Below are 57,503 nucleotides of genomic sequence, written 5' to 3'. Positions count from 1 at the left end.
GCGCGAGCCAGTCGCTGGAGCCGTCGCGCGATCTGGAAGACGAACGTTTCCAGAGCGCCTTGGCCGATGCCATCGCGAACCTGCCCGAGCGTGAACGCCTCGTGCTGGCGCTGTACTACGACGAAGAGCTGAACCTCAAGGAAATCGGTGAGGTCCTTGGGGTCAGCGAGTCCCGTGTCAGCCAGTTGCACAGCCAGTGTGCCGCACGTCTGCGTGGACGGTTGGGAGAGTGGCGCGCGCGCTGACGCAAAGACACAGGTGGCCAATGTCGCCTGGTCCTGGATGCAAGAGCGGCTGTGCAAGGCGTGGTGTGGGAAGCACAAGGGACTAAGGCAGGCGTTGATCGGATCAGGTTTTCAGGACCCGTTGCGCGACGCCCATCACCTGTTTCTTCGAAAGACCCCTCGTTTTCGTGTAACCGGTGGTTTGGTGTGCCGGGATTGATTGAACGCGCGTCCAGGAGCTGGACGCGTTAAAGACTGCTTGGAGGTCGAATTGGACAAGAACATGAAAATCCTCATCGTTGATGACTTTTCAACGATGCGGCGGATCATAAAAAACCTGTTGCGTGACCTTGGGTTCACCAACACGGCCGAAGCAGATGACGGGACTACCGCGTTGCCGATGCTGCAGAGCGGAGCCTTTGACTTTCTGGTGACCGACTGGAACATGCCAGGCATGTCCGGTATCGACCTGCTGCGCCAGGTCCGTGCCGACGAGCGTCTGCGCAGCCTGCCGGTATTGATGGTAACGGCCGAAGCCAAACGTGAGCAGATCATCGAAGCCGCTCAGGCCGGAGTGAATGGCTACGTGGTCAAGCCGTTCACTGCTCAAGTGCTCAAAGAGAAAATCGAAAAGATATTCGAGCGCGTCAATAGCTGATGTCCGCTGCGAGGGCGCTATGGATTCTATAGATTCGACAATGGGTGACTTCGAGTCAACCCTGAAGAAACACGCACAAGAGCTGGTCGCGAGCCTTGAAAAGGGCAAATTCGGCGAGGCCGTGCAACTTATCCATGAGCTTAATCAGACGCGCGATCGCGGCCTGTATCAGGAAGTTGGCAAGCTGACGCGTGAGCTGCACAGTGCGATCGTCAATTTTCAGATTGACCCGCACATGCCGCAAGCCGAAGAAGTGTCCCAGATCACCGATGCCACCGAGCGCCTGTCGTATGTTGTCAGGCTGACGGAAGGCGCGGCTAACCGCACCATGGATCTGGTGGAGCAGAGCACGCCGCTGATGAATGGCCTGAGCGCCGATGCGAAAGCCTTGAGCGAAGATTGGGGACGCTTCATGCGTCGCGAGATAAGCGCCGAGGAGTTTCGTGATCTGGCCCGCCGCGTCGATGGTTTTCTGACGCGTAGCGAGAAGGAGACCCATGAGGTCGCCACTCATTTGAACGACATTTTGCTGGCTCAGGACTATCAGGACCTGACCGGACAGGTGATCAAGCGTGTGACCACGCTGGTAACCGAGGTCGAAAGCAATCTGCTCAAACTGGTGCTCATGGCCAGCCAGGTGGATCGCTTTGCAGGTATCGAACACGACCAGGAAGAGTTTCGCAGGCAAAAAGAACAGGAAAAAATTCAATCCAAGGGTGAAGGTCCGCAGATTCATGCCGATAAACGTGAAGACGTCGTATCCGGTCAGGATGATGTTGACGATCTGCTATCCAGCCTGGGGTTTTGATTTTCGAATTCAGCCTTCGGGTTCTATGTGAAAGTGGCTGCAGGGACTGCGCGCCAATGCTTCGACGAAAGCAATGCGTGCTGACCGACAATGCAGCTCCTGGATCGGTTTGACGGTTAATTTTAGGAGCACCCCCAATGAGCTTCGGCGCCGATGAAGAAATCCTTCAGGATTTTCTGGTAGAGGCCGGCGAGATTCTGGAGCAGTTGTCCGAGCAACTGGTCGAGCTGGAAAGCCGACCGGATGATGCGGACCTGCTCAATGCAATTTTTCGCGGTTTTCACACTGTAAAAGGAGGCGCCGGCTTCCTCCAGCTTAATGAGCTGGTTGAATGCTGTCACATCGCCGAAAACGTGTTCGACATCCTGCGCAAAGGTGAGCGCCGGGTCGACTCGGAGCTCATGGACGTCGTGCTCGAAGCCCTGGATACCGTCAACAGCATGTTCGGTCAGGTTCGTGAGCGGTCGCACGTCACTCCCGCCACCCCTGAACTGCTCGCCGCATTGGCGCGTCTGGCAGAACCTGCCGCCGCTGACGAAGTGCTTGCCGCGCCCGATGCGGTTGAAGAGCCAGCTGTAGAAGCGCCGTCCGAAGACATCACCGATCACGAATTCGAACAACTGCTGGACTCGCTCAATGCGGTCAAGGCAGAAGCGGCGGGTGCTGCGATAGCTGCGCCTGCACCTGTACCGGCAGCGCCTGTCCCGACACCCGCAACGCCATCTGCTCAAGCCGGCAGTGACGACATCACCGACGCGGAATTCGAATCCCTGCTTGATCAGTTGCATGGCAAAGGCCAGTTCGCCGTTGACCCGGTCGCTGCGCCCAGCGCCGCTGCTGCGCCGGCTGTCGCACCTGCCGCGCCTACCGGCGACGAAATCACCGATGACGAATTCGAGGCGTTGCTCGACCAGCTGCACGGCAAAGGCGCATTCACAGCTGACGCTGGCGTAGCGCCGGCAGTTGCTGCACCTGCCGCTACCGAGGCGACTGCGACTGCGTCGGCGTCGGATGAAATCACCGATAACGAATTTGAAGCACTGCTCGACCAGTTGCACGGCAAGGGCAAGTTCGAGCCTGCCGTTGCCGCGAGCGCTCCGGCTGCGACGGCAACAGCGCCGGTCAAGAAAGCCGAACCTGCCAAGCCGGCGGCGGCTGCACCTGTCGCAGCACCTGCTCCGGCAAAAGCAGCGCCCGCTGCGGCTCCAGCTGCTGCCCGTGCTCCGGCGCCAGCGCCGACACCGAGCGACAAGGCCCACACCGAAGCGGAAACCACCGTGCGCGTCGATACCGCTCGGCTGGACGAGATCATGAACATGGTCGGCGAGCTGGTGCTGGTGCGTAACCGCCTGGTGCGCCTGGGTCTGAACAGCGGCGATGAGGCCATGTCCAAGGCCGTGTCCAACCTGGACGTGGTCACTGCCGACCTGCAGACCGCGGTGATGAAGACCCGCATGCAGCCGATCAAGAAAGTCTTCGGCCGCTTCCCGCGACTGGTCCGCGACCTGGCGCGCCAACTGAAGAAAGAAATCAACCTGGAGCTGGTGGGCGAAGAAACCGACCTGGACAAGAACCTTGTCGAGGCGCTGGCCGACCCCTTAGTGCACTTGGTGCGCAACGCCGTGGACCACGGCATCGAATCGCCGGAGGAGCGCGAAGCATCGGGCAAGGCCCGTGGCGGTCGCGTCGTGCTCTCGGCGGAACAGGAGGGCGATCACATCTTGCTGTCGATTTCCGATGACGGCAAAGGCATGGACCCGGCGGTGTTGCGCGCCATCGCGGTCAAGCGCGGAGTGATGGACAAGGACGCCGCCGACCGTCTGAGCGACACCGATTGCTACAACCTGATCTTCGCCCCGGGTTTCTCGACCAAGACCGAGATCTCCGACGTGTCGGGCCGTGGCGTGGGCATGGACGTGGTGAAGACCAAGATCGCTCAGCTCAACGGTTCGATCAATATCTACTCCACAAAAGGCCAGGGTTCGAAGATCGTCATCAAGGTGCCGTTGACCCTGGCGATCATGCCGACCCTGATGGTGATGCTGGGCAATCAGGCTTTCGCCTTCCCTCTGGTCAACGTCAACGAGATCTTCCACCTGGACCTGTCGACCACCAACGTCGTCGATGGGCAGGAAGTGGTCATCGTGCGCGACAAAGCGTTGCCACTGTTCTACCTCAAGCGCTGGCTGGTCAGCTCGGCCGCTCACGAAGAGCAACGCGAAGGCCACGTGGTGATCCTCTCGGTCGGCACCCAGCGCATCGGCTTCGTCGTCGATCAACTGGTAGGCCAGGAAGAAGTGGTCATCAAACCGCTGGGCAAGATGTTGCAGGGTACGCCGGGCATGTCGGGCGCCACCATCACCGGTGACGGCCGCATCGCGCTGATTCTCGATGTACCGAGCATGCTCAAGCGATACGCCGCGCGGCGTATTTGATTCTGGGCGCGCGGCCCTTCAAGAAACCGCGCGCTCTACGGAGTGTTTATGGCAGTCAAGGTTCTCGTCGTCGACGATTCGGGTTTCTTCCGTCGTCGCGTTTCGGAAATTCTCTCTTCAGATCCCACGATTCAAGTGGTAGGCACCGCCACAAACGGCAAGGAAGCGATCGATCAGGCTCTGGCCCTCAAGCCTGACGTGATCACCATGGACTACGAAATGCCGATGATGGATGGCATCACCGCTGTCCGCCATATCATGCAGCGTTGTCCGACCCCGGTTCTGATGTTCTCCTCACTGACTCACGAAGGCGCCCGGGTCACCCTGGATGCACTGGATGCCGGTGCGGTGGATTACCTGCCGAAAAACTTCGAAGACATCTCGCGCAATCCCGAAAAGGTCAAACAGATGCTGTGCGAGAAGGTGCATACCATCTCTCGCAGTAACCGCCGCTTCACTGGCTATGGCAGTGCTCCTGCGACCCCGGTTGCCACGCCTGCCCCTGCCGCAGCAACTGCCGCCGGTTCGTTGCGCAGTCCGGCACCCTCGACCAGCGCCACTCGCCAGCCTGCGCCTGCGCGTCCCAGCGCCTCTCATGCTGCGCCGCATGCGTCGACTTCCTCTGCACCCAAGCGCAAGGCTTACAAGCTGGTCGCCATTGGCACCTCTACAGGCGGCCCGGTGGCGTTGCAGCGCGTGCTGACCCAATTGCCTGCCAACTTTCCGGCACCCATCGTACTGATTCAGCACATGCCCGCGGCGTTCACCAAAGCGTTTGCCGAGCGTCTGGACAAGCTGTGTCGCATCAACGTCAAGGAAGCCGAAGATGGCGACATTCTGCGTCCGGGCCTGGCCCTGCTGGCCCCTGGCGGCAAGCAAATGATGGTCGATGGCCGTGGTGCGGTAAAAATCCTGCCTGGCGATGAACGCCTGAACTACAAACCATGCGTCGACATCACCTTCGGCTCGGCAGCCAAGTCCTATGGTGACAAGGTGCTGGCTGTGGTCCTGACCGGCATGGGCGCGGACGGCCGTGAAGGCGCGCGTCTGCTCAAGCAGGGCGGCAGTCAGGTCTGGGCGCAGGACGAGGCCAGCTGCGTCATCTATGGCATGCCAATGGCCATCGTCAAAGCCGATCTGGCAGACGCGGTCTACAGTCTGGATGATTTCGGGCGTCACCTGGTCGAGGCGTGTCTGTGATGGATGTTTTGACCCTGATCGGGATTATCCTGGCATTCGTTGCGATCATTGGCGGCAATTTTCTGGAAGGCGGTCACCTGGGGGCTCTGCTCAACGGTCCGGCTGCATTGATCGTGCTTGGCGGCACGCTGGCAGCGAGTCTGCTGCAGACGCCGATGAGTGCATTCAAGCGTGCGATCCAGATCTTTATCTGGATCCTGTTTCCGCCACGTATCGATCTGGCTGGCGGCATTGATCGCGTCGTTTCCTGGAGCCTGACCGCGCGCAAGGAAGGCCTGCTGGGGCTGGAGAGCATTGCCGACGCCGAGCCCGACGATTACTCGCGCAAAGGCCTGCAGTTGCTGGTCGATGGTGTCGAGCCGGAGGCCATTCGCGGGATTCTGGAAGTGGATTTCCTGACCCAGGAAGGCCGTGACATCCAGGCTGCCAAAGTCTTCGAAAGCATGGGCGGGTATGCGCCCACCGTGGGCATCATCGGTGCGGTCATGGGCCTGATTCATGTGATGGGTAACCTGGCCGATCCCAATCAGCTGGGCAGCGGCATTGCCGTGGCTTTCGTGGCGACCATCTATGGCGTGGCCTCGGCCAACCTGATCCTGCTGCCGGTGGCCAACAAGCTGAAGGCGGTGGCCATCCGTCAGTCGCGTTATCGCGAAATGCTGCTGGAGGGTCTGCTGTCGATTGCCGAAGGCGAGAATCCGCGCTCGATCGAATTGAAGCTGCAAGGCTTCATGGAGTGATGCGCTGATGGCTCGTCGACGTCGCGTTGAGGAACACGAAAATCATGAACGCTGGCTGGTGTCCTACGCCGACTTCATCACCTTGCTGTTCGCCTTTTTCGTGGTCATGTATTCGATTTCGTCGCTCAACGAAGGCAAATACAAGGTGCTCTCCGAGGCGTTGGTCGGCGTGTTCAACGAAGCCGAGCGCAGCGTCAAGCCTATCCCCATCGGTGAGCAGAAACCCCAGACGGTTCGCCCCGCCGATCCCTTGGTGCAGGACAGCGATCAGAATGACGCAGCGTTGGGTCAGGCCGTGCAGGATCCGCTCAAGGCGATTGCCGACGACGTCAATACAGCCTTCGGCGACCTGATCGCTTCAGACCAGATGACCGTGCGTGGCAACGAGCTGTGGATCGAGATCGAGCTCAACTCCAGCCTGCTGTTCGGCAGTGGTGACGCCATGCCCAGTGACCTGGCCTTCGACTTGATCGACAAGGTGGCGAAGATCATAAAACCGTTTGATAACCCGGTCCACGTCGAAGGTTTCACCGATAACCAGCCGATCAGCACGGCGCAATTCCCGAGCAATTGGGAGCTGTCTTCAGCACGCTCTTCGAGCATCGTACGGCTGCTGGCCATGGACGGAATCAGCCCGGCGCGACTGGCTTCGGTGGGGTACGGCGAGTTCCAGCCCCTGGCCTCCAATGCCACCGCCGACGGACGCGCGCGCAACCGCCGTGTGGTACTGGTCATCTCGCGCAATCTCGACGTGCGCCGCAGCCTGACCGGCTCAGGCACGGCCGCCAATGCAAAACCCGATGCAGCATTGCGTCGTGCTGGCACACAAACTGCACCAGTCCCAGCCAAACCGCCGCAGGGCGTCAAATCTTCGTCATCTGCCCCTTAACTCGATCTCGGTCATGGTAGTGGCTGGGGGGAACGCGAACACATGAGAGTCTGGGCAGTAGCCAATCAGAAAGGCGGGGTCGGAAAGACCACCACCTCAATCGCTTTAGCCGGTTTGCTGGCCGAGGCGGGCAAACGTGTGGTCGTGGTCGACCTGGACCCCCATGGTTCGATGACCAGCTATTTCGGCCATGATCCCGATGTGTTGGAGCACAGCTGTTTCGACCTGTTCCTGCATAAGGGCGTGGTGCCTGACGGCTTGCCCGGCCAATTGCTGTTACCGACCAGCGATCAGCGCATTTCCCTGCTGCCGTCCAGTACGGCGCTGGCCACCCTCGAACGTCAGTCACCGGGTCAGAGCGGCCTTGGGCTGGTGATCGCCAAGAGCCTTGCGCAGCTGTGGCAGGATTTCGACTATGCGATCATTGATAGCCCGCCGTTGCTGGGCGTGCTCATGGTTAATGCGTTGGCTGCCAGTCAGCAGCTGGCGATACCCGTGCAGACCGAGTTCCTGGCGGTCAAGGGTCTGGAGCGTATGGTCAATACGCTGGCGATGATCAACCGCTCGCGCAAGGTGCCGCTGCCGTACACCATCGTGCCGACCTTGTTCGACCGCCGTACACAGGCGTCGATGGGCACGCTCAAATTGCTGCGCGACAGTTTCCCCGAGCACGTGTGGAAGGCTTACATTCCCGTCGATACACGGCTGCGTGATGCCAGCCGTGCCGGGGTGACGCCTTCGCAGTTCGATAACAAGAGCCGTGGCGTGCTGGCTTACCGCACGTTGCTCAAGCATATGCTCACCGAGCAGCTTGTCGGGCAGGTGGCCTGAGGTGTCCGCTGATCGTTTATTCATGCGTCGTGCGTCTGCGCGCTCAAGTCGGCCTGCTGTGCAGCCGATAAGTGGTACAGGCAATCATTGCATCACTTATTTTCGGGCTCCCGTATGAATCGCCCCCTGGACATCGCAACACGGCCACAACTGGCGTTGCAGAATTATCTCGATGCATTGCTTCACGACGCTACCGAAGAGCTGGAAGTCGTCGAAAATATCGATGAGTTTCAAGCGGCGGTGCTGGAAGAGCAGGCCCATGACGCACGCATGCGTTCGGTGGTGCCTGTGCGAATGGCTGCACCGGTTTCATTGGCGTTCGAACCGGCGCCCGCGCCGCGACCCATTGCCGAACCGGTCGTGGCCAGGGTGCTGGAAAAGCCCGTCATCCTGCCTCCGGTCATTGCACCTGTTGAGATCATGCCTGCAGTGGTTGAGCCGGTGGTCGACGTTCACCTGCCTGTGCAGCGCTCCGCGACACCGACACCGACCGCAGACGCACGTCCCGATTGGGCAGCCGAGCCCTTCGAGTGTTTGCTGTTCGATGTGGCCGGGCTGACCCTGGCCGTGCCGTTGGTGTGCCTGGGGTCGATCTATCCTTTGGCCGGGCATGACCTGACACCTTTGTTCGGTCAGCCGGACTGGTTCCTCGGGATCCTGCCCAGCCAGGCGGGCAATCTGAAAGTATTGGATACAGCGCGCTGGATCATGCCAGATCGTTATCGCGACGATTTTCGTCAAGGCCTGCAATACGTCATTTCGGTTCAGGGCTATGAGTGGGGTTTGGCGGTGCATCAGGTCAGCCGTTCGCTGCGCCTGAACCCCGACGAAATCAAATGGCGCAGCCATCGCGGTCAACGGCCTTGGCTGGCCGGGACGGTGATCGAGCACATGTGTGCGTTGCTGGACGTTTCCGAATTGGCCGAGCTGATTGCCAGCGGCGCGGTCAAGCAGATGCAAACACTTAAATAAACATCATCAGATAAACACAGGACGGCGCGAGCGCATCGTCTGCAGAGCACAACACGCAAGGGGTAGGGGTATGAAGAAGTCGTCAGCACAGGGTTCCGAAGATCCGATCCTGCAATGGGTCACCTTCAAACTGGACAACGAGTCGTATGGCATCAACGTGATGCAGGTTCAGGAAGTGCTGCGCTACACCGAGATCGCGCCTGTCCCAGGTGCGCCTAGCTACGTGTTGGGTATCATCAATCTGCGCGGCAACGTGGTGACCGTGATCGACACCCGCCAGCGCTTTGGTCTGTCGCCGGTTGAAGTCAGCGACAACACGCGTATCGTGATCATCGAGGCCGATAAGCAAGTGGTCGGAATACTTGTCGATAGCGTGGCGGAGGTGGTCTATCTGCGTCAGTCCGAAGTCGAAACCGCACCTAACGTGGGCAACGACGAGTCCGCCAAGTTCATCCAGGGCGTGTGCAACAAGAACGGCGAGCTGCTGATCCTCGTGGAGCTGGACAAAATGATGTCCGAGGAAGAGTGGTCCGAACTGGAGAGCATCTGATTGATTTTCGAGGTTGCGGTCATTTTCCTGGCGGTGTTGTGGATCGCGACGGTCGCGATGTTCATGGCCTACACCAAACGCCAACGCACCCTGGCCGTGCAGCAAGTCGAAGCCGACTCGCTGCGTGATCAGCGCATCCGTGAACTGGCTCGCCGCCTGGAAAATTATCAGGGCGGTACGGTGCGGATGGGCGAGGACCTGCACGAGTTGCATGCCATCGTCGCGCCGCTGCCCGACAAGATCACGGCGCTTGAACAGCGTGACCCCTCGACACTGTCTTTCGCTCAGGCTGCGCGTCTGGTCGGCATGGGCGCCAGTGTCGATGAGCTTACTCAGTCCTGTGGTTTGACTCAGGCTGAAGCGCAGTTGATGAGCAGGCTGCACGGGAATCATTGAGGGCATTGATGGTTGCCGTGGCCGGTCAGACAACGGCTAGTGGCCTGACCCGCCGCTTTCGCCAGCAAACGGGCGCCTGCAGAGCAATGATTACTGGTTTCGCCCAGGGGTAATATCCCGCTCGACAGGCTGCGGATCCGGATCGAAGCCTACCGGGTACTTGCCTTTCAAATGCCAGGCGAAGGCGATGATTTCGGCGATGGTCAGGTACAGCTCCTGGGGAATGCTGTCACCCAGTTCCATGCGGGCGAGCATGGTCACCAGTTCGGCATTTTCGTAAATCGGCACTTTATATTCGCGGGCGATGGCCAGAATCGCTTCGGCCAGGGCATCGTCGCCCTTGGCGGTGAGGGTCGGAGCCTGGTGGCCGTCATAGTTCAGGGCAATGGCCTGACGCGGGTTTTCGGTCTTGCTCATCAGGCGTTCTCATCGATCCAGCGTTGTTCCAGTACCGTGCGTGACCCTTGAGCCGGTACACCGCGATTGCACGCCAGCTCCTTGACGTTCAGGCCACAAGCCACCAGCCGCGCCCGCAGATTGTCCAGTTCCCCGGAGATCAATTCGGCCGCGCCTTCACGCTGGGCCCACATCTGGCTGGAGAGGCTGCCGGCAATCAACTGCGCCTGGACCTGCAACGGCCCCAGCGGCTCTAGGTCGAAGGCCAGTTCCACGCGCCATAGCTTCTCTTTTTCTCTGGTTTCCTGGCTCGCGGACTCCGGCGTGTCTTCACGCTCCGGGGCATCTTCACGCTGCAGCCGGACCTGCAATGGCACGATGTCATGGGCGTTGCGCATGGGGATTTCCAGCTGCCAAGTGGTGACCTGCGTACCATCAGCATTAGTGCGCGTCTGCTCCAGGCCACCCAATTGATGACTCTGCAGGCGGGAAATGGCCCCCGCTGCGAGCTTCAGCAGCATTTCCAGATCGTCTTTGCCTTCGAGATTGCCCAGCGTACGCGAGGGTAATGGAAAGTTGACCGGCACACTGGGCGCAGCTACCAGGCCCAGCGTCCCCAGTGCATTGCGAATCACATTCGGCATCGCCCGCGCCAGGGTGTTGCCCGCCGCTGCAGCGTCATAGCTGGCGTTATCAGGCAGCCCTGGAAGCAACTGCGCGATGACTCGCAACAAATTGGCCTTCATGTCCGGCACCAGCGTCGGGTTTTGCCCGGCCAGCAGGCGCGATTCCATGAACAGCCCACTGGTGTTCAATGCCTGCGCCACGCCTTTGGCGGTGGTCATCTGCTGCAGGTCGGGAAGATCGGCGAACAACTGATCGATGCTGGCGCGCAGCGCGGGCGGCAAGTTGTCGGCGCCGTCGCCCGAAGGCGGCGGCAGATTCTGCAGTGCCGTCAGCAGACCTTGTAGCGAGCCCTGACGGCTTTGCTGGGTGCTCAGTTGCTGCGCCAACGCCAGTTCGTCGAGGCGGTCGGGCATGGCCACAAAATTCAACGCCTGGCTGTTCTGCACCTGAGCGCTGAGCAGGCTGCCGACCCTTAACGGTTGTGGGCTGTCGAGGGTCAGGCTGTTGCCCGCCAGTGCGGTATTGAGCAGCATGACGATCGAACGGTAACTGCTCGGTTGAGCAGTGGTGCCGCTGGCAGCTTGTCCGGCCAGTTGGGCGACGTTCTGAGCAGCGACTTGCGTGGTCAGCACCTTGCCCTGCAACAGGGTGCCCGAGGGCAGTTGGCGGGTATCGATACTGGTCAGGCTGGTGGTGACGGCTTTCTGAAGATCCAGCACGCTGATGGTCAAGGTGTCGGCTGAACCCTGCGCTACGTTGACGCTGGTACCCGGCGTCAACGGCAGGGAGCTGCTGACCGGCAGTGTGGTCTGGCGACCGTTGTCCATCGTCAGCTTGAGCAGCAGCTGGAAATCCTCGCCCAGTTGCTTGAGGCTGACCACTTCGGCATTGGCCACCTGACCGGAATTCAGGAGGCCTTCGCGCGGCTCCATCAGCTTGAGCACTTCTCCGGCTGACACGCCAGCGCGTAGCAGGGCGGTAGCAGCTGCCACTGGAGAAAGATTGGGTATATCGCCTGTCATCAGATCCCGACTCGGTAAAATTACGCTCTGGGTGCCGTGTTTTTTTGATGGGATTGCCGCATCCGGGTCAGGGATGAAACGGCAACCGCCTCTATCTATGTATAATCCGGCGCCGACGTTATCGGCGGGCTACCGTTAAGCTGCATCAGTATAACGGCCGCTCCGATCCTGACTTGAACCGCGGTGCACGCCTGCTATCCGAAAAGAAGGACCACATGTCGATCCCTGTTCTTGAAGCCGTGGCGCTCAGTTGTGAGCGCGACTGGCGTCTGCTGTTCGAGCATCTCGATTTGCGGCTCGCGGCGGGCGATATGGTGCAGATCAGCGGCCCCAATGGCAGTGGCAAAACCAGCCTGCTGCGCCTGCTGAGCGGGCTGATGCGGCCCACCACAGGTGTGGTGCTGTTCGACGGCAAACCTTTGGCGCGGCAACGCAGCGAACTGGCGCATAACCTGTTATGGATCGGCCATGCGGCGGGTATCAAGGATTTGCTGACGCCCGTCGAAAACCTCGCCTGGCTGTGCGCCTTGCACCACCGCGTGGCCACGGACACCATCTGGAAGTCCCTTGAGGCGGTTGGACTGCGCGGTTTCGAAGATGTGCCGTGTCACACCCTCTCGGCCGGACAAAAGCGCCGGGTCGCGCTGGCCCGGCTGTATCTTCCAGGGCCGGCGTTATGGATGCTCGATGAGCCTTTCACTGCCTTGGACAAACAGGGCGTGGCGCAACTGGAGGCGCATCTGGCAGGGCACTGTGAGCGGGGCGGGACCGTGGCGCTGACGACACACCATACGCTGAGCCGCAAACCGGCCGGCTATCGTGAACTGGATCTGGGGCAGTGGGCCGTATGAGTGGCGTGTTTACCCTGTTGATTGCCCGCGAAGCTCGCCTGTTGTTTCGCCGTCCCGCCGAACTGCTCAACCCGTTGGTGTTCTTCGCTATCGTCATCGCCTTGTTTCCGTTGGCAGTAGGACCCGAAACACAGTTGCTGCGGACCCTTTCACCGGGGCTGGTCTGGGTGGCGGCGCTATTGTCGGTGCTGTTATCGCTGGACGGACTGTTCCGCAGCGACTTCGAAGACGGTTCTCTTGAACAATGGGTGCTTTCGTCGCACCCTTTGCCCCTTCTGGTGCTGGCCAAAGTATTGGCTCACTGGGCGTTTTCAGGGCTGGCGCTGGTGCTGCTGGCGCCTCTGCTGGGCTTGATGCTTGGACTGCCGACGGCCTGCCTGCCGGTGCTGTTGTTATCATTATTATTGGGCACGCCCGTATTGAGCCTGCTCGGCGCGGTCGGCGCGGCACTGACCGTGGGCCTCAAGCGCGGCGGGCTGCTGCTGGCCCTGCTGATACTGCCGCTGTATATCCCGGTACTGATTCTGGGCAGCGGCGCGTTGCAGGCCGCGCTTCAGGGTATGCCTGCGACCGGCTATCTGCTTTGGCTTGGCAGCCTGACGGCGCTGGCTGTGACCCTGACACCCTTTGCAATTGCCGCTGGCCTGAAAATCAGTGTTGGCGAATAATCGATAGTTGACCAAACGGACAGCTTTTATGCGTTCCGGTCAGCATTATTTAATATCCGCGACAGGACGCTTCAGCTAAAAGAGGCGCCTGAATATTCAAGACCGTGATGAAAGGCATGATGAAAAGGCAGCGTGATGAACACAAGCGCCAAGACTAAAAGCGGCATCAGTTGGCTCTGGTTCCACAAACTGGGGTCTCCGAAGTGGTTCTATGGCGTCAGTGGCCGGCTGTTGCCGTGGCTAAGCGCCGCAGCGGCGTTGTTGATCGGCATCGGCGTGGTCTGGGGCCTGGCTTTCGCGCCGCCGGATTACCAGCAGGGCAACAGTTTCCGCATCATCTACATCCACGTGCCATCGGCCATGCTCGCGCAATCGTGCTATGTGATGATGGCGGTCTGCGGGGTGGTTGGTCTGGTGTGGAAGATGAAAATGGCCGACGTCGCCCTGCAATGCGCAGCGCCCATCGGCGCCTGGATGACCGCCGTGGCGCTGGTCACCGGCGCCATCTGGGGCAAGCCGACCTGGGGGGCGTGGTGGGTCTGGGACGCACGCCTGACTTCCATGCTGATTCTGCTGTTCCTGTATTTCGGCCTGATCGCGCTGGGCAACGCCATCAGCAATCGTGACAGCGCCGCAAAGGCCTGCGCGGTGCTGGCGATCGTCGGCGTGGTGAATATCCCTATCATCAAATACTCCGTGCAATGGTGGAGCACGCTGCATCAGGGCGCGACTTTCAGCCTCACCGAGAAACCGGCGATGCCCGCCGAAATGTGGCTGCCGCTGCTGTTCACCGTGTTGGGTTTTTACTGCTTCTTCGGTGCCGTACTGCTGCTGCGCATGCGTCTGGAAGTGCTAAAACGTGAATCCCGGGCCAGTTGGGTCAAGGAAGAAGTCCTGAAAAGCCTCGCCCACATTTCCAGTCAAACAGCATCACGCAGGGGGGCAGAGCGATGAGTTTCGATTCCTTCGGCGATTTTCTGGCGATGGGCAGGCACGGGCTGTTTGTCTGGAGCGCCTATGGCATCTGCTTGAGCGTACTGGCCATCAACGTCGCGTCACCGCTGCTGGCCCGTCGGCATTATTTGCAACAAGAGACGCGCCGTTTGCGCCGGGAGAGCAACCCGTGAATCCGCTACGAAAAAAGCGCCTGTTGATCATCGTGGCGATCCTCGCCGGAGTCGGCATCGCGGTGACCCTGGCGCTCAGTGCCCTGCAGGAAAACATCAACCTGTTCTACACCCCGACCCAGATCGCCAGCGGCGAAGCGCCCCATGGCACGCGGATTCGCGCAGGCGGCATGGTTGAGAAAGGTTCGCTGCAACGTTCCGCCGACTCGCTGAACGTGACTTTCGTGGTCACCGATTTCAACAAATCGGTGACCATTACTTACCGCGGCATCCTCCCGGATCTGTTCCGTGAAGGGCAGGGCATCGTTGCCCTTGGCAAGCTCAATGCCGACGGGGTGGTGGTGGCCGATGAAGTGCTGGCCAAACACGACGAGAAATACATGCCGCCAGAAGTGACCAAAGCCTTGAAGGACAGCGGCCAGTCGGCGCCTGGCCTGTCCACATCTGCGAAACAGGGGTAAACCATGATTCCCGAACTCGGCCATCTGGCCATGATTCTGGCCCTGTGTTTCGCCATCGTGCAGGCCCTCGTACCGTTGATCGGCGCATGGCGCGGTGACCGTATATGGATGGGCCTGGCTCAGCCTGCGGCTTGGGGTCAGTTCGCCTTTCTGTTGTTTGCATTCGCCTGCCTGACGTACTCGTTCATGGTCGATGATTTTTCGGTGACGTACATTGCCGAAAACTCCAACAGCGCGTTGCCCTGGTACTACAAGTTCAGTGCAGTGTGGGGCGCTCACGAAGGCTCGTTGCTGCTCTGGGCGCTGATCCTCGGTGGCTGGACGTTCGCCGTGTCGGTGTTCTCCCGACAGTTACCGCAGGTCATGCTGGCCCGGGTGTTGGCGGTGATGGGCATGATCAGCGTGGGATTCCTGCTGTTTCTGATCCTGACCTCCAACCCGTTCAGCCGCATCCTGCCGCAAGTCCCCCAGGACGGGCGCGATCTGAATCCGTTGCTTCAGGACCCCGGCCTGATCTTCCACCCGCCGATGCTGTACATGGGGTACGTCGGCTTCTCGGTGGCCTTCGCCTTCGCTATCGCTGCATTGCTTGGCGGACGTCTGGACGCTGCCTGGGCGCGCTGGTCGCGACCGTGGACCATCATCGCCTGGGCATTTCTCGGCATCGGCATCACGCTGGGTTCATGGTGGGCTTATTACGAACTCGGCTGGGGCGGCTGGTGGTTCTGGGACCCGGTGGAAAACGCCTCGTTCATGCCGTGGCTGGTGGGCACCGCCTTGATCCACTCGCTGGCGGTCACTGAAAAACGCGGCGTGTTCAAAAGCTGGACGGTGCTGCTGGCCATTGCCGCGTTCTCTCTGAGTCTGTTGGGTACGTTCCTGGTGCGCTCTGGGGTGCTGACGTCGGTGCACGCCTTCGCCTCCGATCCGGCCCGGGGCGTGTTTATCCTGATATTCCTGCTGCTGGTGGTCGGCGGTTCTCTGACCCTGTTCGCCATCCGTGCGCCGGTGGTGAAAAGCCATGTCGGCTTTGGTCTCTGGTCGCGGGAAACCTTGTTGCTGGGCAACAATCTGGTGCTGGTGGTGGCGGCATCGATGATCCTGCTGGGGACGCTGTACCCCTTGGCGCTGGACGCCTTGAGCGGGGCGAAGATGTCGGTCGGCCCACCGTACTTCAATGCGCTGTTCGTGCCGTTGATGGCGCTGCTGATGGCGGTCATGGCGGTCGGTGTACTGGTGCGCTGGAAAGACACCCCGATCAAATGGCTTTTGAGCATGCTGGCTCCAGTGCTGGTCGGCAGCGCAGTGCTGGCGATCATCGCGGGTTTCGCCATGGCTGATTTTCACTGGGCGGTGCTCGCCACCGTGTCGCTGGCGGCTTGGGTGCTGCTGGCCGGTGTGCGCGATCTGCTGGACAAGACGCGTCACAAGGGGCTGCTCAAAGGCATGCGTTCGCTGACCCGCAGTTACTGGGGCATGCAACTGGCGCACGTCGGCATCGTCGTGGTTGCGCTGGGCGTGGTGCTGTCGAGTCAGAACAGTGCCGAGCGTGACCTGCGCATGGCCCCTGGCGACTCGGTGGAACTGGGTGGCTATACCTTCGTCTTTGAGGGCGCCAGACACGTGCAAGGCCCCAACTTTACCTCCGATGAGGGCACCATTCGTGTGCTCGCCAACGGCAAGGCCGTGACCGTGCTGTACCCGGAAAAACGCCTGTACACCGTGCAGCGCTCGATGATGACCGAAGCCGGCATTGACGGCGGTTTGACCCGCGACCTGTACGTCGCACTGGGCGAGCCGCTGGACAACGGTGCATGGGCCGTTCGCGTCCACGTCAAACCGTTCGTGCGCTGGATCTGGTTCGGCGGCTTGATTACTGCCCTGGGCGGCGTGTTGGCGGCGCTGGATAAACGCTACCGGGTCAAGGTCCGGAGCCGGGTGCGTGATGCGCTGGGATTGTCGGGAGCAGCGGTATGAAGCGTTGGGTGTTGGTGATTCCGCTGGTGCTGTTTCTGGGTATGGCGCTGTTTCTCTACAGGGGGCTGTATCTAGACCCCTCGGAGCTGCCGTCGGCGTTGATCGACAAGCCTTTCCCGCAGTTTTCCCTGCCATCGGTGCAGGACGGCAAGCCACTGTCCCGCGCTGACCTGCTGGGCAAACCGGCGCTGGTCAACGTCTGGGGCACATGGTGTGTCGCCTGCCGCGTCGAACATCCGCTGCTGACCAGGCTGGCGCAGCAGGGCGTGGTGATCTACGGGGTCAACTACAAGGACGTCAACGCCGACGCCTTGAAATGGCTCAAGGATTTTCACGACCCGTATCAGCTGAACATCAATGACGAAACCGGCAGTCTGGGCTTGAATCTGGGCGTCTACGGCGCGCCTGAGACGTTTCTGATCGACCGCAAGGGCATTATTCGCTACAAGCACGTCGGTGTGATCGACGAGGCCGTGTGGCGAGAGAAGCTTGCCGGGTTGTATCAGGGGCTTGTCGACGAGGCTACGCAATGAGCCGTCCGTATGCCTTTGCAGTGGAATGGATTCGGCTGCGCCGCAGATCCAGCGGCGGGAAAGTATTCATCCGCGAGCCGGACGTACAGCCGACACATAGGTATCGTCCGGACGACCAATTCGCGAATGAATTCGCTCCCTCCGTTTTGAATCGCCAGCCTCCAGTCTTTGCGCCGGTGTCCAGGGCACAGACGAGTTCATGCAGGGGAGATGATGTGCCGGCGAACGTCCGCTTCCTTAAGCGGCAAAGCGTGCGCCTGGCATCAGCCGTGTTATTGGCGCTGAGCTGCACAAGCGTGGCCCACGCCGCCATCGACGCCTACACCTTCAAGGACGACGCCGAGCGCGCGCGTTACGCCGAACTGACCCGGGAACTGCGTTGCCCTAAGTGCCAGAACCAGGACATCGCTGATTCCAACGCGCCGATCGCTGCCGATTTGCGCAAGGAGATCTATCGCATGCTTGGCGAAGGGCAGAGCAATCAGCAGATCATCGATTTCATGGTCGATCGCTACGGCGAGTTCGTGCGCTACAAGCCCGGACTGAATGCCCACACCTGGCTGCTCTGGTTCGGTCCGGCCGGTTTGCTGCTCGGCGGCATGTTGCTGATTGGCGTCATCGTTGCCCGCCGTCGCCACACGCGCACAGAAGAAGCCGATGTGCTTTCCGACGAGGAGCGTCGCCGCCTCGCCCACTTGCTGGATAAAAAAACCGAATGATCGATTTCTGGCTGGCCGTCGGCTTATTGTTGCTGGTGGCCCTGAGTTTCCTGCTGATCCCGCTGTTGCGAGGTCGTCGTGTGCAACGCGAGGAAGATCGCACCGCGCTTAATGTCGCCCTCTATCAGGAGCGTCTGGCTGAGCTGCAGGAGCAGCAAACCGAAGGCGTGTTGTCGGCGGCCCAGATGAACATCGGCCGCGCCGAGGCTGCCCGTGAGTTGTTGGCGGACACTGAGGGTGTTTCCGCCGAGCGGGTTTCGCGACTGGGCAAACCGTGGCCTTTGCTGTTGGCGATGCTGGTGCCGGTCGCAGGCCTTGCGCTGTATCTGCATTTCGGCGCCAGTGACAGGTTCGAGCTGACCCGTGAGCTCGGCCAGGCGGGCTCACCCGAGCAGATCACCGACCGCCTGGAGCGCGCCGTCAAGGCGCAACCGGATTCGGCGCAAAGCCTTTACTTGCTCGCAAGAACCTACATGGCCCAGGACCGGCCCGCCGACGCGGCAAAGATGTTCGAGCGTGCAGCCGCTCTGGCGGGGCGCCAGCCGGAGCTGTTGGGGCAATGGGCACAAGCCTTGTATTTCGCCGGCAACAAGGCCTGGACTCCACAGATTCAGGGGTTGGCCGACGAAGCACTGAAAACCGATCCCAATGAAGTGACAAGTCTTGGGCTCAAGGGCATTAACGGGTTCGAGAGTCAGCATTTTCAGCAGGCGATGGACTATTGGACGCGCCTGCTGGCGGTATTGCCACCGAACGATCCATCGCGTTCTGCGCTGCAAGGCGGTATCGCCCGGGCCCGCGACAGGTTGGTGCAAAACGGCGGCCAGGTGCGGGAGGCACCGTTGCCAGCGGCACCGGGCGCGCATCTGCACGTGCGGGTGACGCTCTCCGATTCATTGAAGGACAAGGTTTTGCCGAGCGACAGCGTATTCGTGTTCGCGCGTGCAGTCTCCGGACCACCCGCGCCTTTGGCCGTCAAGCGTGTAACCGTCGCTGATCTACCGGTGGAAGTGGAATTGACAGACGCCGACGCCATGATGCCGCAGCTGAAACTGTCGAACTTCCCGGAAGTCCAACTCGTTGCTCGGGTATCCCGCGCAGGCCAGCCCACCTCCGGAGAGTGGATTGGTCGCAGCCAGCCGTTGCCCAGCAAGGCCACAGGCCCTCAGTCCCTGACCATCGACAGCCCCGATCAGTAGCCAGGGGCGTGCGGCTCAGACACAGTCCAGACACACAATAGGAAGCACCTATGTATCGCGTCGCACGATTTGCCTTGTTGAGCGTAGCAGTGGCCCTGAGTGCCGCCTGTGCGGTCCAGCACCCCGGTCCGCAGAGTTCGGAGCCGATCCCAGTACCGGGCAGCGCTCCCGCCCCACAGCCCACGCCGCAGCCGGGTACTCCTCGCACGACACCACAAACCCCGCCATCGACGCCGATTCCGTCCGCCCCCAAGACTTCCGCCAACTTCGCCCCGCCGCCGGGTGGCAACAGCCATTGGGACGCCAGGTTGGGTGTGCATGTGCTGGATAACGTGCCTAACACTTTTTACCGCCAGCGCACGTACTACCGCTGGAACAACGGCTGGAACTGGTCTACCTCGCCAAGCGGGCCGTGGCAGGAGACCGATTCCAGTGGTGTACCCGCAGGGTTGAGTCGCCAGTTCGGGAATTGAAGTCGGCAATTCTACTTCGTCGGTCTGACGCGATCACCGTAGGAGACGCCGGAGGTTACGACGGCAGCGAAAGCGGCGGGTCAGACAGCCGGTAACCGCCTGATAAATCGTATTCGCCACTGTCACACAGCGCCAGTCGCTCCCACAGGATGAAACTCGATCCCACATGAGGATTTAGCCTGAATGCTTACTTGGCCGGGTAGATCTGGTCAAACACGCCGCCGTCGTTGAAGTGGGTCTTCTGGACAGTGCGCCAGGCACCAAAGGTTTTCTCCACGTCGAGGAAGTCGACTTTCGGGAAGCGATCGGTGTATTTGGCCAACACGGCAGGGTCACGCGGGCGCAGGTAGTTGGCGGCAGCGATTTCCTGTCCTTCCGGCGACCACAGGTACTTCAGGTAATCCTCGGCCAGGGCCCGACTGCCTTTCTTGTCGACGACCTTATCGACCACGCTCACCGGTGGCTCGGCTTCGGCAGAGACGCTGGGGTAGACGACCTCGAACTGATCGCGACCAAACTCGCGGGCGATCATTTCCGCTTCGTTTTCGAAGGTCACCAGCACGTCGCCGATGTGATTGGTCATGAACGTGGTGGTCGCGCCACGGCCACCGGTGTCGAGCACCGGCACATGGCTGAACAGCTCACCGACGAACTTTTTCGCCGCTGCTTCATCGCCGCCGTTCTTCAGGGTGTAACCCCAAGCGGACAGGTAGGTGTACCGACCGTTGCCCGAGGTTTTCGGATTGGGCACGATGACCTCAACCCCCTCCTTGACCAGATCGTTCCAGTCCTTCAGCGCTTTCGGGTTGCCCTTGCGCACGATGAACACCGTGGCCGAGGTGAACGGCGCGCTGTTGTTAGGCAGACGGGTGACCCAGTTATCCGGCACCAGTTTGCCGTTGTCGGCCAGCGCGTTGATGTCGGTGGCCATGTTCATGGTGATGACATCGGCGGGCAGGCCATCGATCACCGAGCGCGCCTGTTTGCTCGATCCGCCGAAGGACATCTGAATCGTCGGGGTTTCCTGGTGCTCGCCATTCCAGTGCTTCTGGAAGGCGGCGTTGTAGTCCTTGTAGAAGTCGCGCATCACGTCGTACGAAACGTTGAGCAGTTGCGGCGCGGCCTGGGCTGTGCTGCCCAAGGCCAGTCCTGCAGCCAGCAGGGAGGCGGCGAATAGTCTGTTCACTGCGAGATTCCTTTGTCGTGTGGAGGCCATTTTTGGATGAAAAGAGCTGGCTAATGGCCGCGACTATAACGAAAACCCCCCATGCGCTTATAGATTAAAACCGTCTGTACTTATACTTTTCCGCAAGGCCCGGACGACGCCTGGGAATCGATTTTTGAGAACAACGCATTGCCGCAGCGAGAGCAAAATGCCGCACTGTGCTCGTGGCTGTTTTTAGCGCATATCGGGCAGTCGTGCTGCAACTGATCACCACGCATGGCATTGGCCAGTTCTGCGGTAAAAATTCCGGTGGGTACGGCAATGATCGAGTAACCGGTAATCATCACCAGCGACGAGAGAATCTGGCCAAGGGGCGTTTTGGGCACGATGTCGCCGAAACCGACTGTGGTCAGCGTGACCACCGCCCAATAGATGCCTTTCGGGATGCTGGTGAAGCCGTGCTGCGGGCCTTCGACGACATACATCAGCGTGCCGAACACCGTCACCAGGGTGGACACCGTGACCAGAAAGACGATGATCTTCTGCTTGCTGCCTTGCAGGGCCGCCAGCAGGTAATTGGCCTGTTTCAGATAGGGGCTCAGCTTGAGCACGCGGAAGATTCGCAGCATCCGCACCACGCGTACGATCAACAGGTACTGCGCATCGCTGTAATAGATCGCCAGGATCCCCGGCACGATGGCCAGCAGGTCAATCAGCCCATAGAAACTGAACGCGTATTTCAGCGGTTTCGGTGAGCAGTACAGGCGCAGGATGTATTCGACGGCGAAGATGAAGGTAAGGCCCCACTCGATCCAGGCAAACAGATCGGCATACTGGCGATGCACAGGCTCGATACTGTCGATGATTGCCACCAGCAGGCTGCAGAGAATGATCACCAGCAGGATCTTGTCGAAGCGTCGGCCGGGTTTGGTGTCACTTTGGAAAATGATAATGCGCAGCTGTTCGCGCCAGCGGGTGTTGGTGTCCATGGGGCAGTTCCGATTGCAAGATCGCCAGAGCCTGTGACAAACCGCTCAGGAGCGCAACCGCTGATCGTTGATCGATTGCTGCAAAAGGCGATCGCCGGCCTGCACCAGCCAACACGCCAGGATGAACGGCGCGGTCAGCGTCGCCAGACCCAACTCGGCGAAACCGGGTTGCAGAATGATCGCCAGGACGATAGCGATGCCCGGCAGCCACGGTTTGTAGCGCGCGTGACTGAACGCCAGCGCGGCCAGTGCCGGGTTGTAGCCGGACAGGCCAAGCAGCGCCAGATTGTTCTCCTGCTGCCACAGGGCGAACGCGACACCACTGGCGCAGCCCACCGCGGCCCACAGGGCCGCCGTACGGTTAGCGAGTAACAGACCGATACCAATCAGCACGCCCGCCAACGGATGGTCCAGCAGAAACACCTGTCCCAGGCCCAGCGACAATGCCTGGATCAGGTCACCGTCGGCGACGCGCATGCCGGGCAGTGGAGCGGCAAAGATCAGCAAAACCCAGCTGAACAGAACAAAGGGTGCCGTATAGGCGTTCAGGCACGAAACCCCAGGCGTGCGCTGCAACCAGGCGTGCATCAGCATGGCGCTGAGGCCGCTGCAGGCGATGATCAGCAGTGGCAACAGGGGTGACCACTCAAATCGGTAACAGATCAAAAGGCCCAGCAGCACGCCGTTGTAGCTGTAAACACCCGACTGGCGTTCAGCCTTGGGATAACCGCGCCGCTGCGCGGTCAGCAGGCCCGACACGGCACCGAGCAGGGCGCCGCCAAGAGAGGCAGGCGCGCTGATGAGAATCGCCAGCAGGCAAAACAGCCCGCATAAAGGGCTGAGCTGCAGCAGAACCTGGCTGAACCCGTTGAGCAGGGCTTCGGGCCAGTCTTGGCAATAAGAAGCGGGGGGAGGGCGAAGAAAAGACATATATGTATTCAATATCTATTTTTATTGTATACATAATGGCCGAACTCTTGAAGGTGAGCAATATCACTTTTGCTGTTGGAGGAGCCGGTCAACCGACCCCAAGGGCTCAGGCAATGGCCTTCTAGACCTTGAACTGCCGCAACAACCCGTTCAATTGCTCGCTAAGTCTTTTCAGTTGCTCGCTTGCCGCGCTGGACTGCTCAGCAGCCACTGCCGTGCTTTGTGACAGCTGCGCGGCCTGAGTGACGTTCTGATTGATGTCCTCGACGACATGGGATTGTTGCAGCGTGGCACTAGCGATGGATGCATTCAGCCCGTTGAGATTGCGCAATGCCCGACTGATGGAGGTCAGGCTCTGGCCTGCCAGATTGGCCTGTTCGATGGTCAGCTGCGACGACCGGCTGCTTTCTCCAATAACCTTCACGGCTGCATCGGAATGGCTTTGCAGGCGGTCGATCATCGTCTGAATTTCGGCGGTGGATTTTTGCGTACGCTGTGCGAGCAGCCTGACTTCGTCGGCCACCACCGCAAAGCCGCGCCCCTGGTCCCCCGCCCGCGCGGCTTCGATGGCGGCGTTCAAGGCCAGAAGGTTGGTCTGCTCGGCAATGGAGCTGATGACTTCCAAAACCCCGCCTATCTGTGTGGTTTCACTGGCCAGGGTGCGGATCACGTCCACCGCCTGATCGATGGTGCCTGACAGTTGGTCGATCTGCTTCAGGCTGCTGTCGATGTTGGCTTGACCCTGCTGCGCCTGGGATTCGGCGTTGCGCATTTCACTGGCAGCATGCTCGGCATTCTTTGCCACCTCCTGCACGCCGTAGGTGACTTCATGAACCGCCGTTGCCACCTGTTCCATCTGCAGCGATTGTTGCTGGCTGCGCTCCTGGGCCTGTACGGCGTTACTGCCCAGCTCGCTGGAAGCCTGCCCCAAGCCGACCGCAGACGATTGCAACTCGGCAACCACGCGGCGCAGTTTGGCAGTGAAGGCGTTGAAATGAGTGGCCAGCCGTGTGATTTCGTCGCGCCCGTCGGTGTTGAGGCTGCGTGTCAGATCACTTTCGCCACTGGCAATGTTGGCCATGGCCTCCACCGTGGCTTTCAGTGGGCCGGTAATGCTGCGTCCGATGCCTGTCAGCAAAACCGCCATCAGGAGGATGATGCCAAGGCTGATCGACACGGCCTTGATCACCTGTTGGCGGAACTCGGCCTGCACGTCATCGATATACACGCCCGAACCGATGATCCAGCCCCACGGCTCGAACAGGGTCACATACGAGGTTTTCTGCACCGCTTCGCTGGCCCCCGGCTTCGGCCAGCGATAGTTGACCAGCCCGGCGCCCTTGGCCTTGGCCACGGCGACGATTTCATTGAAGACCTGGAAGCCGTCGGGGTCCTTGATACCTGACAGATCCTGACCCACCAACTTGGGGTTGGCCGGGTGCATGATCATCACCGGGCGCAGATCGTTGATCCAGAAATAGTCGGTCTGGTTGTAGCGCAGGCCGCGAATGGCATCCATCGCCTGTCGTTGAGCCTGCTCCCGAGTCAGCGTGCCTCCCGTTTCCAGCCCATGGTAGTAATCAAGCAGGCCGCTGGCCGTCTGCACCACGTGCATGGTCTTCTGCGCCTTGCCCTCATAGAGGTCGTCGTGGATTTGCTTGAGCATGGCCGCAGCCAGCGTGAACAACATCAATACAGCGACGATGAGGATCAGCCACAAACGCCGACTGATCGAAAAATTGCGCATCTTCATGACCGTCACTCCATTCATTGTTCTTTTGACGCAATCCGTTTCGGCTGCCGACGCTCGTGACTGCGCAATCTACTCTAGCCCTGAATCTCGCAGACGCTCAGGCCTTACAGCTTCTCGGCGCAGAATGAGTAAACCTGAGGGTGGCGCAGGTTAATTCCGCCTCGGACTTTGGTCAGGCGTTTGCCCTGGGCGCGTGCGAAAGATGACGCCGGTTTTTTACCGGCCTATAGCCAAAGGCTTACACGAAGTGGAGAGTTTGACTCTAGATTGGATCCAGTTTGCGCGTTAAAGTAGACCCATCAACTGCAGCAACGGATCGCTGCAGGATCAGGGACGATCGACCGTTGCCAAGGTATTGGCTGCCGACAGGACGTTGGACGGTCTTGCACAAACCCGCTTCGGCGGGTTTTTTTATTGCCGCCAGAAATCGCTGCGCAGGTTTGGTCATACAGCGCTCTTACCCGGTCTTGCCCCATGCCCCCGGTCCATCGCCGCAACGGCGAGGGATATCCGTTCTCCAGTGTGCTTTTCTACCTGTTCGCAAGGCTGCCTCTGACGTCACTTCCTGTGCCGGATCGTTCGATCAAAAGGCTGAAAAAAATCGTTTCGATCAAATGTTATCGCCAAATGGAATTTCCAGCGCTGGCGCCGTTCACAGTACCGATAGCACCCGAGTCCAGGACAGGGCCGGCCGGGCAGGCAATAGGAAAAATTACTGTGGATGTAGCGCACATGGCAGCAAACGGGCAACAGAAAGGAATGATCCTGGTCGTAGAGGATGAGCCAATCATTCGTGATTTTGTCTGCGAGATCCTCGGCGATGAGGGCTTTTCCACCTACGCGCTCGAAAATGCAGACGAGGCTGAGAAGTATCTCAATGAACATGCTGACGGCGTATCGCTGCTGCTGACGGACATCCTGATGCCTGGCAGCAAGAATGGCGCCGAACTGGCGAACCTTTCGGCTGAAACCTGGCCGCAGATTCCGATCCTGATCATGTCAGGACATGAGACCCCTGAAAGCTCCGGCGTTACGTACCCGGTTACTTTCATTCGCAAGCCCTGGACTTTTGGTCAGCTGATCGATGGCGTCGAAGCGGCCCTGGAATCTGTCAAGGTCTCCTGATCCCTGCGCTCAGCGATCCGGCTCACACCCCTTGAGGACCAGGCGAATGATGGTCTGGGCGGCGGCCTCGTAGTCGGCGTCCTCCAGCCTTGTTTTGCCGGTGACCGTGGAAATCTGCCAGTCGAAATCGGCGTAGGTCTGGGTCGCGGCCCAGATGCTGAACATCAGGTGATGGGGGTCGAGCGGCGCGATCAAGCTGTCATCGATCCAGCCCTGAATGCATTCGATGTTATGCCGCGCCTGGCCGTTGAGCTGTTCGACCTGCTCGGGCGTCAGGTGCGGGGCGCCGTGCATGATTTCGCTGGCGAATACCTTGGAAGCAAACGGCAGGTCACGCGAGATGCGAATCTTGGATCGGATATAGCTGCTCAGCACTTCGGACGGTACCCCGTCGCGATTGAACGGTGTCGAGGCCTGCATGATGGGCTCGATGATGCTTTCGAGCACCTCGCGGTACAGATTTTCCTTGGACTTGAAGTAGTAGTAGACGTTGGGCTTGGGCAGCCCGGCCTTGGCGGCGATATCGCTGGTCTTGCTGGCGGCGAATCCTTTGTCGGCGAATTCTTCACTGGCTGCGCGCAGGATCAGTTCTTTGTTGCGCTCGCGGATGTTGCTCATAAAGCGGAATGTCCTTGCCGGCTCGGCGGTGGCGAATGTTAGCACCGGGCTCGCGACAGGCTCAAGATTGCTGCAAAGTCCTCCTCTTTTTTGTGAGTTCGCTCTGCCGCCCTCTACAGCGTGGACGAGTGCCAATGCTATTGTGTGCCGGCATCAATGGGGGCGGGAACATGTGGCGCCTTTTCAAGGCCTGATCAGGTATTCGGTGGCGAGGTGTCGGCTTATGAACAGCCCTTTGTTTTCCAGCGTGGTGGCCTATGCCCAACATTGTGAGCGACAACTGGTCGAGATTCTTCATCGCCGTCCGACGCTGGATCGGCAGCAGGTGATGACCTGGGTGGATGAGCAAAGTCACGCGATGAAAGACCGTGATCCTCTGGACCTTCTGCGTACCCTCAATGCCAGGGTGCGCGCGGGTAAGCCTTTGCCATGGGAAGGGCAGTAGCGTTTTACAGACAGGTGCTGGTATAGAGCACCCGTCAGGCAACTGTCGCGCGGCGTCATTTCATACACGCCGCGTTGAATCAGAAGAACACCTTCACCAACAAACTCGCGGTGTTTTGGTCCGTGTCGAAGTAGCGCGAGTCTTCGATCCCGTACTTGTTGGTCCAGTAGTCATATTCGATACCCACATACAGTTGGCGATCAGGCAGATTCAATGCTTTGCCCAGGTCATATTTGATCTGCGGGTTGAAGTGCAGGTTGGAGTGGTAGTCGCCTTTGGTGTTGGACTGTTTGTTGTCCACCACCCAGTCCATGTAACCGTCGATAAGGATGTCGGATTTTCCGACGGGAATGGTATAGGACCAGACAGGCGTGATCTGCCATGCGCCGTAACCTGCGCGGTGACCGTCGTTGTAGCGCTTGTAGAAGTTGAGCTGGAAATAATCGAAACCGGGGATGCTCAGATCGAAACCGGGGCCGATCAGGTAAGACTCGACATCGCCTTCACCAAATTCGTAAGTGCCCGCCAGCAATACGTCCTTAATCGGGCCTAATTCAAACTTCTGATCGAAGATCTTGCCCAGCGACAGGCGAGGGGAGAATTCGCCGTAGAGCGTGTTATTGCCCACGCCCGCATCTTTTTTGCCGTTATAAAAGATGTTATCGACAAACAGGAAGTTATCGCCGTATTTCCAGCCATCAGCATGTTCGAAGGTGAATGTCTGCTGAATTTCCGGGTTGACGGCAAAGTCCTTGCCGTAGAGGTAAGTCAGGCTGTTGCTCTGCCACTGCAGCAGATCGCCGGACATTGCCGGAGCGGCAGCGAACAGGCTGCCTGCGGCCATCAGGCTGGAAAGTGTACGGTTCATGCGATTGCTCCCTAAGGTAAAAAGTCGTTGTTGCCTAATGATCGACGCTCTGTTTCGGCGCCTTTGTTAGTGGCTTATTACTTGTCTGATTGGTCAGCTTTGTGTTGATAGCAAGAGCTGCGCCAATCCCTTTAAAAAAGACAAAAAGTCTCGCCGGCTGCTTGAAAAACAGTCGATTCGGGAATTTTTTTACAAACCACTTCGTGGGTGCCGCCGCTGATCCGGCTGCGTATGCTCGGTTAGAACATTCGCAAGGGTCGGTTGACCCTGTTTTGAGCTGCAGCCGGGCGGCGGCGGAGCATACTGACTCGCACGGCCCCGCTCAAGTGCTCTGCCACAGAGCACTCGCGTCGAAAACAGGGCAATGCTGTCAGTGGGAGTGTGCTGGCCCTGCCATGGCGGCGCGTTCCGCCCCGCCCAGTACGTTGAACAACAGGTTCAACAACACGGCACTCAAGGTCGCCATGGCGATGCCGCTGTGGGTGATCGGTCCCATCCAGTGCGGCAACTGATTGAAGAATTCCTGCCGCACCACGGGAATCAGGCCCATGCCGATACTGACTGCCACCAGCAGTTGATTGCGGCGATCGGAGATGTCGGCTTCCTGCAGAATCTTGATGCCAGTTGCCGCGACCATCCCGAACATCGCAATCGCTGCGCCGCCCAACACGGCGGGTGGAATGGACGCCACCAGATACGCAGCCTTTGGCAGCAGGCTCAGCACAATCAGCAATCCTCCGGCGACGATGGTCACCGAGCGGCACCGCACCCCGGTCATCTGCACCAGTCCGATGTTCTGGGCGAACGAGGAGTGTGTGAAGGTGTTGAGGAAACCTGCAAGAAAGGAGGCCGCCGCATCGCACAACAATCCGCGGCGGAGCATGCCCGGCGTGACCTCGCGATCGGTGATCTTGCCCAGGGCCAGGAACATCCCGGTGGACTCGACGAAGATGATCACCACCACCAGGCACATGGAAAGGATGGGCGCGAGGCTGAATTGCGGCATGCCGAAATGCAGCGGTGTGACCAATTTCAGCCAATCGGCCTGGGCCAGACCGCTGAGGTCGACCATGCCGGCGAAGCCGGAAAGGATATAGCCCAGGGCCATGCCGATCAGCACCGAAATGTTGACCCAGAACCCGCGCATAAAGCGGTTGATCAACAGGATGGTCAGCAGCACCAGGGCTGCGACGCCCAGGTACAGGGGCTCACCGAAGATTACGGCTTTGCTGCCGCCGCCCGCCCAGTTCACCGCCACCGGGAACAGCGACAGGCCGATCGAGGTGATGACGGTGCCGGTGACCAGTGGCGGGAAGAAACGCACCACTTTCGACATGAACGGCGCAATCAGCATGCCGAAGAAACCGGCGGCGATGGTCGCTCCGAAGATCCCCGGCAGGCCCACACCGGGCATGCCCGCCATGGCGACCATGCTGCCGACCGCTGCGAAACTGGCACCCATCATGATTGGCATGCGAATGCCCAAAGGACCGACGCCCAGCGACTGGACGACCGTGGCAATACCCGCCACCAGCAGGTCGGCGTTGATCAGAAAGGCGATTTCTTCACGGGAGAGGCCAGCGGCCTGGCCGATGATCAGCGGCACCGCCACGGCACCTCCGTACATCAACAGGACGTGTTGCAGGCCCACCAGGATCAGCTGCATCAGTGGCAAGGGCTGTCTTGGCGGTGCAGCAGGAATGCGTGCGTGAGTTGACTCGGACATGCAACACCTCATTTGTTCTTATTTTTGGGTTGTAGCTAAAAATCGGGTCCAGCTGCGGGTTTCAAGCTACAAGCTGCAAGTCAAAGCCGATCGCGTATCGCGCGTGGCTTGCAGCTTGCAGTTGCCTTAATTTATGTGCGCCCCCTTGTCGACCCATTGCCCTAACAGATCACGCTCCTGTTGGGTCATCTGGGTAATGTTGCCCAGCGGCATGATCTGCGCGGTCACGGCCTGAGCCTGGATGCGCGGTGCCAGTTGCTGGATCTGCTGCGGCGTGTCGAACATGATTCCGGCCGGTGCAGTGCTGAACAGCGCACTGGTCGGTTTGGCTGAATGACAGACCGCGCAGCGTTCCTGAATCACGCTGTGCACCTTTTCGAAATCCACGCCCGCGGCATTACTCGTCTGGGCTGGCGGGGAGGTCGGTGCAGCGGCAGGCGCAGGGGCGACCTCAGGCTTGGGTTCGTCAGCGCGATGGCCGCCAATCGCCGTCCCAGGCAGGGGCTGGTATTCGATCTTCGCCGCCACTTGCGGACCGCGCGGCACCTGAACAGGGCCTGTCACGTATGCCAGACAGATCATCCCCAGCGCGCCGACCGGTAACGTCCAGGCGAACTTGTGGCTGTTGTGGCGGGTGTTGAAGTAGTGGCGAACCAGTACCGCACACACGGCAATGCCGGCCAGGATCAGCCAGTTGTACTGGCTGCCGTAGGTGCTGGGAAAATGGTTGCTGATCATGATGAACAGCACGGGCAGCGTGAAGTAGTTATTGTGCCGCGACCGCAGCAGACCCTTGGCTGGCAGCGTCGGGTCCGGCGTGCGGTTCTCGGCAATGGCGGCGACCAGGGCCCGTTGCGCCGGCATGATGATGCGGAACACGTTGCCGACCATGATCGTGCCGATTATCGCGCCGGTGTGCAGGTACGCACCACGACCGCTGAATACCTGGCTGAAGCCATAACAGGCGCCGATCACCAACACGAACAGCACCAGACCCAACAACCCGGGTCGTTTGCCCAATGGCGAGTCGCATAACAGGTCGTAAATGAACCAGCTGGCAATCAGCGCGCCAACGCCGATGGCAATGCCTTCGCCGCCGCTTAGCGTACTGCCGGGCGCCAGCAGGTAAAGGGTAGGGTTGGAATAGAACACGATGCACAGCAGTGCAACGCCCGACATCCATGTCCAGTAGGCTTCCCATTTGAACCAGTGCAGGTTATCCGGCATGGTCGGTGGGGCCAGCTTGTATTTTTCCAGGTGGTAAATTCCGCCGCCATGGATCGCCCATAAATCACCGGAAAGCCCGTCCCGCGGGTTGGCGCGGCTGAGGTTGTTCTCCAGCCAGACGAAGTAAAAGGATGCGCCGATCCAGGCGATCCCGACGATCATGTGAATCCAGCGCACGCTCAGATTCAGCCATTCCATCAGATGTGCAGCCACAGTCTTTACCGTTAGTCTTGTGCTACTTCACGAGCAGTCAGACCCTTCTTATTGGTGGGGATCGAGAATCATCCTCTGACTCTCTTCGAAGAAATGCTCATCGCAGTTATTGCCACTGCCACTGCGATCAACCACCAGGAAGTCATCCCGCTTTTCGATCGTCAGCACCGGGTGGTGCCAGACGCCGCGATGGTAATTAACACCCTGCCTGCCATTGGTCATGAAGGCGCGGGTCAACTCCGGTTCAGGTTCATCGCCAGGTGGCGCGACCACGACCAGAAAAGGGTTGCCGAGCAGCGGAATAAAAGCCTGACTGCCCAGCGGATGACGCTCCAGCATGCTGACGGTCAACGGCATGGCCAGCGCGTCGGCGCGGAAGATGCTGATGATCGCCTTGTCGTCTGGCGTCGCGGTTTCAACCTCGGCCAGACGATGGAAGCGCAGGGTCGAGCCGTTGTTGATCATGAAATGATCGCTGCCATTGGTTTCGATGACATCACCGAAAGGGGCGAAGGCTGCTTTGGTCAATGGCTCGATGGTCAGTTTGCGCATGCGGGTTCTTCTGTTCTATTGATTGACGGATCACTGATCGTTTCCGCGTCGAGGCGTCGAACCGTGCGCGTGGTAACGCAGCCCGTGACACTCTGCGTCACACTCACAGTGGACGCGCAGCGTACAGTCACGCGTTCCCACGCAGAGCGTGGGAACGATGTTCCACCTTACTTCGCCACCTTGCCCAACACCCGCAGCCGGCTCACGCCACCGTCCGGGAACACATTCAGACGAATATGGGTGATCGGGCCGAGTGCTTTGATCTGCTCCACGAAGGTGTGCTCGGCGTGCATTTCCAGCTTCTGGCTCGGCAGCAGTTCGCGCCAGAACAGGCTCTGGGTTTCAATCTGGCTGTCGGTGCCGCCTTTGACAAAGGCGCCCTGGATCGAGCAGCTGTCTGGGTAATTACCCTTGAAGTGCAGGGTGTCGACGACGATCTGCTCGACTTCCCCCGCATGCCCCAAAGCCACGATCACCCAGTCGTTGCCTGGCGTGCGGCGCCGCGCGGTCTCCCAACCGTCGCCCATGTTCACGCCACGGCCGGGGTTGAGGATGTTGCTCATGCGGCCGAAATGCTCGTCGGAGCAGGCCAGGGCGCGACCGCCATTGAGCGCTGCCGCCAAGTCCACTTGTTCGTTGTCGGCCACTGCCGACCAGTCGCGATGCGGCACGCCGTACACCCGCAGACGCGCCACGCCGCCATCCGGGTAGATGTTGAAACGCAAGTGGCTGTAAGCCTTGGCGTCGCTGATTTCATGGTAATGGTGACTGTCACCTTTAAGCTCCACCGCTGACAGCACTTCGGTCCAGACGGTGTTTTCGTCCGGTTCGCCCGAGGCCAGGAAACAGGCTTGCAGCGACGCCGATGGCGGGTAGTTACCGGTGAAGTACGAGGTGTCGATGTCCACGCCCTTGATGGACCCTGCCACACCCAGGCGGATCACGGCGCTGTCGTAACCTTCGAAACGCTTGCGACGCGATTCCCAGCCGTCCATCCATTTGCCGTTGTCGTCGAACACGCCTTCTTTCCAGACCGCAGGTGTCGGCTGGAACAGGCGGTTGGCGTCGGCGAACCAATCGTCGGTCACCGACAGGATTCTGGTGCCCAGCCGGGCATCGGCCAGGTTGACGAATTTTTCGAAGGGTGCGGCGTAAGCTTTCATTCTTTTTGTCTGCCTTTGATGGATTGGCGTGGAGAAGGTCGGTTTAAAGGGCCTGCAAACGGAACATCGCAATCTTGTTGATCTCGGCCAGTGCGCAAGCGAACTCGGTTTCAGCCGGGTTATGAATGCGTGTCTCGAACGCCGCGAGGATCTGATGCCGGTTGCTGCCTTTTACCGCCATGATGAAGGGGAACGCGAACCTGGCCTTGTAGGCCTCGTTCAGCTCGGTGAAGCGCGCGAACTCTTCAGCCGTGCATTGGTGGATACCGGCGCCAGCCTGTTCATGGGTGCTGGCTTCGGTCAGTTGGCCCTGCACGGCGGCTTTGCCGGCAAGGTCCGGGTGAGCGTTGATCAAGGCCAGTTGCCTGGCGTGATCGGCGCTCAACAGGATGTCGCTCATCCGCGCATGCAGCGTCTGGATGTCATCGATATCGCTGGCAGAGCCCAGGTCATAAGCTTTTTCGGCTACCCAGGGCGAGTGCTCGTAGATGTCGGCGAAGGCTTTGACGAAGTCTTCGCGGCTGAGGGATGAAGGGGTCAGCGTCTGGAAGCGGCTCACTGGGCATCTCCTTTCAAAACGCTGCCCTTGAAAGGATGAACCTGGTACCAGTGGCGGGCTATTTCCACGCGGCGGGCGAACCACACCTGCTCATGGCCTTTGACGTATTCAAGGAAGCGTTGCAGTGAAGCCAGCCGGGCAGGGCGCCCGATCAGCCGACAATGCAGGCCGATGGAGAGCATTTTCGGTGCCTCTGCACCTTCGGCATACAGCACATCGAAAGCGTCCTTGAGGTAGTCGAAGAAGTCGTCGCCCTTGTTGAAACCCTGCACCTGGGTGAAGCGCATGTCATTGGTGTCCAGGGTGTAGGGGATCACCAGGTGCGGCTTGCCGGTGGGACTGTTCGGCTCCCAATACGGCAGGTCGTCGTCATAGGTGTCGCAGTCGTAGAGAAAGCCGCCTTCCTCCATCACCAGTCGGCGGGTGTTGGGGCCGGTTCGACCGGTGTACCAGCCCAGCGGCCGTTCTCCGGTAAGGTCGGTAAGGATGCGGATCGCCTCGAGCATGTGCTCGCGTTCCTGGGCCTCGTCCATGTTCTGGTAGTCGATCCAGCGGTAGCCGTGGCTGCAGATCTCGTGACCGGCTTCGACCATCGCGCGGATCACCTGCGGATGACGCTGGGCGGCCATGGCCACGGCAAAGACGGTCAGCGGGATATCGAATTGCTTGAACAGCTTAAGGACGCGCCATACGCCGGCACGGCTACCGTATTCGTAAAGTGATTCCATGCTCATGTTGCGCTGGCCTTGCAACGGCTGGGCCGCGACCATCTCGGAGAGGAACGCTTCGGACTCCTTGTCACCATGCAGAATGTTGCGCTCGCCGCCTTCTTCGTAATTGAGTACGAACGACAGCGCGATACGGGCATTGCCTGGCCAGTGTGGGTGGGGCGGGTTACTGCCGTAACCGATCAGGTCGCGTGGATAGTCGGCGCTCAATGCAATCTTCCTTATCTACGTGTTGTCTGTGGCGGTGCTGTGGTCGATGCTGCGTCCAGGCGCATGCAGGTCGTAGCACTGCCGCTGCGATGGGATAGATTGTATACAACCTTAATGTGATTTTGTAAGTCTGTTTTTCGCTTTTCTCGTGGTGAATCTCATTGCAAGAAACTTGCCTGAGTGGTCAGGATCTGCAGAAAAATCTCAATATATTCCTCGGTAGTCCATAGTTCGGGGGTTTCGCAGGTGATGCTCGGAGGGCGCCCGAAAATGATTTATTTATTGTGTACAATTAACCTTAAAACTGTCTTAATTGCTAAGTCATCATTCGTTGAGCGCACTGAAACGGTGCAATTCCCCTCCCCACCACCGAAGAGGCCCTGACCCGCCATGGGACGACTGACCACACACGTACTGGACGCCGCGCACGGCTGTCCTGGCAGCGCAATTCGTGTTGCGCTGTACCGGATCGAAGGGGAGCGCCTGGAGAAGATCGCTGAAGCCTTGACCAACGACGATGGCCGCTGCGACGCACCTTTGCTGCAAGGTGAGGAGTACCGCTGCGGGGTCTACCAGTTGCAGTTCAGCGCTGGCGATTACTTCCGCGCCAAGGGCGTGAAGCTGGGCGAGCAGGCGTTCCTCGATGAGGTGGTGCTTCGTTTCGGCATCGATGCCAGCCAGGACCATTACCACGTGCCCCTGCTGATATCGCCATACAGCTACTCCACTTATCGCGGCAGCTAGACCCCGCGTTTTCCGTTCATCGCTCCGCCCCCCGTTTCTCTTGCCCGCCCCACACTGCGGGCTTTTTTTCGCCCGATACATATGTAGGTCGTCTGGCGGCGTGGCATGTGAACACTCCAGTACTCCTCAGCATTCTGGAGATCCCCATGACCACTACTGCCGTGCAGCCTCTGGACCTGTTGCCAGCGGACGAAACCGACGACCAGCCGATTCAGGAACTGATTGCTCCCATGCCGCCCTGGCTGAGCAACGTCGAACAACCCGTGCGCGATGAATATTGCCATCGACTCGTTGATTATCACGCCAGCGCCGAAGCCCTCGAAAGCCACCTTGAGCAGGTATTGCCCTCTTTCGAGGATTTCATTCGAGAAACGGTGGCGGCGCGGGTCAAGGAGGATCAGCGCATTGATCTGGATCCGGACACGGTCTTCGTCGATCTGCCGGTCAGCGTGTGGCGCGACTACCGCATCGATCCTCAATTCGCCCGGGTTACCAACTATCAGGCGCCCTGGGTCGCGAGCAGCGACCGTGAACAGCTGAGCCTTTCTGAACTGGCTCGGCGAAACTTCGCGGCCGACGACGAGCAGATGGCCCGGCGGCTGGATTTCGTGCAGATCCATAATGCTCCGGCCCTGACCGGGGCGTGGCTCCACGCCATCATTCCTCAACTCGACGTAACCCAGCGCTACCGTAACCGGCTAAGGCAGGTATTCCGGGTGGACCCGGCGATACCGGAGCAAGAGCGGCGCGAAGCCGAGCGCCTGCTGCAACCCTACGCGCGCAAGATCGAACTGGAAGCATTCTGCGAACGCGCCCGCAGACGTCTGAGCGAGGAGGGTTATCAGTTGCTGCGACTGGCAGCGCAGGCGCGTTGCACCGCTGAAACCGATGCCGTGGACCTGGAAATGAACTGGCTGCAGTTCAGGCCGGGCACTGCGGTCAGCGGAGAGCACGACAGCCACACGCTCGCTGGCCTGTGCATGATTCGCCATCAGCATTCGGGCCACACGGTCATCTACCTGCCTGACGCCCCAGCGGATGTACCGATTATCGAGGCCAGTGACCCGCTGTTGGCCAGGTCGCGGCTGATCCAGCATTTGCTCGGCAAGCCTGCGTTGGTCAATTACCTCGCTGAGCGTACGCTCGATCCACAGCGCGTTGCCAGCCACGCCAATTACATCAATCAGGCGCTGGCTCGCGGGTTCGATGGCTTTATTCAGTTCGTGCCTGCGCTCGATCTGCAAATCGCCGCGCAGCAGTTGCACGCCCGCGCCTGGATGCTTGAGCGCATGACCCGCATCAGTGCGCGCAGCCGATTCGACATTCAGACAGAGCGCAACTGGCAGGAAAGCGAAGCGTGCCTGGGGTATTTGAAAGCGTGGCTAAGCCTGCTCCCCGGCATCGGTACCCTGGTCAGCGTCCAGGACGGCTGGTTGGGCGGACATGACGCGGCCAAAGCCTTTGGCGAAGGGCGCTTGAATGACGGCATGCTGGCCCTGGGCGGGACCGCCTTGAGCGTGCTGGATGTGGTGTTTTCGGTCGTGCCGGGCGCCACCGGTATTTTCGTGCTGGCGCGAATGGTGCGTCGCGGTGCGCGCCTTCGTGCGGCGTCTTCGGGGCTACGCCGCCACGTAGTCAAGCCATTCGATGGCTACGAGGTGCCGACCTCCCTGAGCACCGCGGTGCCGCAAACCGGTCGTGATCTGGGCACGCGGCTCAAGGACGGTCAACTGTGGATCGAGCGCGAAGGGCGGGTTTATGGGGTCTATCGGCGCAATGGCGAGCAGACGCTGCGCCTGAGGAAAACCCCTCTTCACGGCTATGAACCGCCCGTACGTTTCGAGAATGGCGCCTGGGTGTATCACTGCGACGTCGGTCTCAAGGGCGGGGTGCGCTCCACTATCGCTGAAACACTCATCGCCAAAGCCCACGATGATCCAGCCTTTACTCATCGACAGGCTCGCGAGTTGCTCGATCGTTATGAATTCCCGGCGGATCAGCAACGCCGTCTGGAACTGGACCTTGCCGTTCACTACCAGAAGCACAAGGTGATTCCCCATTGGGCCGAGGCGTACAGACGCACTGAACGCTTGCCGGCGCCGCAACCGGGGCCCCCGCTCAAGCGCAAGGATCCTCCTTCTCCAGCCGCCCAGGGGCTGACATCGGGACAGCCCGGCCTATCCGCAGTGCCTGCCATGCCCACGGGTGTCGAGCATTGGCAACGCTGGGGTCGACCGCTGGACGAGGCGACGGCGCTGCAACAGATCGAAGTCCAGCCGCCGGTCTTCCGCCTGCCCGGTGAACCGGCCAGCGCCGGCTTCGTCAGGATCGACGGCTCACGGTATGACATCCTGCCCTGCGGCGCGAGTCGGCATCCTTCGATCGTTTTTTTGAAGAACCCGGCGCCACTGGAGGATGGTTTTTCCGGCCTCAACCAGATGATCCGCCGTGACCGCTTCGATCAGCCCAGCATGGCGTCTTGCCAGAACGGGCGATGGACGGTACATGGCCCGCTATTCAGGTTACCGATCCAGGACCTGGTGGAAGAGGCACGCCCTGGCTTGACGTCGGCGAGCTACCGGATTCTTGCCGAGAAAATCTTCGACGCTGCTGATCAGGCTCACACTGGGCTGACGGCCACCCGGCTGATCAACATCAAGGCGACACTCAACGCCTGGAAAAAAGGCCAGCATGCACCTCTGCCCCGATTGAACGATCCGTTGCTGATGCTCGAAGGCTCGCGCATGACTGCCACCGACACGGTCATACCCCGTCTGTGGATCAGTTACGGACCTTCGTTGCGTGACTTCACACGGCTGGATTTTCTGGTCAGAGAACTCTCGTTGACCCGGCTCTTGGAGACCTTGAGCGGTGGCGCGCAGTTGGGCGTATCAGCGAAAACCGCCATGCGTGATTTCATGTCGGCCCTGCTGAACCACGCCGGCTACCGACTGGTCTCTGCGAACGAAGCGGTACTGAAGGTGCGCTCGGTTGTACTGTTTCAACGTCCTGGCCAGGAGCAGCTCTATCTGTTGAAAACGCGACTGACCTCAGCGGCGCAAGTAGAGTTACACCGGCCTGACGTGAACAGCGCCATTCCCTTGTCCAACCGCTGGATCGACGAGTGGGCGGCTGCCTGGCCCCGGGACAACACGCTCAAGACGTTGGTCGAAGCGCGGGATCAGGGGCGGCTGGTAAAACTGGTAGGCGGCGTCAGGACCGGTAGCCGTATGGATTCGGGGCCTCAGGTGTTCGTTCAGCGTGTGGTCACTGATGGTTGACTCGCAAGCCGCAACCTCGATGACTGTCCGGCATGCGCGATGCGTCAATGACTGAGCAGCGCCGCCGTGCCCGCGCCGCCGAACAGGCCTGCGCTGACACGGTTAAACCAGCTCTGGCCCTTGCCGGTGCGCAGGTAGCGTGCAGCGCCTTGGGCGCTCAAACCGTAGAACAGCTTGCAGGCCAGATCCAGCAGGGTCCAGGTGATGATCAGGGTGATCAATTGACCCGCAAACGGCTGGCCGGGCTTGAGGAACTGCGGCAGGAAAGCGGCAAAAAACAGAATGTCCTTCGGGTTGCTGGCGCCCAGCACGAAGGCGCGCCAGAACAGCGACCCAAATGCCGGCCTGCTCGCTGCCGCCGGTACCTGTGCGCCGCTGGCAGGTTGGCGCGATTGCCTCCAGCTCTGCCAGGCCAGATAGAACAGGTACAGGCCGCCGATGATCTTCAGCGCGCTGAACAACTGCTCCGACGCCAGCAATAAGGCTCCGAGCCCCAGAGCCGAGGCGCTGAGCAGGCAAATTGATGCACAGACCCCGCCGAGAAACGCCGGGTACGAGCGCAGCAGACCGTGGTTAAGGCTGTTGCCGATCATCAGCAATGACAGCGGGCCCGGGATCAAAATCACCACCAATGCAGCGCCGCCGAACAGCAGCCAGGTTTCCAGCGTCATGCGGGTTTCTCCTTTATCTGAAAATTGCCCGCATCTCTGTGCAAGACGCAGGGCTCGTTATTGCAGTGAAGCTACAAAAACACGAACTTGGCAATGAAGATCGCGCACAACACCCAAAGGCTTGGCGAAATCTCCTTAAAACGCCCAGTGCCCGCTTTCAGCACTACATAAGTGATGAAGCCCAAGGCAATGCCGTCAGCCACGGAGAACGTCAATGGCATCATGATCGCCGTGACAACGGCAGGGATGGAGTCAGTGGTCTCGTTCCAATCGATATGGGCCATGCCGCCCATCATCAGCATCGCCACATAGATCAGCGCGCCGGCGGTGGCATAAGGGGGAATCATGCCGGCCAGCGGTGCGAAGAACATTGCGGCGACGAACAGCAGCCCGACGGCCACTGCGGTCAGTCCGGTGCGACCCCCGGCTGCCACACCCGAAGCACTTTCCACATAGCTGGTGACCGGTGGCACGCCGACCATTGCGCCGAATACGCTTGAGGCGCTATCGGCCTTGAGTGCGCGGGACAGGTTTTCGATGCGGCCATCCTCGTTCACCAGCCCTGCGCGTTGCGCCACCCCCATCAGCGTGCCAGCGGTGTCGAACATGTGCACGAACAGAAACGCCAGCACCACGCTGATCATGCTGACGTTGAACACACCGGCGATGTCCATCGCCATCCAGGTCGGCGCCAGGCTCGGTGGGGCAGACCAGATACCGTTGTAATGCACCAGGCCCAGACCCCAACCGGCCAGGGTCACGGCGATGATGCTGATCAGAATCGCGCCGAATACCCTGTGATAACTCAGCACGGCGATCATCAGAAAGCAGATGGCCGCCAGCAGCGGACCAGGCTCGCGCAACGAGCCGAGTTTGATCAGCGTCGCTGGACTGTCGACCACGATGCCGGCGGTTTTCAGGCCGATCAGGCCAAGAAACAGACCCACGCCAGCGCCCATCGCAAAACGCAGGCTCAGCGGAATGCTGTTGAGCAGCCATTCGCGGACGCGTGACAGGGTCAGAACCATGAAGATCAGCCCGGAGATAAATACTGCACCCAGCGCCGTCTGCCAGCTGTAACCCATGGTGCCGACCACGGTGTAGGTGAAGAATGCATTGAGCCCCATGCCCGGAGCCAGACCCACCGGCCAGTTGGCATACAGCCCCATCAACAGGCAGCCCAGCGCAGCGGCGATGCAGGTGGCGACGAACGCGGCGCCATGATCGATGCCGGCGTCAGCCATGATATTGGGGTTGACGAAAATGATATAGGCCATGGTGATGAAGGTCGTGAGCCCCGCCAGCAACTCGGTTCGAGCGGTCGTGCCATGCAGGCTCAGCTTGAAGATGCGTTCAAGCAGCCCGGTGCGCGGTGGCGTGGTATCCAGCGACGCAGCTTCGGTTTTGCGACTTTGCACAATGAAATCCTCGGAACGTTCTTGTTGTTTTTCAGAGCGGTGACTGCTCCGTGAGGCGAATCAGTTGGTGGCGCAATTTATTGACTGAAAAGTCAGAAAATCACGCAGATGAATTATGCTTTTGTATACAACAAATGCAAATAATGTTTTTTATATTCAACTATTTTTAACTGATTGATTGTATGCATAAAGCCAGGCGTTGCAGAAACCTGTGAAGACCTTACGCAGTGTGTACAATGCGCCATTACTTTTACTGTGACTTTGCACTGATATCTGCTATTGCTTTTGTCATTAAGCAGCCACGGTTACGGCCAATGCGCCGCATTCAGCTTTAAGAGTGCCCATGAACGATCAGTTGCAACCTCTCAAGAAACAACCGCGCACCGCCAAGGTGGGCCGCAGCGGCACCCAGGACGACATTGTCTACGCGCACATTTTCGAAGCCATTCTCGAACAGCGGCTGGCGCCCGGCACCAAGCTGTCCGAAGAAGCGTTGGGCGAGATTTTCGGGGTCAGCCGCACCATCATTCGCCGCGCGCTGTCGCGTCTGGCCCATGAGGGTGTGGTTTTGCTGCGTCCGAACCGCGGTGCGGTGGTCGCAAGCCCAAGTGTCGAAGAGGCCCGTCAGGTGTTTTTCGCCCGGCGCATGGTCGAGAAGGCCATCACTGAACTGGCGGTCGAACATGCCAGTACCGAACAGCTCAGCGAGCTGCGCAAAATGGTCAGTGACGAACGCGACAGCTTCTCCCGAGGGGATCGTGGAGCGGGTATTCGCCTGTCGGGTGAGTTCCACCTCAAGCTTGCTGAAGCCGCGAAGAACGCGCCGCTGATCAGCTTTCAGCGCAGCCTGGTATCACAGACGTCGTTGATCATCGCCCAGTACGAAAGCGGCAACCGCTCACACTGTTCCTACGATGAACACACCCAGTTGATCGACGCCATCGAAGCCCGTGATGCGACCCTGGCGGTGAGCCTGATGATGCATCACATGGACCATATCGACAGCAAGCTCAGCCTCGACGAAGACAGCGCGTCCGATGATTTGCACGCGGTGTTTTCGCACCTGATGTTGCCGAAGAAAAAGCCGGGGCGTAGTACGACGGTTTGACCGTATAAGTTCGTTGCAGCTATTGCGGCGAATACAAGACCTGTGGGAGTGAGCGGATCACCCCACGGTGGTTTTGCGCTGTGACGACCTGTCAAGAACCTCAGCGCTTGTGCACCAAAGCCCCCGCCGAATAAGTCTCGCTGACCGTTCTGTCGTCCCCCAGCGTCATTAGCACGAACAACCGCTCTTCAAGGCTGGTCGCCTGTTTCATGCGATAGGACAGCAGCGGTGTGGCGTTGAAATCCAGGATGACGAAGTCCGCCTCGGTGCCGGCGTGCAGATTGCCGATCCTGTCCTCCAGACGCAGCGCCCGCGCGCCGCCCAGGGTGGCCAGGTACAGCGACTTGAAGGGGCTGAGCCTGGCTCCCTGCAGCTGCATTACCTTGTACGCCTCATTGAGCGTTTGAAGCATCGAGAAGCTGGTACCCGCCCCGATATCAGTGCCCAGTCCCACATTCACTTTATGCCGCTCGGCCATCGGCAGATTGAACAGACCACTGCCCAGGAAGAGGTTGGAGGTCGGACAGAAGGCAATCGCTGAGCCGGTTTGCGCGAGGCGCTCGCACTCCTGATCGCACAGATGCACGCCATGGGCGAATACCGAACGTTCGCCCAGCAGCTTGAAGTGGTCGTAGACATCCAGATAATGCTTACGCTCCGGGAACAGCGCCTTGACCCATTCGATTTCCTTCAGGTTTTCACTGATGTGGGTCTGCATGTACAGGTCCGGGTACTCGGTCAGCAGCTTACCGGCGAGGGCGAGTTGCTGCGGCGTGCTGGTCGGCGCGAAGCGTGGCGTGACCGCGTAATGCAGGCGACCCTTGCCATGCCAGCGTTCGATCAGCGCCTTGCTGTCGACATAGCTCGACTCGGCAGTGTCCACCAGATAATCCGGCGCATTGCGGTCCATCATCACCTTGCCCGCGATCATGCGCAGGTTGAGCTTCTCGGCGGCCGTAAAGAATGCGTCCACCGATTCTTTGTGGCGACTGCCGAACACCAGGGCGGTAGTCGTGCCGTTACGCAGCAACTCCTTGATGAAGATGTCGGACACTTCGGCAGCATGGGCAGGATCGGAAAACTGACTTTCGGCAGGGAATACGTACGTGTTCAGCCAGTCCAGCAACTGCTCGCCGTAGGACCCCACCAGGCCGGTCTGAGGTAAATGGATATGGGTGTCGATGAAACCGGCGGTGATCAGGGCGTCTTTGTAGGTCAGCACTTCCACATCACTGCCTAGCGTCGCCAGCAGGTCGCGGGCATGCCCGACGGCGCAAATCTTGCCATTTTCGACGATCATCAGGCCGTCTTCGAAGTACTCGTACGACGCCTGGACCGCGACTTCGGCAGGGTCGGCGATGCTATGGACGATAGCGGCGCGGTAGGCTTTCTTTTCAATAGTCATGTTTACAATTCGTTCTTCTAGGGTTCATTGCGCCTGGCTTCGGCGGGAAGCGGGCATCAGTCTGGCAACGGGTTCGGACGTCGAACTCTGTTCACCAAAGGTGGCGTTGTAGGTGGCGATCACCTCGGCGGCTACCGATACGGCGATTTCCATCGGCAGCTTGCCCTTTACTTCAGCCAGACCCATGGGGCAGCGCATCCGCTGTACCAGTGCGGGATCGAAGCCTCGTTCGCGCAGGCGATGCTCGAACTTCATGCGCTTGGTCTTCGAGCCGATCAGGCCGAACCAGTTGAAATCGCCGCGCTTGAGGATTGCCGCTGTCAGTTCCAGGTCCAGCGCGTGATTATGCGTCATGACGATGCAATAACTGCCAGCCGGCAGGCTATCCACTTCGTCGATGACCTCGTCATTGATGATCTTCGTTACGCCTTCGGGCATGTGCGTCGGGAACTCCGTTTCCCGCGAGTCTATCCAGCGTACATGGCAGGGCAGGCTGGCCAGCAGCGGCACCAGTGCGCGACCGACATGGCCGGCACCGAATACGGCGATCTGTGCCTGGGGCTGACCCATGGGTTCGAACAGCAGCACATTCACTCCGCCGCAACACTGGCCCAGACTGGCGCCGAGGCTGAAGCGTTCCAGGCGGGTCTGCTGGCTGCCGCTGACGAGCATCTGGCGGGCGATTTCCATGGCCTTGTATTCCAGATGACCGCCGCCGATGGTGCCGTAAATCCGCTCGGCGCTGACCACCATTTTCGAACCGGCATTGCGCGGCGTAGAGCCACGCTCGTCGATGATCGTCACCAGTACGCAGGCTTGCCCCTGGGTTTGAAACTCGGCGAGGGCGCTGATCCAGTTGTTCATGTGCTTCTCCTGATCACCTGTGTAGCGGATCAAAAAATCTTCGTCGGTCATTGGGGCCTATTCGTCCCGCCGCGGTTCACACCAGGCTCATCCCAAAAGGATTTACCCCAGTCTTTCGGTCTTGCACCCATCGCTGTGGAAACGAATTCGTTCACGATGGGCCGGCACATCCGACGTACTTACGCGCTTTGATCGATCATCGCGAACCAATTTACGCCCACAGAGTTGACCGCTCACGCCTGCAAGACCGGGGCAACGGACAATTCATGGGCAACACTAACGGCCTGCGCGCTCGCCATCTTCAACTGGCGCATCTGCTCGCAGCCCCACAGCACTCGCTCCGGCGTGGCGGGTGCGTCGATCTTCGGTTGATGCCGGTAATCGCCCAGACTCGCCACCGCGTCCTTGATCGCACACCACGCTGCGATGCCCAGCATGAATGGCGGCTCACCCACCGCCTTGGAATGGAACACCGTGTCTTCCGGGTTCTTGCGATTCTCCACCAGCCTGACCCGCAGATCGGTCGGCATGTCCGCCACGGCCGGGATCTTGTACCCGGCCGGGCTGTTGGTCATCAGCTTGCCCTTGGCGTTCCACACCAGCTCTTCGGTGGTCAGCCAGCCCACGCCCTGAATGTAGCCACCCTCCACCTGACCGATGTCGATAGCCGGGTTCAACGAAGCGCCGACGTCGTGCAGGATGTCAGTGCGCAGCATCTTGTATTCGCCGGTCAGGGTATCGACGATCACTTCGGTGCACGCCGCGCCGAAGGCGAAGTAGTAGAACGGCCTTCCCCTTGCCAGGCTGCGGTCGTAGAAGATCTTCGGCGTCTTGTAATAGCCGGTGCTGGACAGCGACACCTGGCCCATCCACGCCTGCTGCGCAAGCGTGTCGAAGGTGATGACCTGCTCACCGACACGCACATGGCCATTGCGGAACTCGACGTGCGACGCCTCACACTTGTAATGCCGGGCTGCAAACTCGATCAGCCGCTGCTTGATGGTTTCGGCCGCGTTCTGCGCCGCCTTGCCGTTCAGGTCCGCGCCGCTGGAGGCGGCGGTGGGCGAAGTGTTCGGGACTTTATCGGTATTGGTCGCGGTGATCTGCACGCGGTCGATGGCCACCTGAAACACCTCGGCCACCACCTGTGCGACCTTGATGTTCAGGCCCTGACCCATCTCGGTGCCGCCGTGGTTCAGGTGAATGCTGCCGTCGGTGTAGATATGAATCAGCGCACCGGCCTGGTTGAGGAAGCTGGCAGTGAAGGAAATACCGAATTTTACCGGCGTCAACGCCAGGCCTTTCTTCAGGATCGGGCTGCTGGCGTTGTAGGCTTCGATGGCTTTGCGCCGCTCGGCGTACTGGCTGCTTTCTTCCAGTTCGGCGGTCATTTCCTCGAGCAGGTTGTGCTCGACTTGCTGGTGATAATGCGTGACGTTGCGCTCGGTCTTGCCGTAATAGTTGGCCTTGCGTACCGCAAGCGGATCCTTGCCCAGGTGCCGGGCAATGGCGTCCATCACCTCCTCGATGGCAACCATGCCCTGTGGGCCGCCAAAGCCACGATAGGCGGTATTCGACGCCGTGTTGGTCTTGCAGCGGTGACCGTTGATCGTCGCGTCGCCCAGGTAATACGAATTATCGGCATGAAACATCGCGCGGTCGACTATCGATGCCGAAAGGTCCGGCGAGTAGCCGCAGTTGCCGGCCAGCTCCAGCTGAATCCCGTGCAGGCGACCGTCATTGTCGAAGCCTGCGTCGTACTCGACATAGAAGGGGTGGCGCTTGCCGGTCATGAGCATGTCCTCGACCCGCGGCAGGCGCATCTTGGTCGGCTGGCCGGTTAGGCGCGCGATCACTGCGCACAGGCACGCCGGGCTGGCCGCCTGGGTTTCCTTGCCGCCAAAGCCACCGCCCATGCGGCGCATGTCGACCACGATTTTGTTCATCGATACATCGAGCACTTCGGCTACCAGCTTCTGCACTTCGGTCGGGTTCTGGGTCGAGCAATACACGATCATTCCGCCGTCTTCAGTGGGCATCACTGAGGAAATCTGTGTCTCCAGATAGAAGTGTTCCTGCCCGCCGATGTGCAGCGTGCCCTGAATGCGATTCGGTGCTGCATCCAGCGCAGTGGCTGAATCGCCGCGTTTGTGCGTGTGGCTGTCGAGCACGAAATGCTTGTTGCGGTAGGCCTGGACCACGTCCAATACCGGCTCCAGGTCTTCGTATTCGATGATCGCGGCCATCGCAGCCTTGCGTGCGGTGTCCAGATCCCGGGCGGCGACGGCAATCACCGGTTGACCGACAAACTCCACGATGTCGATAGCCAGCAGCGGATCGCCCGGCAACAGCGGGCCGATGTCCTTCAAGCCCGGAATGTCTTCATGGGTAATGGCAATGCGCACGCCTTCGAAGCCATAACAGGGTGACACATCGACCTTAACGATCCGGGCATGGGCCCGATCGGACATGCGCGCATACACATGAAGCTGATTGGGAAATTCCAGTCGGTCGTCGATGTAGATTGCCTCGCCGGACACGTGCTTGTCGGCACTGTCGTGCTTGACGCTGCGCCCGACGCCGGTGGTGAGATCCTGCTGAAACAGTGCGACCAGTTCTTCCTGGGTTTTGATTGGCTGATGGTTAGACATAAGCGGTCACCCGGGTCTCGATGTGTGGCGTTTGCAGCTCGATGAAATATTTGCGCAACAGATTCTGCGCGCTGAGCAGGCGGTATTCCTTGCTGGCGCGAAAGTCCGAAAGCGGGGTGAAGTCTTGCTCCAGCGCAGCGCAGGCGCGCTCGACCGTGGCCTGCGTCCAGGGCTGTCCGATCAGGACTTGCTCGCAATGGGCCGCGCGTTTAGGGATCGCAGCCATGCCGCCGAACGCCATACGCGCTTCAATGACCACGCCATTGTCCACTTGCACCCGAAAGGCGGCGCAGACCGCCGAGATATCGTCGTCAAGCCGCTTGGAAACCTTGTAAGCGCGGAATGCCTGGCTGGCGTCGGCCTTGGGCACGATGATCTTCTCGATGAACTCGCTTTCCTGACGTGCCGTGACGCGGTAATCGATGAAGTAATCCTCCAGCGCCAGCGTGCGGCTTTGCGTGCCTTTGCGCAGGACGATCTTCGCGCCCAGCGCAATGAGCAGGGGAGGCGAATCGCCAATTGGCGAGGCGTTTGCGATGTTGCCGCCCAGCGTGCCTTGATTGCGGATCTGCAATGACGCAAAACGGTGCAGCAATTGGCCGAAATCCGGATATTCGTTGCTCAGTGCTTCATAGCAGTCGGTCAGCGCCGTCGCCGCACCGATTTCGATCCGGTCGTCGTAGTGCTCGATTTTCTTCATGTCGGCGACGTTGCCGACGTAGATCATCACCGGCAGGGTGCGATGCAACTGCGTGACCTCCAGCGCCAGATCGGTACCGCCTGCCAACAGGCGGGCTTGCGGGTAGGCGTCATACAGGTCTGCGAGATCAGCCACGGTCAGCGGCACCAGGCAGCGCCTGTCGCCGCCACTCAGCTCGGCGGTTTGCACGGGTTTGATGGCTCTGAGGCGGGTGATGGTCTGTGCTTTATGTTCATCGAACTGATCGGGCTGGCGTTGACCACACGCCTGCTCAGCGGCGGCGAAGATCGGGCGGTAGCCGGTGCAGCGGCACAGATTGCCCGCGAGCGCTTCATGGGCCTGAGCGTGTTTTTCCTTCGCAGAGTCGGCTTCGTCGCTGTTCTTCTGCAATGCAAACAGCGACATCACAAAACCCGGGGTGCAAAAGCCGCATTGCGAGCCGTGACAATCGACCATGGCCCTCTGCACGCTGTGCAACTGACCCTGGTGCTTGAGATCTTCGACGCTGATCAATTGCTTGCCATGAAGGGAGGCGACGAAGGTCAGGCAGGCATTGAGGCTGCGGTAGTTCAGATGATCCTGACCATGGTCGTCTGTACTCAATTCGCCGATCACCACCGTGCAGGCCCCGCAGTCGCCGCTGGCGCAGCCTTCCTTGGTCCCGGTTTTGTGCAAATGCTCGCGCAAATAATTGAGCACCGTCATGTTGGGGTCCAGGGCATGCTCGGTTTTCAGCGCTTGGTTCAGTAAAAACTGGATCACCGGTTGTGCCTCGCTTTTCTTTTACTGGAAGGGGTCATCGAACCTGTCGATGAATCTATCAGTTCTAACTATTGGGTCAACGAAAATCTGACCTGTAAGTCAAGAAATTGAGTTTTGCCGGGTTTGCCGATTTTTGACGGCAGAACGTTGCAATAAAAACGTGATGTATTGCTTAAGCTTTTGCTTATTTCGTGCCAGTTTGCGTGACATGGCCCTGCGCCACGGGTGTCCAGTGCGATACACTCCGCCGCTTGTAGGCAGTTATTGGTTGAAAGTAGAGAAATGACGTTCAAGGCACCGGACAGCCTCGCTGAGCAGATCGCTCATCACCTCGCCGAGCGGATCATTCGCGGCGAGCTCAAGCCAGGGGAGCGGATTCAGGAGCAGAAAGTCACTGCGTCGCTCAATGTCAGCCGCGGATCGGTTCGTGAAGCGCTGTTGATCCTCGAACGCCGCCACTTGATCGCTATCCTGCCGCGCCGTGGGGCGCAGGTGACTGTCCTCACTGCGCACAATATCCAGAGCCTCTGCGCGTTGATGAGCGAGCTGTATATCCTGCTGGGCCTGGCCGTGGCCAAAAGCTGGCAGGAAACGCTGGACCTGGCGCCGTTCCTGCAAATCCAGCAGCGGCTGATTGCCAGTTGCGAGCGCAACGATGTGAAAAGCTTCGTTGAAGACAGCTTCAATGTGATGCGTGCCGCTTATCCGTTCGCCAACAACCCTTATCTGGAAGAAACCGTCGAGAACCTGCAACCGTCCATGAGCCGCTTCTACTATCTGGCGCTGGAGCAGCGCCAGGCGCAGATGAGCGAGTACCTGACCCTCTTCGGCCAACTGCTCGAAGCCGTGGTCGCCCGAGATCTGGTGCGCATCCGCAGCGTACTGACCCGCTACGCCGAGCGCAGCTGCCAGACGATCCTTTCTGCATTGGCGGCCAACTGATCCATGCGCCTCAAATGCATCAGGCTGGCCGGGTTCAAGTCGTTCGTCGACCCGACGACGGTGAACTTTCCCGGCAACATGGCGGCCGTTGTCGGCCCCAACGGATGCGGCAAATCCAACATCATCGACGCGGTGCGCTGGGTCATGGGCGAAAGCTCGGCAAAGAATCTGCGTGGCGAGTCGATGACCGACGTCATCTTCAACGGCTCTACCACCCGCAAACCGGTGAGTCAGGCAAGTATCGAACTGGTCTTCGATAACTCCGACAGTACCCTGGTCGGCGAATACGCCAGCTATGCGGAAATTTCCATTCGCCGCAAAGTCACCCGCGACAGCCAGAACAGCTACTACCTGAACGGCACCAAATGCCGTCGTCGCGACATCACCGATATTTTCCTCGGCACCGGCTTGGGGCCACGCAGTTACTCGATCATCGAGCAGGGCATGATCTCCAAGCTGATCGAAGCCAAGCCCGAGGACCTGCGCAATTTCATCGAGGAAGCGGCGGGCATCTCCAAATACAAGGAGCGCCGCCGCGAAACCGAGAACCGCATTCGCCGCACCCATGAAAATCTTGCGCGCCTGACTGACCTGCGCGATGAACTCGAACGCCAGCTGGAGCGCCTGCACCGGCAGGCTCAGGCCGCCGAGAAGTATCAGGAATACAAGGCCCAAGAGCGTCAGCTCAAGGCGCAACTGTCGGCCCTGCGCTGGCAGGCATTGAATGATCAGGTTGCTCAGCGCGAGGCGGTCATTGGTACTCAGGAAGTCAGCTTCGAAGCCTTGGTAGCCGATCAGCGCAGCGCCGACGCGGCCATCGAACGTCTGCGCGACGGGCACCACGACCTCTCGGAGCGGTTCAATCTGGTGCAAGGTCGCTTCTATTCGGTGGGCGGCGACATTGCCCGCAACGAGCAGAGCATCCAGCACGGCCAGCAACGATTGCGTCAATTGCAGGACGATCTGCGCGAGGCCGAACGCGCCCGGCAGGAAACCGAGTCACATCTGGGCCACGACCGTACCTTGCTCGCGACCCTTGGCGAAGAGCTGGCAATGCTCGAACCCGAGCAGGATATGACCCTGGCCGCAGCTGAAGAGTCCGCCGCAGCACTGGAAGAGGCCGAGGCCGGTATGCACGGCTGGCAGGAGAAGTGGGACGCCTTCAACCTGTCGTCGGCCGAACCCCGTCGCCAGGCTGAAGTTCAGCAGTCACGGATCCAACAGCTGGAAACCAGCATGGAACGGCTGGCCGAGCGTCAGCGTCGCCTCGGTGAAGAGCGTCAGCTGTTGGCGGCCGATCCCGAGGATGCTGCGATCCTGGACCTGAACGAAGACCTCGCCGGCCGGGAAATGACTGTTGAGGAGCTGACCACCGAAGAAGAACGGCTCATCGAGCGCCTGGAACATCTGCGCATCGAGCTGCAACACGCCGCGCAATCCCAGCAGCAGGCTCAAGGCGATCTGCAGCGGCTCAACGGTCGGATCGCCTCGCTGGAAGCGCTGCAGCAGGCCGCGCTGGATCCGGGCACCGGCACTGCCGAGTGGTTGGATGCGCAGCAATTGAGCGAGCGGCCGCGTCTGGCTGAAGGCTTGCGCGTTGAGTCGGGCTGGGAGCTGGCGGTGGAAACCGTGCTGGGCGCCGATCTGCATGCGGTACTGGTCGACGACTTCGCGGGTCTGGATCTGGCCGGCTTCAGTCAGGGGGACCTGCGACTGGTCAGCCCGGTCGCAGATGTCACGCGGATACCCGGCAGTTTGCTGGATAAAGTCGAATCCACCGTCGATCTCGCCCATTGGCTGGGGCAGGTCAAACCGGTGGAAACCCTCGACGATGCGCTTTCACTCAGGGCGGGACTGGGCGCAGGGCAAAGCCTGATCAGTCGCGATGGCTATTGGGTGGGGCGTGATTTCCTGCGCGTACGCCGTGCCAGCGAAGCCGAAAGCGGGGTGCTGGCCCGTGGTCAGGAGTTGCAGCGTCTGGAAACAGAACGCGAAGAGCGTGAGGCCACCCTGGCAGCTGTGGAAGACCAGTTGCTGGCCCAGCGCGAGCAGCAGCGCTTACAGGAAGACAGCCGTGAACAACTGCGTCGCCGCCTTCAGGATGAAGCGCGTCAGCAAAGCGAACTCAAGGCGCGGTTGTCAGCGGCCAAGGCCAAGGTCGAGCAGTTGGCATTGCGCCGCACGCGCCTGGATGAAGAGTTGGTCGAACTGGTCGAGCAACGTGCCCTGGAGCAGGAAAGCCTCGGCGAGTCGCGCCTCCAGTTGCAGGATGCCCTCGACAGTATGGCGCTGGACACTGAACAGCGCGAATTATTGCTGGCTCAACGCGACAGCTTGCGTGAGCGACTGGACCACGTACGTCAGGAAGCCCGTCAGCACAAGGATCATGGCAACCAGTTGGCCGTACGCCTGAGCTCGCTGCGCGCGCAGCATGATTCGACGCGCCAGGCGTTGGAGCGGCTGCAAATGCAGTCCGAACGTCTCACTGAAAAGCGCGAACAGTTGAGCCTGGGCCTGGAGGAGGGTACAGCGCCACTGGAGGAACTGCGTCTGAAGCTCGAAGCGCTGCTGGAAAAACGCATGGTCGTGGATGACGAAATGCGCACCGCAAAAAACGCGTTGGAAGATGCCGACCGCGAATTGCGCGAAGCCGAAAAGCGCCGGACCCAGGCCGAGCAACAGTCACAACTGTTACGCGGCCAACTGGAGCAGCAGCGGTTGGAGTGGCAATCGCTGACCGTGCGCCGCAAGACCTTGCAGGAGCAGTTGCACGAAGACGGCTACGATTTGAATGGTGTGCTTGCGACGTTGACGCCTGAGGCGAACGAGAAAGACGCCGAAGAGGAGTTGGGTCGCATCGATGCCCGTATCCAGCGTCTAGGCGCGATCAACCTCGCCGCCATTGACGAGTATCAGCAGCAATCCGAGCGCAAGCGCTATCTGGATGCTCAGGATGCCGACCTTGTCGAGGCGCTGGATACGCTGGAAAACGTCATTCGCAAGATCGACAAGGAAACACGCAATCGCTTCAAAGAGACCTTTGATCAGATAAACAGCGGAATTCAGGCACTTTTTCCAAAAGTTTTTGGTGGCGGCAGTGCTTACTTGGAACTGACGGGCGAAGATTTACTCGATACAGGGGTGACGATCATGGCGCGTCCGCCCGGAAAGAAGAACAGCACGATCCATTTGCTGTCCGGCGGCGAAAAAGCGTTGACTGCACTGGCCCTGGTTTTTGCCATTTTCAAACTTAATCCGGCGCCGTTCTGCATGCTCGACGAAGTCGATGCGCCATTGGACGACGCTAACGTGGGCCGCTATGCCCGGCTGGTCAAGGAGATGTCGCAAACGGTGCAGTTCATCTACATCACCCATAACAAGATCGCCATGGAAATGGCCGATCAGTTGATGGGCGTCACCATGCATGAGCCGGGGTGCTCTCGCCTTGTGGCAGTGGATGTGGAGGAGGCAATGGCGCTGGTGGATGCATAACGGGCCGCCACGCGTTCAAAGATCAAGCGCGCTGGGGTGCTTTAACAGTGGAACACGAGAGCGGCAGCCGCGCTCATTTGCAGGTGCCTGCGGCACGGCAGATGTATCGGACGGTGTAAAGTTACCTTTGGTCGTGCTAGCTTAATGTCCACTTTTCATCTGCGTGGGTAAAACGCCAGTCAGAACATAGAGTTGGCTCCACGTTTTAAAGGGGTTTAGGCCCTTAATTTTCAGAATTTTCATTAGAGGCACGGGATTACATGGAAATCGGTCTGCGAGAGTGGCTGATCGTCATCGGCATTATTGTCATTGCCGGTATTCTTTTTGACGGCTGGCGCCGTATGCGCGGTGGCAAAGGCAAGCTCAAATTCAGGCTGGACCGCAGCTTCTCCAATCTTCCAGACGACGAAGAACCGTCGTCTGCCGAGGTTCTGGGCCCTGCGCGCGTCCTTGACACCCATAAGGAACCTCAGCTCGACGAGCGCGACCTGCCGACCATGAGTGCCGCACGCGACCGTCCAGAGCGGCAAGAGCGCGAAGGTAAACGCAATAAACGCAAGGATCAGCCTCAACAGGGCGATCTGAGTCTGGACGCGGAAGGTTCGAGCCTTTCCAGCGCTCGTGATGACGACTTCCCGGACGAAAAGGCGCCTCAGCGAATCACCGAGGACAAGGACCTGCCACCGGTTGAAGAAGTGCTGGTGATCAGCGTCATTTCCCGGGATGAGGGCGGCTTCAAGGGCCCCGCGTTGTTGCAGAATATTCTGGAAAGTGGTTTGCGGTTTGGCGAAATGGATATTTTCCATCGCCACGAAAGCATGGCCGGTAACGGTGAAGTACTGTTTTCCATGGCTAACGCGGTCAAGCCGGGCGTGTTCGATCTGGATGACATCGATCACTTCAGCACCCGCGCCGTGAGCTTCTTCCTCGGTCTGCCGGGCCCGCGTCACCCCAAGCAGGCTTTCGACGTAATGGTGGCCGCTGCACGAAAGCTGGCTCATGAGCTCAACGGTGAACTCAAGGATGATCAGCGCAGTGTCATGACCGCGCAGACCATTGAGCACTATCGCCAGCGCATCGTTGAATTCGAACGCCGCGCGCTGACTCAGCGTCGTTGATTGATATCCGGTGCCCGTGCGCCGGATCGCACCATGAATTGAGCAGCTTCGGCTGCTCTTTTGCTTTTCGAGAACCTAACTATGAACGTCGCCGAACAACGAATCCTGGAACTGCGATCAGAGCTGGATCTGCATAACTACCGCTACCACGTCCTCGATGAACCGAGCATTCCGGACGTGGAGTACGACCGCCTGTTCCACGAGCTCAAGGCGCTTGAGGCGCAGAACCCACATCTGGTAACCCCGGATTCCCCGACGCAGCGGGTCGGCAGCGCGGCGCTGTCGGCGTTCACTCAGGTGCGCCATGAAATCCCGATGCTCAGCCTGGGCAACGCTTTCGAAGAAATCGACATGCGCGAGTTCGATCGTCGTGTGAGCGAAGGCCTGGATTTGCCGGTGGGTGACTCGCTCGGCGACGGCGCCAAAGTCGAATACAGCTGTGAGCCCAAGCTCGATGGTCTGGCCGTAAGCCTGCTTTACCAGGACGGTGCGCTGGTCCGTGGCGCTACGCGCGGCGATGGCACCACCGGTGAAGACATCAGTGTCAACGTGCGTACCGTACGAAATATCCCCCTCAAACTGCACGGCAAAGGCTGGCCGCAGGCTCTGGAAGTGCGCGGCGAAGTCTTCATGTCCAAGGCCGGTTTCGAACGGCTCAACGCCAGTCAGCTCGAAATCGGCGGCAAGACCTTCGCCAATCCGCGTAACGCCGCCGCCGGCAGCCTGCGTCAGTTGGATTCGAAGATCACGGCCAATCGTCCTCTGGAGTTCTGCTGCTACGGCATCGGACAGGTGTCCCACGATATATCCGATACACATATCGGCAATTTGCAGCAGTTGAAAGCGTGGGGCATGCCGGTCAGCCGCGAGTTGAAGGTCGCGCGTGGCATCGAAGACTGCATCGAGTATTACCACGACATTGGCGAGCGCCGCCTGTCCTTGCCCTATGAAATCGATGGGGTGGTGTTCAAGGTCAACAGCATTGCTTCGCAACGTGAGCTGGGGTTCCGTGCCCGCGAACCGCGCTGGGCCATCGCTCACAAATTTCCGGCAATGGAAGAACTGACCGAGTTGCTGGATGTGGAGTTTCAGGTCGGACGCACCGGTGCGGTGACCCCGGTCGCGCGCCTGAAGCCGGTCAAGGTGGCGGGCGTTACCGTGGCCAACGCTACGCTGCATAACATGGATGAGGTCGCGCGTCTGGGCCTGATGATCGGTGACACCGTGATCATCCGCCGCGCAGGGGATGTGATTCCGCAGGTTGTGCAGGTAGTGCTGGAACGTCGTCCCAAGAGCGCGCGTCAGGTTGAGATTCCGCAAACGTGCCCGGTGTGTGGCTCGCAGGTGGAACGCACGCAACTGATCAAACGCAGCAAGGGCAAGGAGACTGTCAGCGAAGGCGCCGTGTATCGCTGTGTCGGACGGTTGGCCTGCGGTGCGCAACTCAAGCAGGCGATCATCCATTACGTGTCCCGCCGGGCGATGGATATCGAAGGGCTGGGCGACAAGACCATCGAGCAACTGGTCGATGAAAAACTCATCGGCTCGCCGGCCGATCTCTACAAGCTGGAATATGACGACATCATCGAGCTGGAGGGCTTCGCCGAGATATCCAGCAAAAAGCTGCTCAAGGCCATCGACGACAGTAAACAGCCGACCTTGGCACGCTTCATCTATGCCTTGGGCATTCCCGATGTGGGCGAGGAAACGGCCAAGGTCCTGGCGCGTTCGCTAGGGTCGCTGGAGAAGGTCAAGGTCGCGCTGCCGGAAGTGTTGACCTACCTGCCAGACATCGGGCTTGAAGTGGCCCACGAGATTCACAGTTTCTTCGAGGACGATCACAACCAGAACGTCATCGGCGCACTGCTCGGTGAATGCCAGATGGCCTTGCAGGACGTTGGAGAGTTGGGCGCCGAGTTTGCCGCCAGCGCGACATTGGGTGGCATGCTCGACAAGCTCAACATCCCGTCGGTGGGGCCAGGGGCGGCGCAGAAGCTGGCGGATAAGTTCACCACGCTGCAAGGGGTGGTCAAGGCCGACTGGCTGGACATGCGCCAGGCCTTGCCGGAAAAGCAGGCCCAGTCTCTCAGAACGTTTTTTGACGTCGAAGAAAACGCCAGGCGTGCTGTCGCCATTGAGCAACAGCTCAAAGACTTCGGCATGCATTGGGAGAGCGATAAAAAGGTCGTCGAAGGCCTGCCGCTGACGGGACAGACCTGGGTGCTGACCGGCTCGCTGGAGCTGATGAGTCGCGACGTCGCCAAGGACAAACTCGAAAGCCTTGGCGCCAAGGTTTCAGGCTCTGTCTCGGCCAAGACCCACACCGTCGTCGCCGGGCCGGGTGCAGGGTCAAAACTGACCAAGGCCAATGAGCTGGGTCTGAAGGTGCTGGATGAAGAGGCGTTCGTGACATTCCTGAAGAAGCATGACGTGCCCGTGGACTGACACGGCACCCTGACGGTTTGTGATCTATGGGCAACTTTAAAGGGGGGGCATGCTGGCGAAGGCGGGTGTCAGGTCAGGCATGGGTGACTGAGCCGCCGCATTCGCTGCCGTCGCTGCTTCCGACATTTCCACCAGCATCGCGGAGGCTGTTCGATGTCGACAGGGTGTGTCTCGTCAGAATGTCCGGAACCCGTTCAATCCCCGACGCTCTAGTGTTTGCATAGCATTCAGAAGACCACCATGTTCCAGTTCTTCGAGCAACATTTTTCCTGAGCATAATGCGGGAGAGTTCTGCACTGCCTGTAGCCTGAACCGGACCATTCCTGCTCTCTGCGTTCCGGAAAACCCTGAACGCCGGCTCAAGACAGAAATGGCCAAGCGTCGCCTGACCGCACAGCTGATCACGTTGGACTTCACGTCATCCCCAAGGCCGTCGATGAGGAACGTGGTATTCGAATTCCTCGCGGCGATCTGCAAGGCAATCTGCCCACTACTGGTCATGCCAACGGCTTGATCATCCTCAACGTAGAGGATGCGGACGATTCCATCCGTGAGAAGGTGCGCGTGCAGATGCACGAGCTATCGCGCGCTGCTCGGACATTTCCGTCATGAAGTAGGGCATTACTATTGAGATCGTCTGATTGCCAACACGTACTGGCAGGACGGCTTCGGTAACCTGTTTGGCGATGACCGCGCCAGTGACGCCGAAGCTCTGGATCATCATTATCAGAACGGTGCGGCGGGAGGGGGACACAAGATCAGACCCCTTCGGGTTGGAATGAGTTGAACAGCGACCTCTGGCGGCTCAGCGTAAGCGGCGTGTCATGCGCGTCTCGTAACCGTCTGCGGTGCGGGTAGCATTGCCGTCTTCCCGCCAACCCAGCGACAGGTAAAGCGCGCGGGCTACCTGATTGGTGGGATGCACCGCCAGCATCAACTGCTCGATGTCCGGCCATAGTTGTAAAACCTGCTCCGGTAACTGGCGTAAACACGCTTCGCCCAGTCCGCGACGTTGATACCGCTGGTCGATGATCAGCGCATGCAGCGTAGCGGTTGTGCCTGGAGCCTCTTGCGCCCAGAGCGGCAACAACACCCGACGTTTCAGCAGAAAAAATCCCCTCGGCACGTCGTCTATCAACAGCACGTAGCCCTGGATATCGGCCAGTGGGCGAGCAGTGAGTGAATGAAGGGCGCCGTGAATATCCCCTGCGACGACTTTCTGCCAAGGCTGCAACTCGATTTGCTCGACCTGTTCGCGCTGCAGCGCAGACAGCGCCTGGTATTTCATCAATGAGCTTTTCATGGGCGCAACCATGCCGGGTCTCTGATGCAAAAGCCAGAGCCCGATGATTCGAAGTTGCCGAGCGAAGCGGCTTTCTGGCGTTTACACAAGTGCTTGAGCGCTATCAAATTTTTATCTGACGCCAGGGTTGTAACTTGGCGCAAGACCGGTACAATGGCGCGGCTCGCCAACTGGTGAGTGTCGTTATGGTGACCCCATCGGTCCCCCCGCAACGATTACCCGTGAACCTGGTCAGATCCGGAAGGAAGCAGCCACAGCGGGAACATTGTGTGCCGGGGTGTGGCTGGTGGGGTTGCCTCCATTCTAAAGCTCGCTCTTCTTCGCAAGCTGCGCTTGAATCTCCTGGTCCCGATTTCCCAACTGCGACGTCCATCAAGGACTTCCCCGCGCTTTCGCGCGAGACCTCAGTATCTATCCGCGTGTTCATTCGCAAATTGCTTCCCGGCAGGCGTGCGTTCGGCCACCACGCATCCTTCCCTGATCGACACGTCGGCATAGCCCTGATCGCGTAGATAAAGAAGCGCTGTGAAGTCCAGTGGATTGACTCTTAAGGCGGCTTCGTCAGCAAGGGT

The 57,503-nt window shown here is 59.7% G+C and carries 51 protein-coding genes, 1 other RNA gene and 3 pseudogenes (2 of these 55 only partly in view); 32 read left to right on the top strand and 23 right to left on the bottom strand.

What is annotated here, in order from left to right:
* The 11 genes from fliA to EC915_RS11340 all read left to right on the top strand — a co-directional run.
* On the top strand, window positions 1-245 hold the 3' portion of the coding sequence (fliA, locus tag EC915_RS11390; RefSeq protein WP_081568863.1) for an RNA polymerase sigma factor FliA. The gene continues 496 nt to the left of window position 1, outside the view; the window shows 245 of its 741 coding nt (coding positions 497-741); its start codon lies off the left edge, out of view; the stop codon is at window positions 243-245.
* Between the two features lie 262 nt (window positions 246-507).
* Entirely contained in the window at window positions 508-882 is a 375-nt protein-coding gene (locus EC915_RS11385) for a chemotaxis response regulator CheY (RefSeq protein WP_177413365.1), read from the top strand.
* Between the two features lie 19 nt (window positions 883-901).
* A complete protein-coding gene (locus EC915_RS11380) occupies window positions 902-1,690 on the top strand; it encodes a protein phosphatase CheZ (protein ID WP_133750615.1) in 789 nt (262 codons plus the stop codon).
* Window positions 1,691-1,827: 137 nt separating this feature from the next.
* Complete coding sequence (locus EC915_RS11375; RefSeq protein WP_133750614.1) at window positions 1,828-4,125, top strand: chemotaxis protein CheA; 2,298 nt, start codon at window positions 1,828-1,830, stop codon at window positions 4,123-4,125.
* Between the two features lie 48 nt (window positions 4,126-4,173).
* On the top strand, window positions 4,174-5,325 hold the full coding sequence (locus EC915_RS11370; protein ID WP_133750613.1) for a chemotaxis response regulator protein-glutamate methylesterase: 1,152 nt from the start codon (window positions 4,174-4,176) through the stop codon (window positions 5,323-5,325).
* Complete coding sequence (locus tag EC915_RS11365) at window positions 5,325-6,065, top strand: flagellar motor protein (RefSeq protein ID WP_133750612.1); 741 nt, start codon at window positions 5,325-5,327, stop codon at window positions 6,063-6,065. The genes EC915_RS11370 and EC915_RS11365 overlap by 1 nt, the downstream gene beginning before the upstream one ends.
* 7 nt (window positions 6,066-6,072) lie before the next feature.
* Window positions 6,073-6,954, top strand: coding sequence for a flagellar motor protein MotD (gene motD, locus EC915_RS11360; RefSeq protein WP_133750611.1), 882 nt, complete (start codon window positions 6,073-6,075; stop codon window positions 6,952-6,954).
* Between the two features lie 42 nt (window positions 6,955-6,996).
* Entirely contained in the window at window positions 6,997-7,785 is a 789-nt protein-coding gene (locus EC915_RS11355) for a ParA family protein (RefSeq protein WP_133750610.1), read from the top strand.
* Between the two features lie 114 nt (window positions 7,786-7,899).
* On the top strand, window positions 7,900-8,757 hold the full coding sequence (locus EC915_RS11350) for a CheW domain-containing protein (RefSeq protein WP_133750609.1): 858 nt from the start codon (window positions 7,900-7,902) through the stop codon (window positions 8,755-8,757).
* 70 nt (window positions 8,758-8,827) lie between these two features.
* On the top strand, window positions 8,828-9,307 hold the full coding sequence (locus tag EC915_RS11345; protein WP_133750608.1) for a chemotaxis protein CheW: 480 nt from the start codon (window positions 8,828-8,830) through the stop codon (window positions 9,305-9,307).
* Window positions 9,308-9,703, top strand: coding sequence for a DUF2802 domain-containing protein (locus EC915_RS11340; RefSeq protein WP_133750607.1), 396 nt, complete (start codon window positions 9,308-9,310; stop codon window positions 9,701-9,703).
* Between the two features lie 90 nt (window positions 9,704-9,793).
* Here the strand turns inward: EC915_RS11340 and EC915_RS11335 are convergent, their stop codons facing one another.
* Both EC915_RS11335 and EC915_RS11330 read right to left on the bottom strand, forming a co-directional pair.
* On the bottom strand, window positions 9,794-10,120 hold the full coding sequence (locus tag EC915_RS11335) for an EscU/YscU/HrcU family type III secretion system export apparatus switch protein (RefSeq protein ID WP_133750606.1): 327 nt from the start codon (window positions 10,118-10,120) through the stop codon (window positions 9,794-9,796).
* Window positions 10,120-11,748 carry a flagellar hook-length control protein FliK gene (locus EC915_RS11330; RefSeq protein ID WP_133750605.1) on the bottom strand — a complete coding sequence of 543 codons (1,629 nt, stop codon included), beginning with the start codon at window positions 11,746-11,748 and terminating at the stop codon, window positions 10,120-10,122. The genes EC915_RS11335 and EC915_RS11330 overlap by 1 nt, the downstream gene beginning before the upstream one ends.
* A gap of 215 nt (window positions 11,749-11,963) precedes the next feature.
* Here EC915_RS11330 and ccmA point away from each other — a divergent pair, with 215 nt between their 5' ends.
* The 10 genes from ccmA to EC915_RS11280 all read left to right on the top strand — a co-directional run bounded on the left by ccmA (window position 11,964) and on the right by EC915_RS11280 (window position 19,756).
* Window positions 11,964-12,599 carry a cytochrome c biogenesis heme-transporting ATPase CcmA gene (ccmA, locus tag EC915_RS11325; protein ID WP_133750604.1) on the top strand — a complete coding sequence of 212 codons (636 nt, stop codon included), beginning with the start codon at window positions 11,964-11,966 and terminating at the stop codon, window positions 12,597-12,599.
* On the top strand, window positions 12,596-13,267 hold the full coding sequence (ccmB, locus tag EC915_RS11320; RefSeq protein WP_133750603.1) for a heme exporter protein CcmB: 672 nt from the start codon (window positions 12,596-12,598) through the stop codon (window positions 13,265-13,267). The genes ccmA and ccmB overlap by 4 nt, the downstream gene beginning before the upstream one ends.
* A 135-nt stretch (window positions 13,268-13,402) precedes the next feature.
* Window positions 13,403-14,221, top strand: a complete 819-nt coding sequence (locus tag EC915_RS11315) for a heme ABC transporter permease (RefSeq protein WP_166650966.1) — start codon at window positions 13,403-13,405, stop codon at window positions 14,219-14,221.
* The gene (gene ccmD, locus EC915_RS11310) at window positions 14,218-14,394 is read left to right on the top strand and encodes a heme exporter protein CcmD (RefSeq protein WP_133750602.1); all 177 of its coding nucleotides are present in this window, start codon (window positions 14,218-14,220) and stop codon (window positions 14,392-14,394) included. The genes EC915_RS11315 and ccmD overlap by 4 nt, the downstream gene beginning before the upstream one ends.
* Window positions 14,391-14,855 (top strand): cytochrome c maturation protein CcmE, encoded by a 465-nt coding sequence (gene ccmE, locus EC915_RS11305; RefSeq protein ID WP_133750601.1) that lies wholly within the window; start codon window positions 14,391-14,393, stop codon window positions 14,853-14,855. Before ccmD ends, ccmE begins: the two co-directional genes overlap by 4 nt.
* Window positions 14,856-14,858: 3 nt before the next feature.
* Window positions 14,859-16,832 (top strand): heme lyase CcmF/NrfE family subunit, encoded by a 1,974-nt coding sequence (locus EC915_RS11300; protein WP_133750600.1) that lies wholly within the window; start codon window positions 14,859-14,861, stop codon window positions 16,830-16,832.
* Window positions 16,829-17,365, top strand: coding sequence for a DsbE family thiol:disulfide interchange protein (locus EC915_RS11295; protein WP_133750599.1), 537 nt, complete (start codon window positions 16,829-16,831; stop codon window positions 17,363-17,365). Before EC915_RS11300 ends, EC915_RS11295 begins: the two co-directional genes overlap by 4 nt.
* A 251-nt stretch (window positions 17,366-17,616) precedes the next feature.
* A complete protein-coding gene (locus EC915_RS11290) occupies window positions 17,617-18,084 on the top strand; it encodes a cytochrome c-type biogenesis protein (protein WP_133750708.1) in 468 nt (155 codons plus the stop codon).
* Entirely contained in the window at window positions 18,081-19,283 is a 1,203-nt protein-coding gene (gene ccmI, locus EC915_RS11285; RefSeq protein WP_133750598.1) for a c-type cytochrome biogenesis protein CcmI, read from the top strand. The genes EC915_RS11290 and ccmI overlap by 4 nt, the downstream gene beginning before the upstream one ends.
* Before the next feature lie 50 nt (window positions 19,284-19,333).
* On the top strand, window positions 19,334-19,756 hold the full coding sequence (locus tag EC915_RS11280; RefSeq protein ID WP_133750597.1) for a hypothetical protein: 423 nt from the start codon (window positions 19,334-19,336) through the stop codon (window positions 19,754-19,756).
* A gap of 187 nt (window positions 19,757-19,943) precedes the next feature.
* On the opposite strand, the gene EC915_RS11275 is transcribed toward EC915_RS11280, so the two are convergent.
* From EC915_RS11275 to EC915_RS25605, 5 genes and pseudogenes are all read right to left on the bottom strand, one after another.
* The gene (locus EC915_RS11275) at window positions 19,944-20,942 is read right to left on the bottom strand and encodes a sulfate ABC transporter substrate-binding protein (protein ID WP_166650965.1); all 999 of its coding nucleotides are present in this window, start codon (window positions 20,940-20,942) and stop codon (window positions 19,944-19,946) included.
* A 110-nt stretch (window positions 20,943-21,052) separates the two neighbouring features.
* Window positions 21,053-21,910 (bottom strand): ion transporter, encoded by an 858-nt coding sequence (locus EC915_RS11270; protein ID WP_133750595.1) that lies wholly within the window; start codon window positions 21,908-21,910, stop codon window positions 21,053-21,055.
* Between the two features lie 45 nt (window positions 21,911-21,955).
* Window positions 21,956-22,840 (bottom strand): urea transporter, encoded by an 885-nt coding sequence (locus EC915_RS11265; RefSeq protein WP_133750594.1) that lies wholly within the window; start codon window positions 22,838-22,840, stop codon window positions 21,956-21,958.
* Between the two features lie 121 nt (window positions 22,841-22,961).
* Window positions 22,962-23,549 (bottom strand): annotated as a pseudogene (locus EC915_RS25610) (methyl-accepting chemotaxis protein); the annotation flags it as partial.
* Window positions 23,550-23,867: 318 nt separating this feature from the next.
* A pseudogene (locus EC915_RS25605) lies at window positions 23,868-24,455 on the bottom strand (cache domain-containing protein); the annotation flags it as partial.
* Window positions 24,456-25,067: 612 nt separating this feature from the next.
* Between EC915_RS25605 and EC915_RS25600 the strand changes: the two are divergent.
* The gene (locus EC915_RS25600; RefSeq protein ID WP_372237873.1) at window positions 25,068-25,718 is read left to right on the top strand and encodes a response regulator; all 651 of its coding nucleotides are present in this window, start codon (window positions 25,068-25,070) and stop codon (window positions 25,716-25,718) included.
* A 9-nt stretch (window positions 25,719-25,727) separates the two neighbouring features.
* Here the strand turns inward: EC915_RS25600 and EC915_RS11250 are convergent, their stop codons facing one another.
* Entirely contained in the window at window positions 25,728-26,336 is a 609-nt protein-coding gene (locus tag EC915_RS11250) for a TetR/AcrR family transcriptional regulator (protein ID WP_133750592.1), read from the bottom strand.
* Between the two features lie 223 nt (window positions 26,337-26,559).
* Here EC915_RS11250 and EC915_RS11245 point away from each other — a divergent pair, with 223 nt between their 5' ends.
* Window positions 26,560-26,781, top strand: a complete 222-nt coding sequence (locus EC915_RS11245; protein WP_234407456.1) for a hypothetical protein — start codon at window positions 26,560-26,562, stop codon at window positions 26,779-26,781.
* A 79-nt stretch (window positions 26,782-26,860) separates the two neighbouring features.
* Here the strand turns inward: EC915_RS11245 and EC915_RS11240 are convergent, their stop codons facing one another.
* The 7 genes from EC915_RS11240 to puuE all read right to left on the bottom strand — a co-directional run bounded on the left by EC915_RS11240 (window position 26,861) and on the right by puuE (window position 34,027).
* Window positions 26,861-27,649 (bottom strand): outer membrane protein OmpK, encoded by a 789-nt coding sequence (locus tag EC915_RS11240; RefSeq protein ID WP_133750591.1) that lies wholly within the window; start codon window positions 27,647-27,649, stop codon window positions 26,861-26,863.
* Window positions 27,650-28,019: 370 nt separating this feature from the next.
* Window positions 28,020-29,375 carry a nucleobase:cation symporter-2 family protein gene (locus EC915_RS11235; RefSeq protein WP_133750590.1) on the bottom strand — a complete coding sequence of 452 codons (1,356 nt, stop codon included), beginning with the start codon at window positions 29,373-29,375 and terminating at the stop codon, window positions 28,020-28,022.
* A gap of 126 nt (window positions 29,376-29,501) precedes the next feature.
* Window positions 29,502-30,815 (bottom strand): urate hydroxylase PuuD, encoded by a 1,314-nt coding sequence (locus tag EC915_RS11230; RefSeq protein ID WP_133750589.1) that lies wholly within the window; start codon window positions 30,813-30,815, stop codon window positions 29,502-29,504.
* 48 nt (window positions 30,816-30,863) lie between these two features.
* Window positions 30,864-31,367 carry an ureidoglycolate lyase gene (locus tag EC915_RS11225; protein WP_133750588.1) on the bottom strand — a complete coding sequence of 168 codons (504 nt, stop codon included), beginning with the start codon at window positions 31,365-31,367 and terminating at the stop codon, window positions 30,864-30,866.
* Between the two features lie 167 nt (window positions 31,368-31,534).
* Window positions 31,535-32,530, bottom strand: a complete 996-nt coding sequence (gene alc, locus EC915_RS11220) for an allantoicase (RefSeq protein WP_133750587.1) — start codon at window positions 32,528-32,530, stop codon at window positions 31,535-31,537.
* Window positions 32,531-32,573: 43 nt separating this feature from the next.
* Complete coding sequence (uraD, locus tag EC915_RS11215; protein ID WP_133750586.1) at window positions 32,574-33,089, bottom strand: 2-oxo-4-hydroxy-4-carboxy-5-ureidoimidazoline decarboxylase; 516 nt, start codon at window positions 33,087-33,089, stop codon at window positions 32,574-32,576.
* Window positions 33,086-34,027, bottom strand: coding sequence for an allantoinase PuuE (puuE, locus tag EC915_RS11210; RefSeq protein ID WP_133750585.1), 942 nt, complete (start codon window positions 34,025-34,027; stop codon window positions 33,086-33,088). Before puuE ends, uraD begins: the two co-directional genes overlap by 4 nt.
* Before the next feature lie 390 nt (window positions 34,028-34,417).
* Between puuE and uraH the strand changes: the two genes are divergently transcribed.
* Together uraH and EC915_RS11200 are read left to right on the top strand one after the other, a co-directional pair.
* Window positions 34,418-34,771, top strand: a complete 354-nt coding sequence (gene uraH, locus EC915_RS11205) for a hydroxyisourate hydrolase (RefSeq protein ID WP_133750584.1) — start codon at window positions 34,418-34,420, stop codon at window positions 34,769-34,771.
* A 146-nt stretch (window positions 34,772-34,917) separates the two neighbouring features.
* Window positions 34,918-38,052, top strand: coding sequence for a dermonecrotic toxin domain-containing protein (locus EC915_RS11200; RefSeq protein WP_133750583.1), 3,135 nt, complete (start codon window positions 34,918-34,920; stop codon window positions 38,050-38,052).
* Between the two features lie 44 nt (window positions 38,053-38,096).
* Here the strand turns inward: EC915_RS11200 and EC915_RS11195 are convergent, their stop codons facing one another.
* Complete coding sequence (locus tag EC915_RS11195) at window positions 38,097-38,723, bottom strand: LysE family translocator (RefSeq protein WP_133750582.1); 627 nt, start codon at window positions 38,721-38,723, stop codon at window positions 38,097-38,099.
* Window positions 38,724-38,794: 71 nt separating this feature from the next.
* Entirely contained in the window at window positions 38,795-40,141 is a 1,347-nt protein-coding gene (locus EC915_RS11190) for an NCS2 family permease (RefSeq protein ID WP_133750581.1), read from the bottom strand.
* 343 nt (window positions 40,142-40,484) lie between these two features.
* Between EC915_RS11190 and EC915_RS11185 the strand changes: the two genes are divergently transcribed.
* The gene (locus EC915_RS11185; protein WP_133750580.1) at window positions 40,485-41,249 is read left to right on the top strand and encodes a GntR family transcriptional regulator; all 765 of its coding nucleotides are present in this window, start codon (window positions 40,485-40,487) and stop codon (window positions 41,247-41,249) included.
* 100 nt (window positions 41,250-41,349) lie between these two features.
* Here the strand turns inward: EC915_RS11185 and guaD are convergent, their stop codons facing one another.
* The 4 genes from guaD to xdhA form a co-directional block, all read right to left on the bottom strand.
* Window positions 41,350-42,654 (bottom strand): guanine deaminase, encoded by a 1,305-nt coding sequence (guaD, locus tag EC915_RS11180; RefSeq protein WP_133750579.1) that lies wholly within the window; start codon window positions 42,652-42,654, stop codon window positions 41,350-41,352.
* A gap of 24 nt (window positions 42,655-42,678) precedes the next feature.
* Complete coding sequence (gene xdhC / locus EC915_RS11175) at window positions 42,679-43,518, bottom strand: xanthine dehydrogenase accessory protein XdhC (protein WP_133750578.1); 840 nt, start codon at window positions 43,516-43,518, stop codon at window positions 42,679-42,681.
* Between the two features lie 233 nt (window positions 43,519-43,751).
* Window positions 43,752-46,169, bottom strand: a complete 2,418-nt coding sequence (xdhB, locus tag EC915_RS11170) for a xanthine dehydrogenase molybdopterin binding subunit (RefSeq protein WP_133750577.1) — start codon at window positions 46,167-46,169, stop codon at window positions 43,752-43,754.
* Window positions 46,162-47,631: a xanthine dehydrogenase small subunit gene (xdhA, locus tag EC915_RS11165; RefSeq protein WP_133750576.1), complete on the bottom strand. Its 1,470-nt coding sequence runs from the start codon at window positions 47,629-47,631 to the stop codon at window positions 46,162-46,164. The genes xdhB and xdhA overlap by 8 nt, the downstream gene beginning before the upstream one ends.
* A 282-nt stretch (window positions 47,632-47,913) precedes the next feature.
* On the opposite strand from xdhA, the gene EC915_RS11160 reads away from it, so the two are divergent.
* From EC915_RS11160 to EC915_RS24985, 5 genes and pseudogenes are all read left to right on the top strand, one after another.
* Complete coding sequence (locus tag EC915_RS11160; RefSeq protein WP_133750575.1) at window positions 47,914-48,573, top strand: GntR family transcriptional regulator; 660 nt, start codon at window positions 47,914-47,916, stop codon at window positions 48,571-48,573.
* A 3-nt stretch (window positions 48,574-48,576) separates the two neighbouring features.
* Window positions 48,577-52,065 (top strand): chromosome segregation protein SMC, encoded by a 3,489-nt coding sequence (gene smc / locus EC915_RS11155; RefSeq protein ID WP_133750574.1) that lies wholly within the window; start codon window positions 48,577-48,579, stop codon window positions 52,063-52,065.
* 260 nt (window positions 52,066-52,325) lie between these two features.
* The gene (gene zipA, locus EC915_RS11150; RefSeq protein ID WP_133750573.1) at window positions 52,326-53,183 is read left to right on the top strand and encodes a cell division protein ZipA; all 858 of its coding nucleotides are present in this window, start codon (window positions 52,326-52,328) and stop codon (window positions 53,181-53,183) included.
* Window positions 53,184-53,264: 81 nt separating this feature from the next.
* Window positions 53,265-55,628, top strand: coding sequence for an NAD-dependent DNA ligase LigA (gene ligA / locus EC915_RS11145; protein WP_133750572.1), 2,364 nt, complete (start codon window positions 53,265-53,267; stop codon window positions 55,626-55,628).
* A 262-nt stretch (window positions 55,629-55,890) separates the two neighbouring features.
* Window positions 55,891-56,367, top strand: a pseudogene (locus tag EC915_RS24985) (putative zinc-binding metallopeptidase); the annotation flags it as partial.
* Window positions 56,368-56,433: 66 nt separating this feature from the next.
* Here EC915_RS24985 and EC915_RS11135 read toward each other — a convergent pair.
* Window positions 56,434-56,931: an N-acetyltransferase gene (locus tag EC915_RS11135; RefSeq protein WP_133750571.1), complete on the bottom strand. Its 498-nt coding sequence runs from the start codon at window positions 56,929-56,931 to the stop codon at window positions 56,434-56,436.
* A 195-nt stretch (window positions 56,932-57,126) separates the two neighbouring features.
* On the opposite strand from EC915_RS11135, the gene ffs reads away from it, so the two are divergent.
* An RNA gene (gene ffs / locus EC915_RS11130) (signal recognition particle sRNA small type) lies at window positions 57,127-57,223 on the top strand.
* A gap of 112 nt (window positions 57,224-57,335) precedes the next feature.
* Here the strand turns inward: ffs and EC915_RS11125 are convergent.
* Window positions 57,336-57,503: the 3' portion of a hypothetical protein gene (locus EC915_RS11125; RefSeq protein ID WP_133750570.1), read on the bottom strand. Its footprint extends 36 nt past the window's final position; 168 of the gene's 204 nt are visible here — the last part of the coding sequence; its start codon lies off the right edge, out of view; its stop codon occupies window positions 57,336-57,338.

This window comes from Pseudomonas sp. LP_7_YM (assembly GCF_004364435.1).
In the GTDB taxonomy this organism is placed as follows: Bacteria; Pseudomonadota; Gammaproteobacteria; order Pseudomonadales; family Pseudomonadaceae; genus Aquipseudomonas.
Note: the sequence above shows the minus strand (reverse complement) of the source record. Positions and strands in the feature narration are given on the sequence as shown.

Excerpts from the sequence above, each read along its gene's own strand:
- EC915_RS11235 (WP_133750590.1), bottom strand. The coding sequence starts at position 29,375 with ATGTCCGAGTCAACTCACGCACGCATTCCTGCTGCACCGCCAAGACAG.
- EC915_RS25600 (WP_372237873.1), top strand. The coding sequence starts at position 25,068 with ATGCCCCCGGTCCATCGCCGCAACGGCGAGGGATATCCGTTCTCCAGT.
- zipA (WP_133750573.1), top strand. The coding sequence starts at position 52,326 with ATGGAAATCGGTCTGCGAGAGTGGCTGATCGTCATCGGCATTATTGTC.
- EC915_RS11370 (WP_133750613.1), top strand. The coding sequence starts at position 4,174 with ATGGCAGTCAAGGTTCTCGTCGTCGACGATTCGGGTTTCTTCCGTCGT.
- EC915_RS11355 (WP_133750610.1), top strand. The coding sequence starts at position 6,997 with ATGAGAGTCTGGGCAGTAGCCAATCAGAAAGGCGGGGTCGGAAAGACC.
- EC915_RS11280 (WP_133750597.1), top strand. The coding sequence starts at position 19,334 with ATGTATCGCGTCGCACGATTTGCCTTGTTGAGCGTAGCAGTGGCCCTG.
- motD (WP_133750611.1), top strand. The coding sequence starts at position 6,073 with ATGGCTCGTCGACGTCGCGTTGAGGAACACGAAAATCATGAACGCTGG.
- EC915_RS11330 (WP_133750605.1), bottom strand. The coding sequence starts at position 11,748 with ATGACAGGCGATATACCCAATCTTTCTCCAGTGGCAGCTGCTACCGCC.
- alc (WP_133750587.1), bottom strand. The coding sequence starts at position 32,530 with ATGAAAGCTTACGCCGCACCCTTCGAAAAATTCGTCAACCTGGCCGAT.
- xdhC (WP_133750578.1), bottom strand. The coding sequence starts at position 43,518 with ATGAACAACTGGATCAGCGCCCTCGCCGAGTTTCAAACCCAGGGGCAA.
- EC915_RS11240 (WP_133750591.1), bottom strand. The coding sequence starts at position 27,649 with ATGAACCGTACACTTTCCAGCCTGATGGCCGCAGGCAGCCTGTTCGCT.
- EC915_RS11195 (WP_133750582.1), bottom strand. The coding sequence starts at position 38,723 with ATGACGCTGGAAACCTGGCTGCTGTTCGGCGGCGCTGCATTGGTGGTG.
- EC915_RS11375 (WP_133750614.1), top strand. The coding sequence starts at position 1,828 with ATGAGCTTCGGCGCCGATGAAGAAATCCTTCAGGATTTTCTGGTAGAG.
- EC915_RS11245 (WP_234407456.1), top strand. The coding sequence starts at position 26,560 with ATGAACAGCCCTTTGTTTTCCAGCGTGGTGGCCTATGCCCAACATTGT.
- EC915_RS11225 (WP_133750588.1), bottom strand. The coding sequence starts at position 31,367 with ATGCGCAAACTGACCATCGAGCCATTGACCAAAGCAGCCTTCGCCCCT.
- EC915_RS11250 (WP_133750592.1), bottom strand. The coding sequence starts at position 26,336 with ATGAGCAACATCCGCGAGCGCAACAAAGAACTGATCCTGCGCGCAGCC.
- ccmI (WP_133750598.1), top strand. The coding sequence starts at position 18,081 with ATGATCGATTTCTGGCTGGCCGTCGGCTTATTGTTGCTGGTGGCCCTG.
- EC915_RS11365 (WP_133750612.1), top strand. The coding sequence starts at position 5,325 with ATGGATGTTTTGACCCTGATCGGGATTATCCTGGCATTCGTTGCGATC.
- EC915_RS11380 (WP_133750615.1), top strand. The coding sequence starts at position 902 with ATGGATTCTATAGATTCGACAATGGGTGACTTCGAGTCAACCCTGAAG.
- xdhB (WP_133750577.1), bottom strand. The coding sequence starts at position 46,169 with ATGTCTAACCATCAGCCAATCAAAACCCAGGAAGAACTGGTCGCACTG.
- EC915_RS11265 (WP_133750594.1), bottom strand. The coding sequence starts at position 22,840 with ATGTCTTTTCTTCGCCCTCCCCCCGCTTCTTATTGCCAAGACTGGCCC.
- smc (WP_133750574.1), top strand. The coding sequence starts at position 48,577 with ATGCGCCTCAAATGCATCAGGCTGGCCGGGTTCAAGTCGTTCGTCGAC.
- uraH (WP_133750584.1), top strand. The coding sequence starts at position 34,418 with ATGGGACGACTGACCACACACGTACTGGACGCCGCGCACGGCTGTCCT.
- ligA (WP_133750572.1), top strand. The coding sequence starts at position 53,265 with ATGAACGTCGCCGAACAACGAATCCTGGAACTGCGATCAGAGCTGGAT.
- EC915_RS11160 (WP_133750575.1), top strand. The coding sequence starts at position 47,914 with ATGACGTTCAAGGCACCGGACAGCCTCGCTGAGCAGATCGCTCATCAC.
- ccmA (WP_133750604.1), top strand. The coding sequence starts at position 11,964 with ATGTCGATCCCTGTTCTTGAAGCCGTGGCGCTCAGTTGTGAGCGCGAC.
- EC915_RS11300 (WP_133750600.1), top strand. The coding sequence starts at position 14,859 with ATGATTCCCGAACTCGGCCATCTGGCCATGATTCTGGCCCTGTGTTTC.
- EC915_RS11270 (WP_133750595.1), bottom strand. The coding sequence starts at position 21,910 with ATGGACACCAACACCCGCTGGCGCGAACAGCTGCGCATTATCATTTTC.
- EC915_RS11350 (WP_133750609.1), top strand. The coding sequence starts at position 7,900 with ATGAATCGCCCCCTGGACATCGCAACACGGCCACAACTGGCGTTGCAG.
- guaD (WP_133750579.1), bottom strand. The coding sequence starts at position 42,654 with ATGACTATTGAAAAGAAAGCCTACCGCGCCGCTATCGTCCATAGCATC.
- EC915_RS11335 (WP_133750606.1), bottom strand. The coding sequence starts at position 10,120 with ATGAGCAAGACCGAAAACCCGCGTCAGGCCATTGCCCTGAACTATGAC.
- EC915_RS11200 (WP_133750583.1), top strand. The coding sequence starts at position 34,918 with ATGACCACTACTGCCGTGCAGCCTCTGGACCTGTTGCCAGCGGACGAA.
- EC915_RS11315 (WP_166650966.1), top strand. The coding sequence starts at position 13,403 with ATGAACACAAGCGCCAAGACTAAAAGCGGCATCAGTTGGCTCTGGTTC.
- EC915_RS11295 (WP_133750599.1), top strand. The coding sequence starts at position 16,829 with ATGAAGCGTTGGGTGTTGGTGATTCCGCTGGTGCTGTTTCTGGGTATG.
- EC915_RS11135 (WP_133750571.1), bottom strand. The coding sequence starts at position 56,931 with ATGAAAAGCTCATTGATGAAATACCAGGCGCTGTCTGCGCTGCAGCGC.
- EC915_RS11345 (WP_133750608.1), top strand. The coding sequence starts at position 8,828 with ATGAAGAAGTCGTCAGCACAGGGTTCCGAAGATCCGATCCTGCAATGG.
- EC915_RS11385 (WP_177413365.1), top strand. The coding sequence starts at position 508 with ATGAAAATCCTCATCGTTGATGACTTTTCAACGATGCGGCGGATCATA.
- ccmD (WP_133750602.1), top strand. The coding sequence starts at position 14,218 with ATGAGTTTCGATTCCTTCGGCGATTTTCTGGCGATGGGCAGGCACGGG.
- EC915_RS11185 (WP_133750580.1), top strand. The coding sequence starts at position 40,485 with ATGAACGATCAGTTGCAACCTCTCAAGAAACAACCGCGCACCGCCAAG.
- ccmB (WP_133750603.1), top strand. The coding sequence starts at position 12,596 with ATGAGTGGCGTGTTTACCCTGTTGATTGCCCGCGAAGCTCGCCTGTTG.